Origin of the sequence: Lysinibacillus sp. NPDC095746 (assembly GCF_044763535.1) — a bacterium.
In the GTDB taxonomy this organism is placed as follows: domain Bacteria; phylum Bacillota; class Bacilli; order Bacillales_A; family Planococcaceae; genus Lysinibacillus.
In genome coordinates, this window is the sequence record NZ_JBIWGL010000026.1 from 1 (window position 1) to 57,671 (window position 57,671).

Genomic DNA, 57,671 nt, shown 5'->3' on the forward strand with positions numbered 1-57,671 from the left:
TGCATACTAACACCTCGGTATTAGTATGAAATGAAAGAGCATTTTTGTACATCATTATTCAAGCAGGAATGTACATATTTAAATTAGCATTTATAGGTGATTAAACAAAAAAATAACCCGGAATAATTATTATTCCGGGCTGATTCTCACTTACTTATAGTGCTCCATGACACACTGCCTCGCTTCCGCATTCACCTTAAAATTTTTTAAGACAACTGTGCTTTAGCTTTATTCAGCTTTGATGGTCCTTCTGAGTTACCGGTCAGCCCCACTCATCGGGTTAACCCTCCTTGTCATTGGATTTGAAGTGAAATCTTAAATAGTATTGGCTATTTATTATTTTTTATACACGTTATAGAAAGATCAGAAAACGCTTTTAATCATATGTTTTACGGGCATTAATGTAAAAAAGTCGAATTTTTCGCGTACGAGAATTCGACTTTTTTAGCTTGAGATCTTCATCTAATTAGAAATGAATAAAAGCGGTTATATTGAGTCAAGGTAGTGAATCGTCTATCGAACTAAATGATTAAAGTGGGCTATTTCTCCCAATGCTTATTGATGAACTGATCTCGACCAGAAAGTGCTCTATCATTTTGATAATGCTCCGACTCTTTTTTATAATAGTCTTGATGATAATCTTCTGCAGGGTAGAAGGGCTTGGCATCGCGAATTGTGGTTACAATAGGTTTATCAAAGCGACCACTTGCTGCTAGTTTTTCCTTGGAAGCTTCTGCAATGTGCTTTTGCTCTTCTGAATATGTAAAGATTGCCGTTGTGTATGATTCACCACGGTCATGGAATTGACCATAAGCATCCGTTGGGTCGATTTGCATCCAGTAAATATCTAGGAGCTGCTCATAACTAAAAATGTTAGGGTCGAATTCAATTTCGACGACTTCTAAATGGCCAGAAGTACCTTTTTTGACATCCTCATAAGTAGGGTTGTCTAAATGGCCACCCATGTAGCCCGAAGTGACCTTATGTATACCATCCCACTCAACAAATGGCTTTACCATACACCAAAAACAACCGCCAGCAAACGTAGCTTTCTCAATCATGTACATCATCCTTTCTTTCGTGAAAATATTATAGCATTATTTTGTTCATAACTGGCAAATAGGGTGTAAAATAACCTATAAATAGTTGTTGTTAGGATTCATTATATAATATAAAATGAACCTTTCTTTATATGGAATCGTTACATTAACTATAAAAAATAGAGGAGTTAACAGTTATGGAAGAGCAAGATTATACAAGACGCTCACAACGTCCAAAAAAACGTCGCTTGCGTAAAGGGAGAGCATTGTTCACATTGCTATTACTTTGTATCATTGTTATTGTAGGTTATTCCGTTATGCAATACCGCAGTGGACTAGAAATGGCAAGTGATACAAAGGTAGCCCAAGAGGATTTTAAAGGTGATGCAGTAAAAGGCGATGTTGAAAATTATTTATTATTAGGAATCGATACACGTGGTGAAGAAAAATCACGTACAGATACAATGATGGTATTATCTTGGAATAAGAAAACAAATGATGTGAAGCTTGTGTCATTAATGCGGGATATTTATGCAGATATTCCAGGTTATAAATCCTATAAGCTTAATACGGCTTACTATTTAGGCGGTGTCCAATTATTAAAGGATACGATCGGTAATATGTTTGGCCTGCCGATTAATCATTATGCAATTATCGATTTTAAAAATTTTGAATCTCTTGTAGATATTTTAGCGCCAAATGGAGTTGAAATGAATGTAGACAAGGATATGTCTGAAAAAATTGGGGTTTCATTAAAACAAGGTGTGCATAACTTAAACGGTAAAGAATTACTTGGTTTTGCCCGATTCCGACACGATGAAAAAGGAGATTTTGGTCGGGTAGAACGTCAGCAAAAGGTTATCGAAGCGTTAAAGAATGAAGTTTTATCACCTCAAAATATGTTGAACTTACCAAAATTCGTTGGTGCAGCACAAGGTTATGTCACAACCGATTATTCATCTTCAGGAGAGATTCAACAAGTGCTGAAAATGGTGTCCAAAGGTAAAGTCAAAATTGAAAAAGCGACTATTCCAATTGAAGGTAGTTATAGTTTCAAAAGCTTTAGTGGTGTCGGTGATTCAATTGTTATTAATGTAGAGAAAAATAAAGAATTTTTACGTAATTTTTTAGGCATTTCCCTAGAGTGATTTTTCGCAAAATCCAACATTATCCTGTACTATATGGATATAGGATTTGTATTGGGGTGAGTAGATGGAGAAAGAAAGACCAAAAGAGCGTTCGAATTTCTTTTCAACGAAGTTCATTCGCTTTTTAGGTGGTAAAAACTTATTTTTTACACTGATAATTTTATTATTGCTAGCATGCGTTATTTTTATGTTCCAAAAAGTTTCCTTTATATTTACCCCGCTTAAAGTTTTATTTGAGGTAGTTATTCTACCGGGGGTACTTGCCATTATTGGGTATTATTTATTACGCCCAATCGTAGGGCTATTCGAAAGATGGCGCATCCCAAGAGTTTGGGGTATCTTTCTTCTATACATCATTTTGATTGGTATTATTACGTTATTAGTAGTACTTGTCTATCCGTTTTTACGAGATCAGTTTACTAATTTAGCGCAGGAATTCCCAGGATATTTTATGGCGTTTACACAAAATATTGCTGATTTCCTGAACAATGCACGTATTAACGAGTACCTAGATAAAATTAATTTAAACTATGATGCAATGGTGAAAAATTTTACTACGGATATGGTGGAGACAGTAAAAGATACGGCTGCTAATTTAGCGCAAGGAGTGGCTTCTGGTATTACTGGCTTTGTTTCAGCCTTAACAGGAATTGTTCTGTCATTAGTAACGGTGCCATTTATTTTATTTTACTTACTTAAAGATGGCGAAAAACTACCAAACTTTATTTTAAAAATATGCCCGCCACGTATGCGTAAAGAAGTACACGACATTTTCCATGACATGGACAAGCAAATAAGTTCCTATATTCAAGGGCAAATTTTAGTGTCAATGTGCATAGGTGCTATGGTGACAATTGGCTTTTTAATTATCGGTATGAAATATGCTTTATTGCTAGGGTTCCTTGCTATGATTACGAGCGTTGTTCCATACTTAGGTCCAGTTATCGCCATTACACCAGCGGTCATTATTGCTCTTGTAACATCACCATTCATGCTTATTAAGCTAGCCATAGTGTGGACGGTCGTACAGTTGATAGAAGGGAAATTCATTTCTCCGCAAATTATGGGTAAATCACTTAGTATCCATCCAATAACTATTATTTTCGTGTTATTAACGGCTGGTTCTTTGTTTGGTGTACCGGGTGTTATTTTAGGTATTCCAGGCTATGCTATTATTAAAGTGCTTGTGACACACTTATTCAAGCTATTTAAACATCGTTACAATCGATACGAGGATGAAATACATCAAAAATATGATGTGTAAAAAAAGACAGCTACTGCGAGCAAGCAGTAGCTATTTTTTTTATATGGTTATATTAAAAGTTGGATCTATTGTGATTAGCTTTAGCAATTACATCAATGTAATTTTACCTATATTATCATAAGTGGCTTATACAAACGGTAGGGTGGGATGCAGCCCCTGCCGTTCATAAATGTTTTTATAATTCTGAAGGGTATAAGCTCACCGCTTATATGTCGGTAAGGCAAGCGGAGAAGATTTTGATCGCCCGTAGTATTGAGTCGAAAAAATAATACTGGACTAATCGTTCCGGAAATATTATAGTATTCTTATTGAAAGGAGGAATTTACCATCGGACGTTCAAAAGAGTTTGACAAGGAGCGTGTACTCCATAAGGCAATGTTAGTATTTTGGGAAAAAGGGTACGATGCAACAAGTATACCGGATTTGTTAAAAGCTATGGAATTAAGCAGATCAAGTTTGTACGAAACTTTTACGGACAAACAGACACTTTATATTGAGGCAATACACCAATACAAAAAATTCAATCAAAATAAACGCAACCTCTTGGTAAATGCGCCGGCTGCGAAAGTCGGAATACAGCAGTATTTTGATTGGCATATTTCATCTGCATTTGATGATGATTTGCCGAAAGGATGCTTGCTTACAAAAGCAAGCATTGGCTTGGATTCACCGGATGAACAACTAAGCCAATTGATACGAGACAGCTTTGAGGAATTAGAACAGGCTTTCTATGAACTATTAAGTAAAGGACAGCAGACGGGAGAAATCGACGCAGAGAAAGATATTAAGGCTTTATCACATTTATTGCTTAATCTAAATCATAGTATCAAAGTAGTATCCAAGGTGAAAAACAACAAAAAAATTATTTATGACATGATGAATACTGTAATTGAGATGCTATAAATAATTTTTTTTTGCGATTTCTGGAATGATCGTTCCGGAAATACGATCAAAAAATCTGAGGGAGAGTTTTTTATGAGTTCAATCACAAAACCAAAAATAGAGAGACCTGATTCATCGTGGATTATACTCATTCTTGCCATAGCTTGTGGCGTGATTGTAGCTAATCTTTATTATGCGCAGCCTTTAGTAGGACCCATCAGTTCTACACTCGGATTATCTTCCGGGGCAGCGGGCCTTATCGTAACGCTGACTCAAATTGGTTACGGAATCGGATTGTTATTTATCGTACCTCTGGGAGATATCCTTGAAAACCGAAAACTTGTTGTTACGTTATTGCTTTTCACTGCAGTCGTGTTGGCGATTGCTGCGGTAGTTAAAAGCGCTACGTTATTTCTTGTAACTTCACTGTTTATCGGATTAGGTTCAGTCGCTGCTCAAGTACTAGTACCGTATGCAGCTCATCTTTCGCCCGAAGCCACACGCGGCCGTAATGTGGGTAATGTTATGAGTGGCTTGTTACTTGGAATCATGCTAGCTCGTCCAATATCAAGTGTTATGACGGAGTTTATGGGCTGGCGGGCCATATTTGTCTTTTCCGCAGCGATAATTTTTGTTCTGGCACTTCTATTAGTAAAGTTACTTCCTACAAGGCAGCCGATAACAACAACTCAATATCCAACACTGCTGAAATCGATGTTGCATTTACTCAAAACGACACCAGTTCTGCAACGTAGAGCATTCTATCACTTTTGCGTGTTCGGAACTTTTAGTTTATTCTGGACAACTGTTCCTATGTTATTAACAAGTTCAATTTTTCATTTTTCCCAAAAAGAAGTTGCGCTGTTCGCATTGGTCGGGGTATCTGGGGCCGTCGCTGCACCTGTAGCTGGCCGTCTTGCTGATAAAGGTTGGGTTAGACCAGCTACTGGATTAGCTTTAGCTTTAGTTATCATTTCTGTAATGTTACCCCTTATGATTCAAAGCGGCTCGACGTTTGCTTTAGTAACTTTGGTAGTTTCGGCCATTCTTTTAGATATGGGGGTTTCTGCTAATCTAGTTCTTGGTCAACGCGCTATTTTCTCATTGGGAGCCGAGTTTCGAAGCCGACTTAATGGTTTATATATGGCCATTTTTTTTGGTGGCGGCGCTATAGGCTCTGCGATAGGAGCATGGGCATACGCTATGGGTGGCTGGAAAGTAGCAATATTGATTGGAATAGCTTTACCGACCATTGCGATGATTTATTATGCGACGGAGAAAAAAAGTAATTGAACAAAAGTGTCGATAGTTAAAAAGATGAAACCAACAAGTTTGACACGCTTTTGCTACAAAAATTTAGACTGTTTTCTAAAGAATCATTTCTCAAAAATAAATGAATTAAATGGAAGACGTACTATAATTAGTGCGTCTTTGGTTGTTTATACGAAAAGATCCTTTGCTAATTTGCCATTTATAACATTTATCGACCACTCCCATTTTATTCAGTTGATGAGCAATTATCAGCTGAGCATTCAGAAATTACTCTATTAACTTCTTAAAAGAAAACCCCGCTTCTATAATTTCTTTACTGCCTCTGTTGCGTATCCTTATTTTGTCTGATGGATTAATCCCATACTCTAATTCAACTATATTTTCGAATTGTTGAAAGTTGCTTATTCTTAATGATTGGAACCTATGATAAACTTGAGTTATCAAAATTTTCCACTTAGAAGAATAATATCAGGGGGGAAAGAGAATGAAAACAACTGAACTACCAAAAGTGTATTTAAGAGAATTAACTCTTAATGATGTTGAAGACCGTTATCAATGGTGTCTTGATCAAGAAGTAATAAAGCATTTAAATATGCCAGAGAAATATCCACCTTTTAGTAGAGAAGAAACAAAAAGGTGGATTAAAATGTGTATGACTAAAACAAATGGATATGAACAAAAAGCCATCGTTACAGAAGAAGGCATACATATAGGTTGGATAGATTTGAAGAATATCGATAATCTCAACAAACACGCAGAATTAGGGGTAGCTTTAGGTGACAAAACCTATTGGGGTAAAGGCTATGGATTATCCGCAATGAAAGAAATGCTTTTATGGGGCTTTAATGAATTAAACCTTAACAAGATATGGCTTAGAGTAGAAGTTGATAATGAAAAGGCAATTAAGTCTTATAAGAGAATTGGCTATATTGAAGAAGGTATATTAAGACAAGACAGACGAAGGAATGGAGAATTTGTTGACCGTTTAAGAATGAGTATTCTTAAACACGAGTTCGTTAGTCTAACAACGGTATAAATAGAAAATGGGGACTCGAAAAAATGTAGGTCCCTTCTTTATTTTACAGCAACAATCATTGAGAAAACAGCTTCGTGATTCAATATTGAAAGCAGATGGCATTTTTATAATGAAAACCATGGTGAACGTTTTGATATTACAGAAAGGTAGTTTCTAAGATCTACCAAATATATAGATGCTCTTCATTAAATAACATGGTGAAAATTTGATTGAATCGCCACATAAGTAGACTGGTAACTGTGTAAAAGTGCTAGACAGTTATAACGAATAAGAGCGTTTTACAAAATTCAAAAAATGGAGGGTTTTATGGGCTATATTAAGGATTTGCGTAAAGTAGTTGGAACTAGCCCCTTAATTATGTGTGGTGCTTGCGTATTAGTCATTAATCATCGTCAACAGGTTTTAATGCAGCTTCGGAAAGATAACGGATGTTGGGGGTTAATTGGGGGTTCAATGGAGCTAGGGGAAACATTAGAGCAAGTTGCTCATCGAGAATTATTTGAGGAAACAGGACTAACTGCTAAAAGTCTACAATTAATCAACACGTATTCCGGACAAGATTTTTATTATCAATATCCGCATGGTGATGAAGTTTATATCGTTGTTACAGCATTTGAATGTAAAGAATATAGTGGTCTCCTTGTTCATGATCCAAATGAGGCAACAATGCTACAATTTTACGATTTTGATGATTTACCTAAAAATATTAGTCCTCCTGATAGACCGATCCTTGAGGATTATATCGTAAACTATAGAAAAAGCCCTTCTAACCATTAAAGTTAGAAGGGTTTTCATCTTTTTAATATGTTTATTTCTGTGATGTAATTTGCACTTGTGCTAAACGATCAACAGCTTCCTGCAACAATTCTTTCGGTTGTACTAAAGCTAAACGTAAGTAACCTTGTCCAGCTGAACCAAATACTGTACCAGGGACTGTCACGATACCAGCTTGTTCAATTATTTTAAATGCAAGCTCTGTGCAGTCAATATCGTATGGATATTTTGCCCAGACAAACATACCACCGTCAGAAGGGGCTGCATCCCATCCTAGTTCACGTAAGCCGTTCATTAATGTTTTATGGCGTTCTGAGAATATTGCACGTAGGTTTGCTGTAATTTCCTCTGCGTTATCAAGCGCCACGACCGCAGCATCTTGAATTGGTTCGAAAATACCGAAATCTAAATTTGATTTTAATTGTTTTAAAATCGAAATCATCTCGGCGTTACCCGCGATATAAGCGATACGTGTACCAGCAAGGCTAAAGCTTTTCGATAGTGAGTTAATTTCCATCCCGACTTCTTTTGCTCCAGGAGTGGATAGGAAGCTAATCGGGCCATCACCTGTAAAGTAGAACTCAGAGTATGCCGCATCATGTAGAACAATGATGTTATATTTTTTAGCAAATGCAATGACTTTTTCAAAATAGGCTATTGAAGGCATTGCAGGTACCGGATTACCTGGTAAGTTTAGAATTAGTAGCTTAGCTTTTTGTGCAATATCTTCAGGAACAGCATCTAAGTCTGGTAAATAATCGTTGTCAGCTGTTTGAGGCATATAGTAAGGTGTTGCCCCTGCTAGATGAATTCCTGCATCATAGGCAACGTAAGCTGGATTTGTGGATAATACGATATCTCCGGGATCACAAAAGGCGATTGGTAAATGTACTAATCCTTCTTGAGAGCCAATTGTTTGAATGATTTCAGATGCGGGATCTAAATCTACATTGCTACGACGTTTATAATAACGACTAACTGCATCATAAAAACGTTGTGTGCCTGTTAAGGTATAGCCATAGGATTCTGCTAAACCGGCTTTATACGATAAATGCTCGCGAATTTTAGCGTCTGGGGGAAGGTCGGGGCTACCTAAGCTTAAATCAATGATTTTCATGCCTTTAGCTTCCTGTTGTTTAGCATGATTTTTTAAATCTCCGAAAATTGCTTGTTTAAATAATGACATTTTTTTAGATGGTACGATTTTCAAACTAGTACACTCCTTATAGTTGTATAACAGAATAGTAGTTCACATTTTATCATACTAAAGCACATAAAGGGAAAGTTATTCTGAAAAAAGAATATATTTCTAAATAAAAGAAGATGTTTGCCTAGGCTAGCAGAAATGATTTAACTTATGTTGGGAATAATAATTTTAACGGAAAAAATGTTATGTTTCTGCTATCATGAAATGGAAAGGAGCTGTATAACATGAACGTATATTCTTTAAGTGGCCCAAGCGGAACAGGGAAAAGTACAAGCGCACTTGTTTTCGCCCATAAAATTGGGGTAGAGGCGCTTATTGATGATGGTCTTCTTATTATCAATGGTGTGAAAGTAGCGGGTATTTCCGCAAAATTTGAGAAAAATACAATAACAGCTGTTCGTCGAGCTATTTTTACAGATGATACACACTGCGAGGAAGTAAAAAACGCACTCGATACATATAAGGTACAGACAATTTTACTGATCGGCACGTCTGATAAAATGACAAAAACGATAGCTCGACAGCTAGAGCTTGGTCCTATCGATAAATATTACTATGTTGAGGATGTGCGTTCCCAAAAAGAAATTGCAAAAGCGCGCTTTATTCGACAGACGCAGGGGAAGCATGTAATGCCTATACCGTATCGACAAGTCGAGCAAAATTTTTTTAAACGACTCGTTCAAAGAGGGATCGAGATTTTTTCGTCAAAGCGTGAAAAAATAGGGGAGACGACAATTGTTCGCCCTGATTTTCAACAAGAGTATATCGATATTAGTAAACATGTTTATGTGCAACTACTAACGTATTGCTGTGTAAAGCAAGATAATGTACAGAAAGTCGAGCACGTACATTTCGTATTAGGCGATCTAGCGCAAGCAACGATTACATTGCAGTTAAAGCTACCTATTCATTATTCCTTACCAGATCGATTGCATACATTACAAAAAACGATACAGGAGGAATTTCATAAGCATTTTGGTTATGAATTAGATGCCATTCATCTTCACATTAAGTCGGTAGCGTTAAAGCGAAAAGACTAAAAACAGGTACCTCCAATCGCTAATGAGCGAGCAGAGTACCTGTTTTTTTATGTTGATTGACGTGTAAATTGTGGCTGACGTTTTTCTACAAATGCACGGCAGCCTTCCGCAAAATCCTTTCCGACAAACGGTGTTGAACCTTGCCATAATGTAGGTACACTATCCACGCATTCTTGAACAGATTGCTTCACAGCCAGTAAAGATTCAGGTGACATCCCTGCAACAAGTTTACCCATGCGAATCATGTATTTATTTAAATCTTTTTCCGTTACTAAATAGTTAAGCATGCCAATCTTGAAGGCTTCTTCAGCTTTAAACATACGACCAGTAAATACTAAATCTTTCGTCGTAGAAGGGCCAACTAGTTGAACTAAACGTTGTGCAAATTTGTTATTTAAAGTGATCCCTAATTTACCGACAGGGATACCGAGCTTTGCTTTTTCAGAGCCGATGCGAATATCACAAGCTAGCGCAAGCTCTAAACCAGCACCCATTGCGGGACCATTAATGACGCCGATAGTTGGAATCGGTAAACGCTCAATTGTGGATATCGTTTTTTCCATATGTACAAATGCTTCTTCGGCTTTTTCAAGGGATATGGCGTTGAATTCTTTAATATCAGAACCTGCCGTAAAATTTTCACCAGAGCCGCGTAAAATCAATACTTTATTTTTCGGATTATTTAATACTTGTAAGGCAATTTTTGCTAATTGATCCCACATATTTGCTGTTAGTGCGTTTTTAGCCTGTGGGCGATGAATCGTAATTATTGCTAGCCCAGCCGTTTCTTGATAAATAATTTTTGCGTCTTCTGCTTCAAGTCGAGTTGTTTTTACTTGCATACTTGAAAAGCCCCCTACATGTAAAGTTGATACTCTTATTATATAACACAAACAGCAATAAACACTAAATTATACGAATTTTCATGTAAATTAGCCCAGTTATACAAGAATAGGGTCATTTTAAAGAAATTGACCTACAACAATGTGCGGAAAATTACTATTGTAAGAAAACAAAAGATGTGGGACACTGCTATAAGATCATTTGTTTCCTATTTTGAAAGAAGCATTTGAACACGGGAAGCGGGATCATGTATAAATACTACAGATTATCCGACATTACAATTTAAATAAATGAATTTTAACTAACGCCCCAAAAATATAGTAAACTAAAATAAAACACGCACAGTAACTAAGGGGGGCACAAGATGGTCACACTAGTGGAAGCATGGAATAGCTATTTTTTACTTTTAAACTCTTTGAAGAAAAGTGCGGCTACGAAAAAACAATACAATATAGATGGACAGCAATTTTTAGCGTTTGCTCATGAGAACAACTACTTGTATGTAGATCATTATTTAAAAGAATTGTTATATATATATAGTAATTATTTGAAAGAGACCTACGCAAATGTCAACACGTTTAATCATAAAATTGCTACTTTACGGGGTTTTGTTGACTTTGTCTTTTTAAGAGAGTGGGTAGAGCCCTTTGACTATGAGGGCATTTTACAGCCAAAAAAGCGACAAAAAAAGGCTTTGAAATTACTGACGAAGAAACAATTGATGCAAATTGCGAATGTCTGGCCAACCTATTTTCAATACGCTAAAACAAAGGAGCATGCTTGGCTAGCAAGACGTAATGGCTGCATTGTCCAACTACTCATGGAAACAGGATGTAAGCCAGCAGAGCTTGTATGTATGAAATGGTCTCATATTGATTTTGAATCTTCGGTAGTTTTCATTGCTAATCAAAACGGGCGTAGAGCAATAAAGCTTTCTCCAATTTTAATGGGCATGTTGGTGCACTATAAAGAGGCAACTGAGGAATTACATGAAGATAAGCTAGGAGAATGGGTTTGGGTAAGCGAGGCGAGTCAATCAAAAGCTATCTCAACAAAAACAATTGAGCGAATTTTCCAAACTGTTTCGAAGGATATTGGTACAAATGTGAGAGCTACGGATTTGCGCTACACCGTCATGCAAAAGGCATTTAAAAGTGAAAATACAATCGAAAGTATTCAAGAAAAGATGGGCTATGTACGAAAATGGGTGCTTACTGAAAGACAGGGACGTTTTGAATAAAGATGGATATTTGTTTCGTCTGTATTGAATTGCTATTAAGCGTGTACAAAAAATAATGGAAAATAAGGGCACGCTTTCTGATTATTTTTTAAGGAGGTAATCATGGATTACTTTAAAAGTAGGGAATTTGAGAAACATAGAAAAAATACATATAGCATTTTAGAACAAATACCTATTGCTAAAAGCCCGGTTGGTTGGACTTTTAGGGGTAATTTTAGTATTAGTGGTTTTGAATATTTTGGGTTTGATGAATCATCCGACTTATTACTTGTTGTATCTAGCGATGGTAGAGGGATTATAGATTTAGCAAAAGCAGAAAAAATTTCTCAAGATTATACAGATGACTTTGATTTAGATGAAACTTTGTTAATTTGTAAAGGTTTCGACGTTTTAGAAGACAAATCGATTAAATTGGCAGGGAAATATGGTGGGAGTATACTGCCTATCAGTAATAAATTCGGGGATAGTTTACAAAGAGTATCTCCTCTTTATCCTTGTGAAGATATAATTTATCAACCTGCCTTTGAAGACTGTTTGATCGAAGGACACAATACAAATTGTGTTCGCATTTATAGAGGTTTTTTGTATTGCTATGGATTTTCATTTAGTGGAAATTATTTTGTAATTGCAGATGACGGCGGTATTTTATTTTGGGAGAGAAATAATGTCGTATAACTGATAATATACACATTTATTTGAATAAAGCAATCGCTTCTTGTGCTAACGAAACATTAGTTTAATAAGAATAGTTGTGGTAATGCATGAAGGAAATAACTTTTGTAACACCAATCCTTTAAATGCAAATAATTCTGTATTTACAAGGGAAATAATATTAGTAGTCCTACTTTTTGTATTGAATTTTAGTTTGGGATAGTATAAAATTTACAAAATTACATATAAAAAGCTGTGAAAAGAAGAGTAAACATACGTACTATCTACAGAGACCTCTGGTAGCTGAAAAAGAGGGATAGGAAATGTGTTGAACCAAGCCTTTGAGCTGTGTATAGGATTTGTTTATTGGAACAATGATGATGCAACGTATTCTCACGTTATAGAGATAGAGTATCGCAGGTGATTTATTCACAAAGCCGTACTCGATAAGGTTTCTGCAGCAATGTAGAAATGAAACTGGGGTGGCACCGCGATATGACTCGCCCCCAAGATAAATATCTTGGGGGTGAGTTTTTTATTTTGTTTTTAAAAAAATAAAATAGGAGTGGTGATTATGTCCAGATGGAAATATCCTTTAATACTATTAGGAGGAATAGGCATTTCAAATGTGGGTGCATGGGTTTACCTAATTGCACTGAATTTAATAATATTGAACGAAACAGGTTCCCCGCTTGCAATTGCTTTATTATATATACTAAGTCCAATTGCAACTATATGTTCTAATGCTTGGTCAGGTAGTTTAATTGATCGGGTAAATACACGGCGACTTTTGATGGGATTAGACGTTTTCCGAGCAATATGTATTGCGTTAATTCCATTTTTACCTTCACTTATTTATGTTTACGTACTAGCGTTTATCATTAATATGGGAAGTGCTATTTTTCAACCTACATCTATGGTTTATATGACTAAACTTATACCAGAACAAGATCGGCAACGCTTTAATGCACTACGTAGTTTTATCAACTCTTGTGGTTCACTAATAGGTCCTGCTATTGCTGGGATTTTATTTTGGATGGATACTCCTTATACTGCCATTCATGTAAATGCAGTAGCTTTATTTATTTCAGCACTTATTATAATCATGCTGCCTAATGTTGATTCAAGACTCAAAGAGATAGAGGGGCAAAGATTTACATGGGATATGATAAAAAGTGATGTTCGAATTGTTTTTAATTTCAGTAAGGATAATATCTATGTTACAAAAATATATGTATTATTTTGTTGCACTACTCTATTCATGACTGTAATAGATTCTCTCGAGGCAGCATTTGCTAAAGGCGTACTTTCAATATCAGACACCAATTATGGGTTTTTATTAAGTGTCTTTGGAGCTGGAATAATAATAGGCTCAATTATTAATTCTGTATTTTCAAAACAACTTGCAGTTAATCATTTAATAGGTATTGGTACCATTTTTACTTCACTAGGTTATATAGTACTTTACAGTTCGAGTGGCTTTATTAGTGCAGTGCCTGGTGTATTTTTAATCGGTTTTGCTGTAACGTTTGCAAATACAGGGTATTTAACTTTCTACCAAAATCATGTCCCTGTGACGATGATGGGAAGATTCGGAAGCATCTTTAGTGTCATTGAGGCAGTTTTCATTGTTGCTTTCACGGTTTTACTAGGGTTAGCTGCTGAATTAACTTCAATCCGTCCTGTGGGGTTAATAGGTTCATTTTCCTTCTTCTTATTAGGATTATTGGCATTAAAAGCTGTATCAGGTGCAAAACGGCAGGAATATTTTAAAGAAGGTGCTTCTTCTTTAAACAGTTAATTAAAAAAGGGCAAAAGTGATGAATAAAGGTATTAGGAAATTTATTAATTAAAATCGTATAAAGGGGGAGAATAAATGAAATACATTGAATCTGAAAAAGTCACTGAAGAAGAAAAAGAACATATTTTTCAAGAGTTATTAAAATACAATCTTAATAACATTGAAGATAAGTTAGTAAAAGATATTGGTCTTTTTGTAGACGATGAAGAAGGAAATAGAGTTGCGGGGTTGATTGGTGATACACATGGAAATTGGTTAGAAGTAGAGTATTTATGGGTAAGTGAAAAACTCCGTGGACAGCATATTGGTACGGAATTGATGCGTAAAGCTGAGAAGATTGCTATTAATAGAGGATGCAAATATGCCTTCCTCAATACTTTTAGTTTTCAAGCACCTGATTTTTACGTGAAGCTAGGCTATAAAGAAGAATTTGTACTCAATGATTATCCGCTAACGGGTAAGCGATACTATTACACAAAAAAACTATTAAGATTCAATTGTAATGAGAACGCTGAATAAGGTTAGTTTATTAAAGCAGACCGAGGTGATACGGAGAAATTTAAGTAAGTAGAGGATTATTCTCATCTAAGGACTTGTGAGGAAAATAACACACAAGTCCTTTTGTTATACTTTCTCAATCGCTTCTAAAGTGCCTCCTACAAGGCATAGTTTTTCATTCTATTTTCTAGTTGTTGCCGCGTTTCTCTAAATTTTTAGCAGTTTTACTTTGCTCAACATCCTTTTGTTTTTTATAGGTACCCATGAGAAAATCATAGGCTGGGTTCGTAACACCATACCAGTAATTTTCATTTTTGAAATGATGCCATAAATGAACTTTTTTCATCCAACGTCCCCATGGAGATATTGGTCGAAGGGGGCGGTGAGCGATATAATGCTTCCACTCATAAAATAATAAAAAGAGCATGATGCCTGCAATAAATGCGTTTGTCATTACAAAGCTAGATGAAAAAATATAAAAAATGGCTGCTGCAATTGCAATGTTCGGCACACTATACCATAAAGGTAAAAATAATAAATGTAATTCATTCGGCTTTGAATGGTGGTCATAATGTAAACGTTTAAGCATTTTTAACAAAAATGCACTTTTTGGTGGTTTCAGATGAAAAAGAAACCTGTGTGTAACATACTCAGCCGAGGAATACATAATCATTCCTAGAATAAAAACACCTAAAATTCCGATAGACGTTAAATGTAGAATCATCAATCCAAAACTAATAAGGAATAGACAGGTCATGATTAATATATCAGGATAGGAAAAATATTCTTTAAAATATTTCAATTTCATTTATCACGCCTCCAGTATTCGTTATTTTATCTATCTTTCCAGAGTGCTAAGCTTTTCGCCATGGTTGACGTAGACAGCCTTTCTGCTTCCATTGCATCTCCCTTTAATGCAGCGTTTAATAAGTCGTGGTAATAGTTGAAGGACAACACACGATGTTCTTTTTCAGAAAAATATCTTTTTGCCATATCCATATAAATGGAATCGAAGCTATTTAAAATGAGTAGAAAGATGGGATTGACTACAAGGTCAGCACATCTCTTTTGCAAATCCCAATCAAATGCTGCATAGCTTTCAGCACTATCTTCAAGGCGCTCTAGATCGGCAAGGAGAGCAACTACTTTAGGCTGATTAAACGTGACAGCATCACGAATATAAGTCGGAGCCAAAGAACTTCTTAATTCTAATAAGTACATGATAAATTCATCTGTAATGGTATGATGATTCTCAATAATATTAACAAGTGTCGTTAGATTCCCATTGCGCCAATAATCATTTACAACCGCAGGCATTCCTTTTCTCCCTGTTATCCATCCACCCCTTCCTAAACGTTGAAGAGCCTCCCGAATAGTTGGTCGACCAACACCCAATTTTTTGGCAAGCTCTCTTTCCGGCGGTAAAGTACTTCCTACAGAATAAACGCCAGCCAATATAGATCTAATTAATTCAGTTTCAATTTTATCTGAGGAGCGTTCCTTTTCTTTCAAATCCTCGCCTCCTTTGCTTTGTGGTAATATTTAAATACAGTGGTAATACCAAAAATTATATATCTAGTCTGAATTTTCTGTCAATGGTATTTATAAAAAGGATTATCAACAAGCAAGTAAAATACTTAATAGATAATTATTTGCATCAAATAATTAATAGTAGGAGGGAAGAGTATTAAATCAGCCTTCGCTAAGACAAATGAATTTCTCAATCCATAGCTTTGATGGCCATAGTGGTGTAAAGAGAAAAAATATTTTAGTGGAACAATTATAGTTAAAATTTAGTCGATCAACACACCATGTTGGAAAGAAAGAATCGTCAGGGACTTCTTATAACTGACCAAAAATAATATTCTGAATTATAGAAATTTAAATGATTTCTATCAATAAAAGTCCTAAAAAATTCCTATATATCCCTCGATGATCTGAAATTTTTTATGTTTACAATATGTTATTTTGACGCATCTATTAGCAAATTTAATAGGAGTTCATTCTATTATTAATATAAAAAACCTTCGAGTGCATTATTATTCATTTTTTATAATAATTATTAATACGTTGCAAAACGTTACACTTAGTAATTTTTAGTTCAAAAGGGTAAATGAATAATTTTCATAGCGATTAATTATAAAAAAATAAATTGACACTCAAATGTTTATGACTTAATATGAGTCTCAGCATAATAATATAGCTCTTATTAATAACCGTTGAGACGAGGGGTCGAAGATACGGTGGCCAAACAATTTAGTTCATTATGAATTAAATCCAGTGGGCCGAACCTGAGCACAAAATTAAACTTTTGTGAACAATAAGAGGAACAGCAGCTGATAGTATTCGAAGCTTTCCTTAAAATTGGGTGAGCTTTTTTTTATGCCCTAAAAATCTATAATTGTTAGGAGCAGTTAAAATTGTCAGAAAAAGTATTATTCACATCGGAGTCTGTATCGGAAGGACATCCAGATAAAATTGCAGACCAAATCTCAGATGCAGTATTAGACGCAGCATTATCGCAAGATCCGTTATCACGTGTGGCATGTGAAGTATTCACAACTACAAACACAGTAATTGTTGGTGGAGAGATCACTACAAAAGCAGAACTAGATATCGAAAAAATTGCCCGTAATACCCTAATCGGCATTGGTTACACAGATGATAAGTTCGGCATTGATGGTCATAACTGCAATGTACAAGTTTTAGTACATACGCAATCTCCTGATATCGCAATGGGTGTTGATTCTTCAAGCGATACAAAAGAAGTAGGTGCAGGTGACCAAGGTATTATGTTCGGTTTTGCGACGAATGAAACTGAAAACTATATGCCTTTAGCAATTGAAATGGCACATATGCTTGTCAAACGTGCAACTGAGTTACGTAAAAATGGTCAATTCAAATGGGCTCGACCAGATATGAAATCACAAGTAACCATTGATTATACGGATAGTAAGCAACCTAAAATTGATACTGTTTTAATGTCAATCCAACATGATGATGATTTTGACCGAGTAGCATTCATTGATTACGTTACAGAAAATGTAATTAAAGCTGTTGCGAAGCAATTTGGTATGAATGAGGACTTCCGAATTTTAATTAATCCAACTGGTCGTTTCGTAGTAGGCGGACCACACGGAGATGCAGGTTTAACAGGACGTAAGATTATTGTTGATACTTATGGCGGCGCAGCTCGTCATGGTGGTGGCGCATTCTCTGGTAAAGACTGTACAAAAGTTGACCGTTCAGCGGCTTACGCAGCGCGATACGTTGCAAAAAATATTGTTGCAGCAGGCTTGGCAGATAAATGTGAAATCCAATTATCATATGCAATTGGTGTAAGTGAACCAATTAGTATCGCTTTAGAAACATTTGGTACAGAAAAAGTAGCGAAAGAAGAAATTTTAAAAGCGATTCGTCAATTATTCGACTTAACGCCAACTGGCATTATTAACATGCTAAATCTACGTAAACCACAATATCAACAAGTTGCAGCTTATGGTCACTTTGGACGTAGTGATGTCAACGTAACTTGGGAAAAAACAGACAAAGTTTCTGAAATAGAGCAACTTTTAACAGTTGCTATGGGACAATAATGCAATGCGTGCAAGATCGAGTGGCTACAGCGGAATTTTTAGCCACTCAGGACCGCATGCCATTATTTGAAGCTTTAGTCAATTATACTAAACAGGATGTTACGCCGTTTGATGTACCTGGTCATAAAATGGGGTTACATGATAACCCATTAAAATGGACGCTTGGAGAAATGACATTAAGAATGGACGTAAACTCGATGAAGGAACTTGATTTATTAAGTCATCCGGAATCGGTTATTAAAGAAGCTCAACAATTAGCTGCACAAGCATTTAATGTAGACTACGCTTACTTTTTAGTAAATGGCACTACTGTAGGTATTCTCGCGATGATTTTAGCGACATGTAAACAGGGGGATACGTTGATCGTACCTCGTAACTGCCATAAATCAGTTATGAACGGCATTATATTAAGCGGAGCAAAACCAGTATTTATTCAACCTGAAGTTGATCAACATTTTGGTATTGCACACGGAATTTCAGTTGAAAATGTAAAAGTGGCACTTGCAGAAAATCCACAAGCGAAAGCTTTACTTGTAACGTATCCAACATATTTTGGGTCGATGAATCAACTGCAAGAAATTTGCAAGCTTGCACATGAACAAAATGTAACAGTTATTGTTGATAGTGCACACGGAGCGCATTTAACATTTTTACCTGATGCAAACGATGCCATTAGTGCTGGTGCCGATGCAGTAACGGTCAGTATGCATAAAACAGGGGGTTCATTAACACAAAGTTCGCTTCTATTACTACAAGAACAACGAATCGATTCGAAGCATTTGCAAAAAGTATTAAATATGCTGCAAACGACGAGTGCAAATTATTTATTAATGAGTTCTTTAGATGTAGCACGAAGAGAATTAGCGGTGTATGGACAACAACGTTATAGCCAATTAAAGTCAATTGTTGATGCGGCAATTGAAGAAATTGAAAATAATTCACGCTATGAAGTGCTAAAGGCTGAATATGTACAACAAAATTTTAATCAATCCTATGATTGGACGAAACTTGTTATTCGTGTGAACGATCTCGGTTTAACTGGTTTCGAAGTTTACACAATATTGAAACAACAGTATGGCATTCAATTAGAACTTGCTGAAGGATATGTCATAATGGCAGTCATTAGTCATGTTGATACGAATGAAACAATCGGTAAATTAGTACATGCATTGAAAGATATTGAACTTAATCATGCAAAAAAAGATGCGATTCAGTCAGCTTATGTGACAGCGAATCAAATTAATAAATTAGCTATGACACCGCAACAGGCGTGTAATGCTGAAACAGAAACAACGTTAATTTATGATGCGGTAGGTAGAATTAGTGCAGATTCATTAATGATTTATCCACCGGGAATACCACTAATTATCCCTGGTGAAGTTATTTCAGAGGAAGTAGTAGAATTATATAACTTCTATTTTCTTAATTTTGGGAATGTTCTGTTCGAAACGAAAGAAGAAAATTATATTACAGTCGTAAGGGAGACAAATAAATGAGCATTGAATTATCAACATTAGGAAGACACGTATTAATTGAATTTTATGGTTGCCCAAGTGAAATTATTGAGCAAAATGCATTAATCGAGCAGTTTATGAATGAAGCTGCTGACTATTCTGGGGCAACAATTGTAGAATCTTGCTTCCATCATTTCAACCCATATGGTGTTTCGGGTGCAGTAATTATTGCTGAATCCCATTTAACGATTCATACTTGGCCAGAATACGGATTTGCCTCTGTAGATGTTTATACTTGTGGGGACTCAGTAAGTCCTTGGAAGGCAGCAGAATATTTAGAACAAAAACTGCAAGCGAAAAAGACAGAATCATTTGAAGTACCACGTGGAATGGCAGATAAAATTCGCCAATTTGCAGAACAAGAAATTGATACAATTTTAGTGAAACAAGAAGTATTAGAGGACGTGATTTAATGAAATGGTATACAGAACAATGGAGCGATAACTGTAAATTTTCAATCGGATACAACGAAGAGATTCATAGTGAACAATCTCCGTTCCAAAAAATCGATTTTTATAAAAGTGAAGAGTTTGGTACTTTCTTCACGTTAGACGGTTTGATGATGGTTAATGAAAAAGATGAGTTCGTTTATCACGATATGATTACACACCCAGCATTCGCGACTAACCCTGATATAAAAAAGGTATTAATTATCGGTGGTGGTGATGGTGGTACTGCTCGTGAAGTACTACGTTACGAATCAGTAGAAAAAGTAGTCATGGTTGAAATCGATGAGTTAGTATTCCGTTTAAGCCAAAAATACCTTCCAATTACAGCTGCTGGTGTCGAAGAAGATCCTCGTATGGAATTGATTTTCGATGATGGTTTAGCTTATGTTCAAAACGCAGCGGATCAATCATTCGATTTAATATTAGTAGATTCTACTGATCCAATTTCTGTCGGTGAAGGTTTATTTACAACAGCTTTTTATAAAGAGTGCTACCGTGTATTAAATGAAAAAGGAATTTTAATTAATCAACACGAATCACCATACTTCACGGAGTATGCAGAAAACATGCGTAAAGCACATAAAAAAATTAAAGGTATTTTCCCAATCGCAAGCGTATATCAATTCCATATGCCAACGTATCCATCAGGACACTGGCTATTCGGATTTGCTTCAAAAGCATTACATCCAATTAAAGATATTCAAGTAGATGCTTGGGACAAATTTGCTCTAAAAACGAAATATTACAATACAGACTTACACGTTGGTGCATTCGCACTTCCTACATTTGTAAAAGAAGCACTTGATCGCGATGAGTAAACCTTTAAACGTAAAAGCTTACTCTTACGTCAGAGGATTATAGAGACTTTGTGGAGCTTGTTGTGAAGTTGCGGCTTTGTTAGAATTAAATTTCCAGTGCTGTATCACAAGTAATAGTAAACCAGAAGTTTAAACTTATTGTATAAAAAAGTGAATAAACAAAAAAGTCGCCTTATGGGTTCTGTTTTGAGTACAAAAAACAAAACCGCACGGTAAAAAGACAATTAATTAGCATATTAAAAGGTACTGCAAATGCAGTACCTTTTTTGTCCAACTTCAAGTACTCATTTTCTAATACAGTTTGATTTTTAAATGAGAATATCTGATGAACAAACTCAATCGCTGTAATATGTAAAAAAAGAGAACCAATCGTGTTTGAACTGCAATTCGGTAAATAATCTAAATCACTTTGGCTTAAATCGGGGAGTTTCTCTCAAAGTAAAATTCCTTGTATATTCAAGTATCTAATTTTATCAGAATAATTTTCCTTCGAGGCCATTCTATCATCAATATAAATTACCCTCCAATTTACTCATATTAAGTTCTTTTTTCGAACCATAATAGAAAACAATACTCTAGGTTTACCACTTCTTTCATATTTGTTTTTCCTTTGAGTTAAGTTTTTTTAATTTCATTTAGTAAAAATAATACTAAAGTTGTAACAGTAATAAACAAGAAGGGTACAAAGAATTTAAAATGCCCTGATGTTAATAAGTATAATGTGGATAAGGTTAATGTACCTGCTGAAAAAAATAAAATTCTTTTCGTCTTATAATTCATCTTTTACCTCTCTTTTTATCAATAGAGTACGTAAATGTGAAAGTTATTGAAGGAGCTATTAAATATTAATGAATTGTGGCAACATTAACGTTCTTTCACATTAACATTTTTTGTTAGCTTTAATAGTTAGTATATTCTACATAAATTCCTTCTTCCGCTAACCTGCCCAGTAAGTTGAATAGTTCCTTCCATTTAAATTATCACATTAACTAATTCGAGCGAAAATTTTGTTGGCCTTACAGCTCTGCATTCATTCACTATCCAAGATAGTTCACTGCAATCATTGAGTTTTATGGAAAAGTGGCACCAAATTGAGGTGCTTCACTTGGAAAATAACGCCATTTCGAATGTAGAGCCATTAGTGAATTTGCCAAATTTAAAAAAGCTATATATTTTAGGAAATCAGGTGCAAAATAAATCTGTTCTAGACAATGGAATTATGATTTATTGAGGTAATATGACTATATTGTGAATGAATTAAATCTCAGCAAAGTGTTTAGTGTACTATATAACAGTTGTTTTTCCAGAGAAGAAAAATACAATTGACGTTTCATACTATTTTTTGTATTATATTGAAAAGAATGCCCGGACTAGATTGGGAGAGGTTCATAGCAAATACCCTCTATAAAAAACTATGGAAACATGACAATATGCCATGTCCATATCGGACGTGGCTTTTTTTTATGTTTTTACTAATGTTTTAATAGAATGATTGGTAATGCCTCTCTTGAAAAGTGTTGGGAAACATTTTACAAGGAGGTTTTTTTATGTCTTGCCGAAACCGGGATTGAATTGAACTTTTTGGTACTATGGCACACAATATTCGTTAAAAAATAAGAAGAAAGCAGCTCTTTCTTAAAGTGCTGTTATTCGATATAAGGGAGTTTTTCTAGATGAAGCAGGAAAAAGCAATTGTAGTATTTAGTGGAGGTCAGGACAGTACAACTTGTTTGTTCTGGGCAAAAGAACGTTTTGAAGAAGTTGAGGCAGTAACTTTTGATTATGGTCAAAGGCATCGTCTTGAAATTGAATGTGCGAAGGAGATAGCAAGGGAGCTTGGGGTCAAGCATCACATTCTTGATATGTCACTCCTGAATCAGCTTGCTCCGAATGCATTGACTCGACAAGACATAAAGGTAGAAGACGGAGAAAATGGTGAGCTTCCATCGACTTTTGTACCTGGCCGAAATCTGCTCTTTCTTTCATTTGCGGGCGTTTTAGCGAGCCAAGTAGGAGCTAAGCATATTGTAACTGGCGTTTGTGAAACGGATTTTAGTGGATATCCGGATTGTCGAGATGTTTTTATTAAATCCTTGAATGTAACGTTAAATTTATCGATGGATGATTCCTTTGTGATTGATACACCGTTGATGTGGCTGAATAAGGCACAGACATGGGAGCTTGCTGATCAGTTTGGGGCACTTGAATTTATTCGGGAAAGAACGCTGACTTGCTATAATGGTGTAATAGCAGATGGCTGTGGTGAATGCCCGGCATGTAAACTGCGAAATAAAGGGCTTGATGAGTATTTGAGCTTCAGGAAGGAGTCTTAAGGTATGTCAGAATTTATAATCGTCGATAAACTCCAAAAAATAGATGAAGATATTCAAAGAAATCAATTGAACTATCATGCAAAGCGTGTACTCATAAGCAAAGAATTTACTTTCGATGCGGCTCATCATTTACACAATTATGAGGGGAAATGTAAAAACCTGCACGGTCATACGTATCGCGTAGTATTAGGACTGAGTGGATACACAGATGAACGCGGTTTGGTGATTGATTTTGGCGATATAAAAGCAATATGGAAACAAAAAATAGAAATTCATTTGGATCACCGTTATTTAAATGAAACGCTTCCACCCATGAATACGACGGCAGAGAACATTGTTGTTTGGATTTACGAAAAATTGACTGAGGCCTTGCATGATGAACAAAGATATAACGATGCGCGTGTAGAGTTTATCAGACTATATGAAACTCCGACAAGCTATGCAGAAGCTAGACGGGAGTGGATGGAAGTTGAGTAAGGTACCTGTTATCGAGATTTTTGGACCGACGATTCAAGGCGAGGGAATGGTCGTTGGCCAGAAGACTATGTTTGTGAGAACTGCAGGCTGTGATTATTCCTGTTCTTGGTGTGATTCATCGTTTACGTGGGATGGTAGCGGAAAGCATCTTATCGTCCAAATGACAGCAGAAGAGATTTGGTCTGAGTTGAAACGCCTTGGAGGCAGTGGTTTTTCATTTGTCACGATATCAGGCGGCAATCCTGCACTCCATCAAAATTTGGAAGAACTCATTGCGATTTTAAAAGAAAACGACATAAAGGTCGGGGTGGAAACACAGGGAAGTAGGTGGCAAAAATGGATGTATGAGATTGATGAACTGACAATCTCACCTAAGCCACCTAGCTCTGGAATGACCACAGACTATTCGTTACTCTCTAATATGTTCGAAAAGCTTAAAAATCGCGACAGTAATCACCATATATCTCTCAAAATAGTCGTTTTTAATCAAGAGGATTACGAATATGCTAAACAAATTCACCAACGATATCCAATGATTCCTTTTTATCTCCAAGTCGGTAATGATGATCTCACAACGACTGACAATTCTCAATTGATACTCCATTTGTTGGATAACTATCATGCGCTGATTGATAGAGTGATTAACGATGAGGAATTCAGAGATGTCAAAGTACTACCACAGTTGCATGCCCTAGTTTGGGGGAATAAAAGAGGTGTATAAATAGTGTGTCATTACAAGAAATTGTATGGTGTTATCATTATTTATTTGACTTCCATCAAATACGTGTTGTAAAAACCTTCAAATCGAAAGGGAAAAGATTATAACTTGGGAAGGTGTGAGAGTATAGGTTAATTTGGCCTATACTTTTTTTGTACGTTCCAACATGTATATAAGCTATAGAGTAAATAGTTGAATCGTGAAGACAGCAGTAGTAACTAGCCAAGTGCAGGTGTTCACATGCCGATGCGGATATAAAGGTTGAAATAAATATGTACAAAAATGCTTGTTTAACCAATTACATTTTTGACTCCCTTTGTATATTACAACTTTACAGGAGTGGCGAGCATAATAGCATCGGCTAGCCATTGATGTAGCTGGGTTCTAGCCTAGCGAATCATGCGAGTAGAGGCTCCGTGTCAAGTTGTAATTATTCACACACTTGTAAAGAAACGTAGTTAATCAGCGAAAGTGTACATGTTTAGACGAGCAAAAATGTACATTATTATTTTGACATTTACATGCGGAATGTGAAAAAAGTATCTAATCTGAGGAACACGAACTTCATTGATCAATAACCAAACCGATTTTCACAAATAATAAAAATTCCTACCATTTTATCTACTTTCCTATCTTTATTTGTGTTAACTTAATATTGATAATGGTTAACTCAAATAGAGAGAATAGGAGGCAATGACATCAAGTATTTAATTAAGATGGAGGAATAAAATGATTCGAAAGTTTTCTACATATGATCTTGCGCAGATTTCATTGCTAGCTTGTCTTATTATCGTTACAGGCATGTTTAAAATTCCAACAGGTTTTCCTGGGTCTGACTTTCAATTATCAGCACCTATTGCAGTTGCAATTGCAGCGGTATTTGGATTTAAGCGATATTTTCTAGCGGGGATCATTGCAAGTTTAATCTTATTTTTATTAGGTATACACTCGATCTTAAATGTGGAGATCTCTTTCATTTTTCGATTGACTGTAGGCCTACTTATTGTTTTATTTGGGACTTCAATTCCGGTACTTGTTTTGGCAGGCCCAATTGGCACAACGATTGCTAGATTTGGTTTGGCTTTTACGTTAGGAATTCCATTGTTACCGTTAGTAGTTTTGGCTATTCCAGGTATGGTAATCACAGCTGTTAGTGTTTATCCTATAACGAAAATATTACAGACAATAAATAGGAAAGTAGCAGGTAATAATCATGTTAAAAACGTGTTATAGCATTCGCATGCGTGCGGCAGAGAGAAGCCCTGAACTAGGGGAAAAGCATATATCTGGTGGTGAACGGATAGGTAGTAAATCTCAGATAGAGCCAATTGTAAAGCAGTTATTGAACAAAGTAAGTAATCATTCACGTGGAGATGCTGACTTTATACAAATTACCGTTGAAAAAATTGCACATAATCAGATACAGTATTTGCCGCCTTTAGAAATTACAACAGTTGAGGCCGATTCAATTGAAAAGGCCCATAGTGAGGCAAGAAAGATACTAACCTCCTTAGGTGTTTCGGAGCATGCATTGAATGTTGCTTTTCACCAACTTGATAGTCATCAAAACCTCCGTGGCGCAATTATTTTAAATAGTAAAAGCGGCTTACGGCTTGACGATCGTGGGGAGAAGGGTGTTCGAGTTTCACGAATTGATTGGCAAGACGCTAATGGGGAGCTGAATGAGCGTGTTCGTGAAGCGTTGGCTTTGGCGACGAAAGTGGCAAATTCTCCGTTTACAATTGCAGAATTATGTTGGTCTGATGATCCAGATTACGTCACTGGATATGTAAGTAATCGTGCTATAGGTTATGTCAGAATTACACCGTTAAAAAGGGAAGGCTGCGAGAGCGGAGGGCGCATTTATTTTGTGTCAGATGAGGTTGAACTAGAATCTTTTATAGACTATTTAGAAAGCGTACCGGTTCTCATTAGGAGGGATTAAAAAATGGATCAGTGGTTACAGCAGGAACTACAATTAATAGAAGAGAAAGGATTGACAAGAAAGTTACGTTCGTTTTCAAATGGCAATGAGAGCGAGATCATTATGAATGATAAGAAATTTTTGCTTTTTTCATCTAATAACTATTTAGGTCTTGCAACAGATTTTCGGTTGAGAAAGAAAGCATTTGAAGGTATTAGTAAATACGGTACAGGAGCAGGTGGTTCGAGATTAACAACCGGAAATTTCGTCATTCATGAACAGCTTGAATGTGAAATTGCGGATTTGAAAAAGACTGAAGCCGCCATTGTTTTCAGCAGTGGTTATTTAGCGAATATTGGTGTGATTTCGAGTGTGATGAAGGCAGGGGATATAATTTTTTCTGATGCTTGGAATCATGCGAGTATAATAGATGGTTGTCGACTTAGTACAGCAAAGACAATTGTTTATGAACATGCGGATATGGTAGATTTAGAGCATAAACTAAGGAAATCACATGGAGATGGAAAGAAGTTTATTGTGACAGATGGCGTCTTTAGTATGGATGGTGATATCGCTCCACTTCCCGAAATAGTTGCACTAGCAAAGAAATACAATGCTTACATAATGATTGATGATGCGCATGCGACAGGTGTTTTAGGAAATGATGGCCGTGGTACTGCCGATTATTTTGGATTGAAAGATGACATTGATTTGACAGTTGGCACGTTGAGTAAAGCGATTGGTGCAGAGGGTGGCTTTGTAGCGACGTCGTCCATTGCAAAGAACTATTTACTGAATAGCGCTAGATCTTTTATTTTCCAAACAGCTTTATCTCCAAGTGCGATTGAAGCAGCGCGAGAAGGGATTTCCATTATTCAACATGAGCCCGAACGAAGGGAACAATTGCTGAATAATGCTAAGTATTTACGTCAAAAATTGGTGGAATCGGGTTTTATAGTTAAAGGCGGAGAAACGCCAATTATATCTCTTCTTATTGGTGATGCCCATGAAGCTATGCGATTTTCTGAGAAACTAATGGAAGAAGGTGTTTTTATTCCAGCGATTCGGCCACCAACTGTGCCAAAAGGGTCAAGCCGGTTGCGGATTACAGTGATGGCTACACATACAATGGAGCAGCTCGATACAGTCATCATTAAAATGAAGAAAATAGGAAAAGAAATGGGTATTGTATCATGATCAAAAATGATACCTAGATAAATTCTTTTGATATACTGCAAAATTCAAGATTAAAATCATCTTACTAAAACCCCTGATTCTTCTGCTTGGCGTAGAAAAATCAGGGGTTTAATTTATACCATTTTATTATAAATGATTCAATGCTTTGACGCTCACTTTAACCGTTAAATCATGCTTTCCACCTGAATAAACGCCTTCAACAGGGCTTATGTCGGAATAATCACGGCCAATGCATAAAATAATGTGATTTTCTAACACTTCTACATTATTAGTTGGATCGAGACCAATCCAGCCGATTCCTGGTATCATGACTTCTACCCAAGCGTGGGTTGCAATATCACCGATTAAGGCAGAGTTTTCATCGACGTATAAATAACCGCTAACATAGCGTGCTGGAATTCCTTTAGCTCTTAGCACCGCAAGCATGACATGTGTGAAATCCTGGCAAACACCTCGCTTAAGGGAAAAGGCTTCGCTCGCAGTTGTCGTAACATCGGTTGCACCAGGAACGTATTCAAAAGTCGAGTATAAATATTGCATTAAATTTAATGAAAATAATACAGGATTTTCAGCATGACCAATTGCATGATAAACTTCCTCTAACTGATTTTCTGTCATAAACGTAAAATGTGTAAACTTTAAATAGGGCAAATAATGCTCATAAAACAGTTTCGAGTGAAAAATTGTCTGCATTTCTGGTGAATATTGAATGCGATGAATAAATGGTGCACGTTGAATGCTGACAATAGAGGTCGTTTGAATTTCTAGCTCTTGATGCTGCTCAGGTATATAAAATGTGCCAACCGTATTGCCCCATATATCTGTATGCTCACGCGTTAAAGATGAAGGAGTGATGGCAATTCGATAGGATAGTAAGCGCTGACGCTCATCGCCCCTTGGTTTTAAGCGGATTGTATTTAAGCTTTGATCGACTTCAGAATCATATTGAAAAATATTTGTATGTTGAATTTCAAATTTCATTGTGTCTGCTTCCTTTGGATTACTGACTTGCTTGTTGAAAGGGAGCTGTTGTTGATTCCTTTCAAGGTTGTACGCTGGGTTCATATAAATGATAAATTGTTGAAAATGTATTGCCAAAATCAATACATTGACACAATCTTTCCTCCATTAACAAAATAGTTTCCTCTAATGTAATATTCCATAAATCTACATTCATCACGGCAAATAATAAACTCTTTAATGGGGTATGAAGCGCTAAAAATCTTGCTGAAAGAGGGTCGCTGTCTAAACAGATAAAAGCTTCTTCTAATTTTTTTAAGCAAAACATCACTGAACGTGGGAAATGCTTATCCTGTAATAAATATTGCATAACATAGAGTAAATTGGTTTGGCGATGCTTGCGTAAATAAGACTCCGTCGCCTCCGATAAATCGAGTAAAAACGATCCGTCCGCTTCTTTTAAAGAGATGGCTATTTCCTTATGTTGCTCTAGTATAATTAAAGCCATACGAATCGTCTTTTCTACACGTTCTATCCATTTCCCAACTTGCATGAAATAAAACGGTAAATCTCGATCCATCGAGCCTTCGATAAGCCCCGTTACCGTCAAAGAAGTCTTTCGAACATTTTGTAAAAAAGAGTTTAGAACAATTAGTGGAATTGGTCTTTCACGTTCCACCATGTCTTGCTGTAACGATAAATAAAAGGCATTTTGCAATTCCCAAAGCTCAATGGGTATGCTATCGCGAGTTATACGGGCGTTTTCTCGAACTGCACGTAAAGTAGCGTGGAGGGCATTGCAGTTATTATTAGAAAAGAGTAGATATTCGATAAGTGGATTGACTCGAATCGACTCATAAAAGGACAAGTATTCTTCCTTCGAGGCACAAATATTTAACACCGCTTCCCAATGATCGATGTATTCATTTTCTTTGCCAGATTGCTCCAACATATTCAACAGCTGTACTTGTAATATATGTGCATTCGTTTGTGATCGTTCACTATATCGTGCCATCCAGTATAGTGCATCGGCTACTCGACTTAGCATATTGCAATTCCTCCTTTAATATCCATGTATCTTTTGCTCCTCCGCCCTGGGAAGAGTTCACGACTAAAGATCCTTCTTTTAATGCTACACGCGATAAACCTCCAGGTAGCACATAAGTATCCTCGCCCTTCATGACATAAACACGCAAATCGACATGACAAGGATAAAATCTACCATCCTGAAAAGCTGGTGCTCTAGAAAGGCTAATTGTTGGTTGTGCAATGTATTGAACCGGGTTTTCCAATATTTTTTCTTTAAAAATAGCGATTTCTTTATCACTTGCATGCGGACCAATTAGCATATCATAGCCCCCAGATGCACTAACGTTTTTTATAACAAGCTCTCTCATATGCTCAAGAACCCAACCTCGCTGTCTATCATCAGCTAGATGATAAGTCTCCACATTACGTAAAATAGGTTCCTCTTTCAAATAGTAGCGAATCATATCCGGTACATAGGCATACATCGCTTTATCATCAGCAACACCATTACCAACAGCATTTAAAATAGCAATATTTCCAGCCTTATAAGCAGCCATAATATGAGGAACTCCAAGTAAAGAATCCTCACGAAAAACAACAGGATCTAAGAAATCATCATCAATTCGCCGATAAATAATATCAATTTGCTCTAGACCATAGATTGTCTTCTTATACACCTTATTATCTCTGACAACTAAATCTCGTCCTTCAACAAGCTGAATATTGAGCTGCTGTGCTAAAAAAACATGATCGTAATAGGCCGAATTATACATACCTGCTGTTAAGAGGACAGCTTTAGGTTCTCTATCTGGGTTCATAGAAGGTGGACGATGGGCAAGAAGTGCCTTCTTCATAAAGGCCATTTGTTTGTCGAGTGACTGGATCGTATGTTTAGAAAAAAATTCAGGATACACTTCCTTCATCACAGATCGATTTTGAAAAACATAGGATATCCCTGAAGGATTGCGTAAATTATCTTCTAACACGTAGTAAACGCCCTGTTCATCACGAATCAAGTCTATGCCTGCTAAAAAAATATGATTATCAATAGGTACTTTTACACCAAGCATTTCTTTATAATAATACCGATTGTTTTCAATGAGTTGTTTCGGAATAAGCCCATCCTCAAAAATGCGTTGTTCATGGTAAACATCATGTAAAAAACAATTTAAGGCTTTCACACGCTGCTTCATACCAGCTTCTATGACTTCCCACTGTTCATATGGAATAATAATAGGTATAAAATCAAAGGGCATTGTTCGCTCTGTTCCACCTTGTGCACCATAAACGGTAAATGTAATGCCTTGTTTAAGGAATGTTGATTGTGCTTGCTGATATTTTTCATCTAATTGTTCCTTAGTGAAAGCATGGAGTTTATGGTGGAAAGACCGATAATGAGGCTTCGGTTGATTACCTTCGAACATCTCATCAAAAAACATACCAGATTCATAGAACTTCATCATATGGATCGCCCTCCGAATTTAAGTAGTAGAGAAAACGTGTTACACTTAGTAAGAATCAATATCGCCTTAGCGACATTGTAGTAAATAGGTACCAATTAAAAAGGCACCAATCCGCATTCATCTCATCACTTTTAAAGTAATGAAGATAAATACATATAAAAGGAGCTAATAAAATGACAATCATTAATTTAATGCAAGCGTATGAGCTAGACAAGCTTTCAAAATTAGATTTTACTGATGAGGAGATTTTACGCACATTGCAAACAGGGGATGTATCCGTTTGGCAGGAACAAGTACCAAACTATGAATTTACCGAAACAATGGCACTTTACCAAGAAGGGGAGCAAATTTTCATAGATGCTCTGCACGGAAACTACAGTATCAAATATGTAACTTTGCCAGGCATTAAGCGCTTATTGTATATTCGTTTCCAATTAGAAGAAGGCAAGGATTATCAATTATTAGAAACGGGAATCCAGCATTTAACTTGTGATGAGGATGTTATCGCTAAACTTCAACATATGCTATCAACAAACTGGTCTCTAGCCAAACAAGTAGATGGGACGTATAGTATTTTTGTAAAGTAACGGTTTTCATACAAAAATCGACAAAATTCCAAATAATCCCATGCGTGTTGTGAGAGGAATCGACACGTACAGTTACCCATCTTTTTATTTTTCGAATCGTCTCAGAGCATTTAACTCACTAGATTTAAATATTCATTTTTTTTGCTTTTTATACCTAAAAAATGAAACTTTCATAAAAACTTTTAAAAAGGTGATTTTCTTACTAAAGAGAATCATCTTTTTTATCGCTCATAAAGAGAACGTTTGTTCTGCGTTGTAAGAAAGAGCATTTTTTTCATTATAAAGTTCCCAAATTTATATTTGGGAACGTTTTTTCGTGGTAAAATAGAGAAAATAGAGGTGATTTTATGGAAAAGACGAAGCTTCCTAAAATAATGAGAGATTTCCTTGTTTATTTAACGACGATTAAAGGGAAGTCTCATCGCACAAGAAAAGAATATGAATACGATTTGACTTTATTCTTCCGATTCTACATAGCAATTCAGCATGATCATGAACTATCAGATTTATGTAAAATAGATATTTCTAGTATTTCAATAGAAGAAATTCGTGAAATGACACTAGAGGATCTTTATTTATTTATGGAATATTGCGAGGTGCAGCGAGGGAATTCAGCATCTGCGAGAGCGCGTAAAGTAGCAACGTTAAAATCATTTTTTAAATATCTAAAAGGAAAACGACGTCTACTAGAGGAAAATCCGGCAGATGAATTAGAAACGCCAAAAATAGGACGGAAAAAACCTATCTATATGAACATCGAGGAAGCCACGCAATTTATCGATGGCATCCAGCCAAATCGTGCTTCACCGAGGAATTATTGTATGATGATGTTTTTCTTAAATTTAGGGATTCGTGTGACAGAGCTTTGTCAGCTAAATAGGTCATCTATACAAGGTCGCTACTTAACGGTTGTTGGTAAAGGGAATAAAGAGCGGACAGTTTATTTGAATGATAGCTGCATCCAGGCACTTGCAGACTATGAAAATAGCGGAAAGACGGCCTATAAAGGCGTGGAAGAAGAGCCTCTTTTCGTCTCACAAAAGGGAACACGCTTCACACGTCAAACCGTTGCAAAAATCGTTAAACAAATTAATCAGCAATCCGGACTTCAAAAAGAACGACTGACGCCACATAAGTTACGTCATACTTCCGCAACAATGATGTATAAATCAGGGGCAGATATTCGAAGTCTTCAGCATATACTAGGCCATTCAAGTGTTGCAACGACCCAAATCTATACGCATATTGAAGATGAAGAGCTACAACATGTACTCGAAAATAATCCGTTCAATATTGTTCGAACTAGAGAACATTACATTGAATAAAATAGGCAACTAAAAAAGCCGATTATCCTTACTTGTAGGAGTCGGCTTTTAGTTCTATTATCTGTTGTTAGCTTCCATGCCATTAATAGCGTTTGTTAGCTCAATAAACTGTCTTTCAATTGGCGTAAATTCGTGATGTAAACGAGTAATTAAATATAAATCAACGAATCTAAAGGTTGATGGTACTTCTAAGTATTGTTCAATGTTGTATCGACTTGCTATACGTTTAGAAACTAGAGTAATTCCCATGCCCATCATGGCAAATTGTAACAAAGTTTCTGGGTCTCCCACTTCAATTATTTCTCCCTGCGTAATAGCTAAATTCTTACATATATCTCGCAATATTGAAAGATACAAACAGTTATCAGATAGCACAAGTAAGTTTTTTTCACATATATAATCCTCGAAGATTGTACTCTGATCAATACCTTGACCTATGATAACCATTTCTTCAATAGCAACTTTTTTATACTTTATATGCTTATTTTTTAATGTACCAATTGTATAGGCTAGATCAATTTTCCCTTGCAGAATTTGATTTTCTATATACGCTGTTGAACCTGTTTTTAAGGTTACCGATAAATTAGGGTAGGTTTGATAAAGCTTATTTAAAGCTTGTGATACTTGAGTTCCTCCCATTGAAATCATCGTACCAACTCGTAGTTTTTCCTCATGTTTTTTCATCATATTTTCTGTTTCTTCCCAAAAAAACAATATTTTCTTAAATTGATGATATAATTTTTCTCCATCTTTTGTTAGTGTTACACCTTTAGAATTTCTAACAAATAATTGTTGATTATAATGATTTTCTATTTTTTTTATTTTTGCCGTCATATTTGATTGTAGGTGATTCAATTTAGCGGCAGCAGCTGATATACTTTTCAATTCTGCAACTGACACAAATGCTTTCATGTTTTCAATATCCATTTCTATTCACATCCATCAAAAAAAGTGATAGGACCATCATTAATAAACATTTAAAATGATGTCTTGTTGTCATTATACTTTGTATAAGGATATAGAGAAACTTATTAATGGAGTTTGTCATTCCTAACTAGTCTTTATTTTGTGGGGGAGTCTTAGTAGCCGTCGCTTCGATTTCGCTACAAATATATTACTACCAGTTAATAGGAGGTATAGTTAATGAAAAATAAAATTATCAATGTAGGGATTATAGGTGGATCTTTGAATAATCAATGGGCAAGTCAAACGCATATTCCAGCACTAAAGAACAATCCTTTCTACAACATAACAGCAATTGGAACTTCCAATATTGTGACCGCCGAAAAAAGTGCTAAAATTCTGAATGCACCTCATGCTTTTACAAACTATAAGGAATTAGCACAATCGAAAGATGTTGACTTAGTAGTTGTAAGTATCAAAGTCCCTCATCATTATGATGCTGTACTAGCAGTATTAGAAGAAAATAAACATATTTATTGTGAATGGCCACTAGCTATTCATACGCAGCAAGCAGAAAAAATGGCTCAATTGGCAGAAGAAAGACATATTCATCATGCAATTGGACTACAAGGTAGGCAATCTCCAGAAGTTAACTATGTAAAACAAGCCATTCAGCAGGGGGATATTGGTAAGGTTATTTCCTGTACTATGCAAGTTGCAACACAAGGAAAAGGTGGCATAACAGATGAAAAAGGTCGTTATCTATTAGACGAAGATAATGGAGCCACCCTTCTTTCTATTAACGGCGGGCATTCACTAGATGTACTCTGTTATATTTTAGGTGATTTTAAAGAACTATCTGCTACAATGAATGTCCACTATACCGAAGCGTTCGTACAAGAAACAGGTCAATCAATAGAAAAAAATACTGCTGATCAAATATTGATACAGGGGACGCTCGTAAATGATACTTCAGCATCTGTACATATCCAAGGAGGGGTTTATCCTGCTTTTCAATTAGAAATTAGGGGCGAAAAGGGAGCATTTCGCTTAACACAGAAAAATTCCTATGGCCATGTCCAATTTGGGAACCTTATCATTGAAAAAATGATTCATCCAAATAATTTGTTTAACGCTAAAGATATTTTAATGGAAGAAGTAAAAATTTCACAACAAAATAATGACGCGATCAGCTATGTGAATCAAGCCTATACGATGTTGGCAAAAGATATTGCTAAGAGCAGAAAGCATATTCCCAATTTTAATGATGCTGTCAAACTGCATCGGTTGTTAGATGTAGTTCGAAAATCCGCAATGACTGGTAAACGAATATTCATAAAGCAACTATAAAAGAATATTTTACATTGTATAAAACATATACAGAAAAGGGAGTAAAAAAAACGTTAGTGGAGGAGATACCTATGAATCAATTAATAAACGATCATCTATGTGAAACAAGAAATAACTTAGTTGAGGAAATACAATTATTAAATGATAGTCAATTCAATGCTAAGCCTGATGCAAATTGTTGGAGTATCGCCCAAGTTTGCCATCACTTATCTTTAACGGAGGAGTCTTTTATAAAAGTAATTGCATGGGGTTTAAAACAAGAGAATAGTCAGCAAACAGAACGTAAAAATGTTCACCTTATTTTAGATAGAACAACGAAAGTTCCAGCACCAGATTTCCTTGAACCAACAAAAGACTTTTTGACAGTTCAGCAAATCATTGCGCTGCTGGACGATTCTAGAAAGAAATTTACAACTTTCCTTGATACAATTGAAGATCCATCCCTATTAACAGAAAAAATCTTTAAACATCCATTTCTGGGCGAATTACCCCTTGATCAATGGATAGAACTAGTTTATATTCATGAACAACGGCATATTGAACAAATAAAAGAAATCAAAGCACTCATCAAAGTTGAGCATTAACGAACTTATTGGCGACTGAATACAAAGAATGATAAAAAAAGCACGACATTATGTTAAAGAAATTATAATAGAAATTTTAAATTCAGTCGTATTTGAAGATATTTGGAACAACTTAATTTTTATTCCTAGAATGATTTTTAGATTATTGAAGATTATATGGTGAAGGTCCAATTTCTCATGGGCAACAAAAGAGATTGATAAATAGATATAAAAAGAAGGAAGGGGCAAAGAGCTTTCCTTCTTTTTGTATGTTTTATGGTACAATTTACCATATTCATGTAGTAGAATTATGAAGATTTATAAATCATGGATGTGTACGTTTATTTTACTCTTATCAGGGTGTAATACATTTTCAGCGAAAACAGCAGTATCCTCTTCGAAAGTAACGTCAGAGGCTGTAAAAAGTGAACCTGATGTCCTCAATATCACTCAAAAAGAGAAAGGCCCAGAACCAGGAACCACTGACCCAATTGAGATCGATGAAGAGATAACGTCTTCAATTGGTGAAAGTAAATCACTTATGATGGAGATGTTCCATTTAAAATATCTTTAAAGAAACAAAAGTTGTAAATGGTATTTTAAAAAGTAACGAAAGTTTTGAAAGAATATTGGCCAGGTTTCCAAAAGGAGCGTATGTCATTTCTTACGTTGGAGAACAGGGGAGCCACCAATTAATTTTCGACTAAAGTACTTCCTTCCATTAATATGTGATATGAGCGAGAGCCATTGTTTTGATCAATTATTTTCAAAACAATGGATTTTAATATGTTTTTAATCAAACTATTTAGAAATACTTGACGAAACAAATCATCTGTTATATATTAAATAAAAATAAAAACAACTGTTATAAAACAGTTTAGTTTAGGAGGAATTGTAATGTCAAAATATCGTGATGGTTATGAATTTTATTGTGAGATGTGTGAGCGCTATGGTCTTGAGCCAATTTCATTCCGATACTATTTGCTACAGTTATCACAGCAACAACTTTCCGCTTATAATATGCAAGCCAAACAATTAGGAATTTGAAAGGTTTGTAATTAAAGGATGTGGTTATTACGGAAGCCGACGTGAATATTTTATGAAAAGCCCAGCCATACTAATTTAAATGGACTGGGCTTTTGTATATTTGAAAGAAATATCAGAAAATTTATTGACGTTCCAAATTACCTATTATATAATATTATTGAAAATATAATTCTGTTATATAACAAAATATATCGATCAATTATCACAAAAACAATTAGTATATTATAACGAAACTGTACAATCGAAAGGAAGTTATTAGTATGACAGATTATCGAGAAGGCTACGATTTTTATCGACAAGTGTGCGAGAAACATGGTTTAGAGCCAATAAATTTTCACTATTATATATTAAACTTATCTCAGGAACAACTAGATGCCTACAATGAACGAGCTAAAACATTCGGAGGTCAAATACAATATGAAATTTCTTAGGTTATAAAAATGCCTCACTGTCTTTATGTGACAGTAAGGCATTTTTGTTTCATATCATAAATGAAGCAATTATTCAAGTATAGTAAAATTACAGATGATGCATATATTATAAAGATAACTAGGCTAAACATAACATATGAATAGCACTTAGGTAATTAAAGTCTTCAAAAACTATCGTATTTAGTAAGTGAAAAGACCTTATTATTAGGGGCTATTTTATTGAAAACCATCCAATGTAGGTTTGAATGGTTTGATATTTGGGTTGAATTAACTGCTTTTCTAATACTATAATGTAATTACATAAAAAAGGCGATATCCTATAACCTTATATCTCTTGGAAATATAAAACAAAAGCACTAAACCCTTCTAATGAACGGAGAATGAAAATGATGAATATCACGCCTGATAGTATCAATCAAGTTAACTATAGTCTGAAAGAATTACAAGATATTTTTTCAGTAATGAATAGTTCAATCATTGTAGCAATTACAGATCGAACTGGGAAAATAACGTTTGTTAATGATCATTTTTGCAAAATATCTAAATACACCCGTGAAGAATTATTAGGGCAGGATCACCGTCTACTCAATTCAGGTTTCCATCCAAGATCCTTCTTTAGAGAGATGTGGAAAACTATAGGCAAGGGTGAGATGTGGAATGGCGAGGTATGTAATCGAGCGAAGGATGGCAGCCTTTACTGGGTGAAGACAACGGTATTTCCTTTTCTAGATGACAATGGTAAACCGTATCAATATATTGCTATAAGGGTCGATATTACCGCACAAAAGGATATAAAAAAGATAACGCATATTGCTTATCATGATGAATTAACAGGACTACCAAATCGTCGTAAGTTAGAACAACGTTTAGAAAATGAATTTCATCAATCCCGACGTACAGGAGAGAAGTTTGCGTTATTTTTCATTGATGTCAATCGTTTTAAAAACATTAACGATGGACTTGGTCATATCATCGGGGATATGTTCTTAGTAGAAATGGCGAATCGTCTACGCAACGTTGATTATACATCAAATTCTATTTACCGCCACAATAGTGATGAATTTGTTATTATACTAAACGACGTTGACTGTATTGAGGACAAGGCTGAGGAAATAATTAGCGTCTTTAATGAGAGTTTTGTGGTTAATTCATATGAATTTTACGCAAGTATTAGTATTGGAATTAGTACTTTCCCAGATCATGCGAACTCTCCTGAAGAATTATTGAAAAATGCAGATATCGCCATGTATGCTGCAAAATCTTCACGGAGTAATCAATACCGCTTGTATCGTCCAAATATGGAGGAAATCAACGATAAATGGTTAATACTTGAAACAAAGTTACACCAAGCGTTAAAAAAAGATAGTTTAGAATTACATTATCAACCGAAAATCAATTTAAAAACGAATACAGTGATTGGCATGGAGGCATTGCTACGCTGGCATGATCCTGAACTAGGTTACATGCCACCGGATCGCTTTATTCCATTTGCTGAGCAATGTGGGCTCATTAATGATATAGGGGTCTGGGTGTTAAGAAAAGCATCTGCCCAAGTACGCACTTGGAATGAAGTACATAATTTAAACTTACGTGTTGCCGTAAACATTTCTCCGATTCATATTAGTACATCAGGCTTTGTTGACATGGTACTTGAAGTTATGGCAGCAACAAAAATTGATCCGCAGTTTTTAGAAATTGAAATAACAGAAATGAGTATGCTGGATTATACGGAGGACTTAATTAATACAATCAAGCAATTAAGAGCACTTGGTATTACGATTTCATTAGATGATTTCGGGACTGGTTATTCATCGTTAAATTATTTAAAAACGTTCCCAGTAGATGTTTTGAAAATCGATCGTGCATTCGTCCGTGATATTGTGCCTGAAAAATCAGGCATTGCCATGATTTCAGCTATGATCTCTCTAGCGCATGCCTTAAATCTTCAAGTAGTAGCTGAAGGTGTCGAGGAAGAGGCAGAATTAAACGTACTACGTGAACATGGCTGCGAGTACGTACAAGGCTATTATTTTAGTAAGCCATTATCAGTAGAGGACTTTACACAATTGATAGTAAAAAGTAGATTGTTATAGATAGTGTCAATATGGAGGATCTTGTCTTTAGTTTGGATAAGATCCTCTAAGTGTTTATGTAAAGGAAGGTTTAATGTTTTATTCAAATTTAGTTGCAACGTTTTAACAAATCAGATAAATAGAAATGGACCATGTTATTACCTTCTTTATAGAAAATGAAATTTTAGCATAGACAAAATTCAAAACCTTAGGTTCATCACCAAAAGTTGTGGATAACTTTTGTTAAAACGTCTACTATGTAAATAGTTGATTGGAGTGGAGACTGGGCGACTCCTCGGGGATCAGCGTCACAGATGAGACCCTGCAGCGAAGCGAAGCGGCTCATCGGACGCCCCCAGGAAAGCGCCCAGTCGGAACGGAAATCAACCACACGTTTTGGTGATGATCCAAACTTTAACGTTAGCTCCGCATATAGGAAATATCGAGATATTCTACTTATTCGTCATACGCTAAGAGCGTTTCATCAATGCATATCGTGATGGTTTTTTACGTGAATATACGCAAAAACAGCCACCTCATTTTTTCGATGCTTTTGATCATGTCATTGTCTTTTCCTCAGATGAAGGGACGACATCGAAATACTTAACATCGTATGAAGTAAGGCATGGAGAGCAACCAAATGTTTCCTCAAACTGTTCGCCATTTTTGCTAGAGCCTTATAAAGATGATATCATGCATCCTTTATTTAAAATTTCAAATGATCCTTTACGTGCATATGAAAGTAAATTATTTATAGAATGGGGTAGAGCCGCTGTAAGATGGTATCAAAAAGGAACAAATGAGAAAATCATTACACAGCTTGTGAATACGAGTCAATTTGACTTTCCTGGATACGAAAACGTCCTATTAACATTTAATGAATTAAAACAAATCATCGATGAACCACAAACATATGCAGATTGGCATATTGCCTTAAGCTCAATCAACGCGATTTACGCAATTACAGATTGTTCTAACGGTAAAATTTATATCGGATCCTCATACAATAAAAATGGTTTACTTGGACGGTGGTCAGATTATGCCACAACAATCCATGGAGGCAATGAAGCATTTAAGCAGTTACTTGCGAAAAATAAAACAGCAAATTTACAATTCCAATATACAGTTTTAAAAGTGCTACCAAAAGATATAACAGCATTAGAAGCAATCGAAATTGAAAGTAGTTTTAAACGAAAGTTCCAAACCATCCCTTTCGGCTATAATCGCAATTAACGGAGAAATCAATTGCTACAAAATACTATGTAATTATGCTTGCTAGTAGTAATTTCGTCTTTAAATAAAGTAAATTATCTGATATTTCCCGAAAAATAATCGTTTTAATATTTGAAATTATTGAACTGTTTTGCTAAAGTTATATAAAATATAAATTGTTGATGTGGCCAAGTAAGTAAGAATAGTGAAACAGAGAATATAGCAATTGCTGAGAGCTATATCACCGCTTCTTATCTGAACCCTACCACGGAGATGTTATGCAAACATAACCGAGTCGTTTTCGTTACAAAACGTTTGAGGGTTTTAAGGTTTCTTAAAACTAAATTCAAGGTGGTACCACGTTTAGTCTGCACAAAGACGTCCTTATTTGTAGGACAGCTTTGTGCTTTTTATTTTTTAGTGGGTAAAGTTGCAGAAATGGAGGAGAGAATATGACAACACAACAAAATGATTTTTCAAAATGGTACATCGAGACAATCCAAAAGGCAGATTTAATGGATTATACACCAGTACGTGGCTGTATCGCATTCAAACCAGACGGCTATGAAATTTGGGAATATATTCAGAAAGAAATGGACCGTCGTTTTAAAGAGACAGGTCATCGTAACGCTTATTTCCCGATGTTAATTCCTGAATCCTTCTTCCAAAAAGAAAAAGATCATATCGAAGGTTTCTCACCTGAGCTTCCTTGGGTAACAGAAGCAGCAGGCGAAAAATTAGAAGAACGTTTAGCGCTTCGTCCAACTTCTGAAACGATGATTGGACATCTCTATTCGAATTGGATCAAAAGCTACCGTGATTTGCCAGTCTTAATTAATCAATGGGCAAATGTTTTTCGTTGGGAGAAAAAAACCCTTCCGTTCATTCGGACATCTGAATTTTTGTGGCAAGAGGGCCATACAGCCCATATTGATGAAGAAGATGCACGTCAAGAAACAATGCAAATGTTAACGATCTATAAGGAAGTAGTAGAGGGTTTACTGGCCATTCCTGTCTATGATGGACAAAAAACACCTTTAGAACGTTTTGCAGGGGCAGTCGATACATTTTCTATTGAAGCAATGATGAAAAATGGGAAGGCCGTACAAGCTGGTACCTCTCACTATTTAGGGACAAAGTTCGCTGAAGCTTTTGATATTAAATATTTAAACAAAGCTAATCAGCATGAATACGTACACACAACATCTTGGGGCACTTCCACACGTTTAATAGGTTCAGTAATTATGGTTCATGGTGATGAGCAGGGGCTTATTTTACCGCCACGAATCGCACCAACTCAAGTTGTCTTAATTCCTGTAGGTCCATGGAAAAAGAACCCCCAAATTATAGATAAACTTGATGGCATTTTTGCAGCTCTTAAAAAGAACGGAATTCGAGTACGTCTAGATGATTCGGACCAATCACCAGGCTACAAATTTAATGAATGGGAATTAAAAGGTGTACCAATTCGAATTGAATTAGGACCACGTGATTTAGAGAACAACCAGGCATTGTTAAAAGCGCGAGATGAAGATGACAAGCAATCCATTGACCTGAATGACATTATTGCAGCAATTGAGGCAGAATTAACAACAATGCAAACTCGTTTATTCGATAAAGCACGTAAATTCCGGGATGAAAACGCTCATACAAATATCGATACACTGCAGGATTTACAGCAGCATATTAACACTTCCAAAGAAAATGGAGCTATTTCTGGGTGGATTCTTGCTGGATGGTGCGGGGATGATGCATGCGAGGAAAAAGTGAAAGAAGAGACAAAATATACTTCTCGTAACATACCGTTTAATCCACCAACTACGAAATCTACTTGTATTTGTTGCGGAAATGAAGCAAAGCATACAGTTTGGTTTGCTCAGGCGTATTAAATAGTTGTCAAATTTGCTTTCAAACACAAGTATTCAACTATTGGAAATATGTCCATATTTCTAATTCATTATCTGACAGTTTTTCTAACTCTTATTGTTTCGTTCTAACTGTTTCGATTTCGTCTGAACGAAAGGCTGTTTTTTTACTTCATTGATGAAGGTGGTCATATCATCGACAAATGTTATTTGCACGTGAATGGCTCGTCATACAACTTCTTGCTATTAGCCAAGAACCATTGTAACTTTCACTATCCTTTCGCTACAGTACAATTAGATGTTTCTACGACGAGTAATCGATTGTCACTATCCTCGTCATAAAGGAGATGTCTCAAAAAAGCTTTTCAGACATCTCTTTTTGTATTTTAGACTAGTTTGAATGGGAATGTTTGTTCTATAATAGATTTAACTTGAATCTAGACATTACAGTTTCCACAAGAATTATGAAAAATCGTTCAATTATTGAACAACTTTGAAAGCAAGTTCGAAGGCAATCCCTATTTCCGATTCACAATGGAATGACTTAAAAATGAAAAAGTATAGCCACTAAAGCTTATAGATGGGGACATGGAGAACTTGCTACAAACCGATTTTCGTTTTATTGATTTCAACAAGGAACGTAGAGCAGTGGTGAACAGAAAATGAAAGCTTATGCTCCTTAGTACTAGGGGCATCTAACTCCAGTAGTGCGGATAGTTGGTTTCGGTTGGATGCTTTTTAGAATAATGAGGAAACCGTAAAACATGATAAGGTGAGTTATCAAATAAGGAGACTAATACAATGACAAATGATACTTTACAATTATCCCAGAAATGGCGAGAAGAGGGGTTACGTTATGCAAGTGAAATTAATGCCTACGTGCGCAGAGGATTAGAAACTAACTGGGAGGCACCAGGAGAGGAGCCATTTGAAGATTCACGCGGACAATTAGCTTCGCAAGTTTACCAGTTTATTAAACAGGCGAATAGAACAAAGGAACTGGAAACACTCCGTGAACAGTTTCCAGCTGCTTCTTGGCCATTTCAGGAAACGCACAGCCAACTGATGCGAGCCGTTTATCCAATTGCATTTCTCCATGATGGTGCATTACTTGTTGCAGCGCAAAATGAAGATTTTTCACGCACTGTCTATGTGATGGATAAACAGGAAGCAAACCGTATCGAGCACATACAAGCAGCAAGTTGTTCTGCGGATGGGCGCGACATTGCTTTGATGGATGAGCAAGGAGTTCGTATCGTACGCGAGCCTGATCGAGAGTTGAACGGCACTTTGCTGGCTACATACAAATGGGCGACAATCATCGACCAATTGCACGAAAAATACCCCGATATTGAGACCTTGCAGCCAGAAAGCTATCGAAGCGCAGATGTCATTCCATTCGCTGATGGCACGAAGTTGTTGGTGGTATCGCATGATGGCATTTATTTGATTGAGGAAGCAGATGCCCTCTTGTTGCACCCGTCAGTAGAAAATATAAGGGAGTGGGCAGAGGAAGAGGATGACTTCACAGCAAGTTTAGCGATGCCACATGGAGCTGTTTCGCGAAGCAGCAGATGGTTGGCTTATGGAAGTCAAGATAGCGATCATATGTTATTAGATATGGAAAAGTATGTTATGCATTCGTTTGACCCGATGTCGAGTTATCCGCATTACAGCTTGTTCAGTGCCGATAATGAGCATGTTTGGTTCAATGCATGTCATTTTTATAATGGATGTACACTTGGTATTTCACTCCATGATCTTAAACCGGACAATAATGAAGAGCCCCTTTCAATAGATGAAAGTATGCGTGTATATGCCGGTGTTGCAGTGCAAGGGGGCAACATTTTGGGTGACGCATATGGTTATTTACGAATGATTGATTTGGAGGGGAATGAACTTTGGCGTTACTTCGTATCTGGGACAATCAGTGGCATGGCATTAAACTCTGATGAGACAATATTGCTTGTCGGTACATACAATGGAATGCTACATATACTTGATTTAACAAGTACAGAGCCAAGTCCGTTTGAGATTAGCACAAGTTCAATACGTGAATCGTACCGCTGGATCATCTGGGATACTCAGCAACCTTTGTACTGGTAGTTTTTATAGGCCAATTTAACGAAACTATAAGATTTATTTTATCAACATCATATGTATTTGATAATAAGACAGCGAGATTAAACGTTGAAACCTTCTCATATTGAGAGAAAGGAAATGATTTTTGGAGCACGCCTTCGTTCATCGATGGGACAAGCATAATGCTTTTTCTAAAGTGTTTTCAGTGACTTGGTTAATTTTATAGTTCGTCTTAGAATGTATAAGGAGTCCTCCTGTGTGATAATGAGTCAATTTGCCGTTGACATTCATGCATCATACAAGGGGACTTTTTCTTTTTCAAGCCCTGAAAATCCTTCTAACAGGAATGCGCCTTTTCTACTTTTCCTTGGGTGGAAACCGAACTATTCCGAAACAAATTTATGAACGTTTATAGTGGATAGTTCGGTATTTTTGTTGGTTAAAACGATTTTGTCCCGCTATTTACATTTTAGAAAAGTGAGGTATTTTAAAATTCAAAGAGTTTGACCATTATCAATTGTAAAAACTTGGCTAGTTACCGATTTTTGAGTCAATTGAAATAGAATAGCCTCTGCAATATCTTCAGGTGTTGAAATTCTCTTCAATGGTAAGTTACCGGCAAGTTGATACATTTTTTCTTCGTTTCCAGACCACCATCTTGTTTCAATTGCACCAGGAGATATACAATTCACTCTTATAAAAGGTGCTAACGCGAAAGCTAATGATCTTGTCATTGTGTGAATAGCTGACTTTGTTGCCGCATAAGGGACAGATGAGCCTATTCCAGTCATTCCAGCCACACTGCCCAAATTAACAATCACACCCGATTGTTGCTTCTTCATATAAGGAACAACTGCTTTTATACAATGAAACATTCCTTTCACATTTACGCTAAAAAGAGAATCCCATACTTCATCTGTTACCGCATCTATATCATCCAAGGCTATTTGAGCTGTAATACTCGCATTATTTACTAAAGCATCTACCGTTCCAAAAGATTCAACTATATAGTATATTAAATTATTTACTTCTTTTTCTATCGACACATTTGCTTTATACGCGACTGCAGTTCCTCCTAGCTGTGTAATCTCATTTACAACGTCCAAAGCTTCTTTTTTAGAACGACTATAATTAATGACAACTTTTGCGCCTTCAGCTGCTAACTTAACAGCTGTTGCTCTTCCAACACCAGTGCCACCACCCGTTATTAGAACTACTTTATCTTTTAATTCCACGTTAAAACATCCTTACTTTATTTAGATTTTTAATACATTTTTATTATATTTTTATGTATATGGCATGTATAATACTGAATAATGAAGAAGGTATCATTTTATATGATACCAGTGGAAGGAATGTAATTATTGGAAAGTCATGATTTGTGGATTTTTAAACATGTTGCGGAACTACAGTCGGTATCCAAAGCTGCTGAAAAATTGGACTATGTACAACCTAATGTAAGCCAACGTATTAAAGGTTTGGAAGATGAACTTGGTGTAAGATTATTTTTGCGTAATAATAGAGGCGTAACATTGACCGAGGAAGGAAAAGTCCTACTGGAGTATGCAAATAAAATTTTACTTTTAATGGATGAAGCCAAGTCAGTAGTTAATTCTAAAAAGTGGAGAGAATCTCTTACGATAGGTGCTTCCCAAACAATTTCTGCAATTAAAGTTCCTCAATTGTTTTCTTCTTTTTTGAGAGAGCATAAAAATATTGATGTAAAAATAAGAACGAATGATCAGGGGAAGCTACAAGAAATGCTTACTTACGGAGAACTTGATGGTGTTTTTATGAATGGAACATTTAATGAATCACAATTTAAAACTGTTTATAGCTATTTTGAGAAACTAGTTCTCATTTCACCTAAAAATAGTCAATTTGAAAAGCAACATAATCAAACGTTAATTGTAAATAGTGATAAAAATTGCATATACCGAAAGAAAACATTAGATTTTTTCAAAGATAGTCTATCCATATTAGAGTTTGATTCGCTTGAATCAATTCTTCAAGCCGTTCATGATGGACTTGGTATTAGTATAATACCTAAAGACGTTGCAGATAGTCGAAAAAAAATACAATCTATTCAATATAAAGAACTTTTTGAATCAATCAAGATAGACTTCATCATCAAACAAAGAAAACAACACTCTCAATGCCTTAAAAAATTTATTGAATTTCTACAGAGGACATCATTTCCAGAAAGTAATTCGTTCTAGGGACTAAAAAATATATGAATGCTGCTGAACCTATAACAAAATTAGATTTCATGATTTTAAAGATGCAAATTAAATTTGTAGTAAAACTGAAGGCTCTATGATTGACAATCCTTTCTAATTACAATTAAAAAAACTGTTTTTGCTTCCTATTGGAAACAGTAAAAATCAATCAAAATGAATGTCAAATTGTAGGTGTATTTGACATTCATTTTTAATGTTGTGGCACGTTAGCAATTTGCATCGTTACACTCGCAAATGTACCCTTACAATTTACTTACATTTTTCATGCGATTAATAAAATACTTGATGTTAGAAGAATAAAATCAATAACATTTTGCCAAAAATAAAAATTGACTGGGCACTAAATGGTGTCGTATAATTAAGACACCATTTAGTGTCCAATTTAAAAGGGAGAGGAGATTTTGAGCGACAAGACTCAAGACCGTGATGTTTATGCTGCTATTGCTGACCCAACAAGACGTCAATTAATACGCTTGCTGGCAGATGCGGAAGAATTACCTCTTCACGAATTAACGTCTCAATTTCAAATGGGGCGTACAGCAGTTTCTAAGCATTTGGCGATCCTTAAAGATGCTGGTCTCGTAATTGCTCGAAGGGTTGGTAGGGAAACGAGATATCGATTGAATGCCAAACCATTGCAAGAAATTCAAGATTGGGTATCGTATTACGAAGGATTCTGGAAAGAAAGAATGGCTAGATTAAATCTTTTATTGGAGGAAGAAAAATGAAAGCAGATGTATCTTTAGATTATCAATTTACAAGTTCAATCGAGAAAGTTTGGAACGCATTAACGGATTCAGACACTCTTGCAAAATGGATCTGGAAAAATGACTTTAAACCAGTCGTAGGACATAAATTCCAATTCCGAGCTGAGCCAAATGAATGGTGGGATGGAATTGTCAATTGTGAGGTGCTCAAAGTAGAAGAACCTCATACATTATCTTATACTTGGGCAAGTGCCGGAGAAACAACTACTGTGACATGGACGTTGACGGAAGGTTCAGATGGCACTACACATTTACATCTTGATCAAAGCGGATTCAGTGAAGCAACAAAAGCTCGTCAAGGAGCAATCGAAGGAGCAAAATACGCTTGGATTAACAATGGTAATCAGCTCGAAAAAGTGTTAGCAGAACTGTAAACTATTTCTCCATTATGATACTTGCTTTTCTAAATCAAAAGCAGGTATCAAATAAGAAATGAATAAAATAAACTGTTCTTCAACAATCGGACGCTTTCGGAACATAGAAAGCGTCATTTTTTTAACTTCTTTCAGCCTTTGCTGAAAGAAGTTAAAGCCTCCGGCGGATGTCACGGAATCGGAAAGGAGTACTTTGTGCTTGCACAAAGCCGATTCCGGACGCAATTATGCCGAGGCATAATTGATTGGATGTCATAAACATAACAAATGCAGTTGAAGTTGTGCTAACATGACAATACTAAATGGAATGGAGAGAATATCCGATGAAAATAAATCAATTAATTGCTAACAATATAAACCGCTTAGATGTCAACTTGTCGGAAGATCAATCTTTAGGAATTGCTGGATTATCGGGCTCTGGTAAAACTACATTTTGCCAAACAATTGGTGAAGAATCTAAGAAGCGTCTAGTTTCTTTATTGCCAAAGGCAGAATATCAGTATTTGTTTCCTACTATTATGGAAACAAATTTCAGTGCCATCAAGATGGAAGAAATGCCTTTAGTCCTTTTTCTCGGGAAATCATCCATTTCTACTAATCCACGTTCGACAGTTGGTACTCATACAGGTGTTTTTAAAGAGATACGTGAAAAACTGGCAGATAAGTTTGATCTTTCTCCAGAGGTTTTTTCCTTTAATAATGCACTGGGGTGGTGTCCTGCTTGTAAAGGGCGTGGTACGACTAAAAATGTCGAATGTAAAAAGTGTAAGGGTAAGCGCTATAATCCGGAAGTTGAGCAATATAAGTTTGAATTATGGAATCAACCACATAGTATTTCCGATATAAACAATTTAAGTATAGAAGCGATTTATTCCCTATCAGCGGAATTGGCGATTAGCGAGGAAAGACAACGTATTCTTACAAATATTATCCAAATGAATATTGGCTATTTAACGTTAAATCGGGTCATGGGTACCTTGTCTGGAGGGGAATTAACTCGACTGTACTTGGCAGAATTTATGGCAGCTAGTGAAAATACGGTCATTATTATTGATGAAATTTCTGTTGGTCTTGATCATCAAACGCTGTTGAAAATTTTAGAGCAAATTAAACAATTGGGCTATAAAAACCAAATTTGGCTTATTGATCATTCTGATACAGTGCTAGATACAGCGGATGAGCAGCTGTTCTTTGGACCTGGCAGTGGGAAATACGGCGGTAAAATTGTCGAAGTTTCACCACGTCCAGAACCAGTCTATTGGGAACGAAATCAGGCAATGCCTACTGACTATTATCAATTTCATGATCTTTACTGTCGTAATATTGAAATGGCTAACATTCAGATTCCAAAAAATAGACTCGTAACCTTTACAGGTGAATCTGGCTGTGGGAAATCAACCCTCGTCAATGAGTGTATCTCTAAGGACTTCCTAAAACGATATCCAAAAGATAAATTAGTCATGGTAGGACAAGACCGTAACCAATCAATTACAAGCCGATCAACGGTTGCAACGTTCCTTGATATTAAAAAGAAAATGACGAAATACAGTGATGACATTGATGATATTTTCCAACGTTCCATTGAGGACATTATTGAGGAGCTTCCACATGAAGACATTGCTCATAAACGCTTAAGTTTATTAATTAAGCTGGGTCTCGGTTATTTAACATTAGAAAGAAAAACACAATCTTTATCGACAGGGGAATTTCAATGTGTTCATTTAGTGTCTGAGCTATTTTCGAACGCAAGAAACCCCCATACGCTATTTATTTTTGACGAGCCTTCAAAAGGTTTATCACAAAATATTTTAAACCAATTTATTGGTAGTGTTAGGGACATTCTCAAAGACGAATCTGTTTCTATCATGATGATTGAACATAATGCTTATATGATTGAGAGCTCTGATTTTATCGTTGATTTTGGAAAAAGACAGCAGGAGCCTGTTCGACACCTTGATGTTGTCGACCATGATAATTATTTTAGTCAACTTAACCGTACAGATAGTGATGCTTCATTGCATATCTCTTCAACACTTGCTACAAAAAGTGGCATCCATTACTTAGAAGACCATCATATTAGCTATTTTAAAAATGCCGAAAACATTTATAAAGGCGGTATTTTAAAAAGTTTGTCATCAATGGCCCGTTTAATTTATGGTGAGTATGAATCAGCAACAATCGCACCAGTCGTCGCCATTGATCTAGAAAGACACTTATATAGTCAGTATAGTTTTTTATATGAAATCGGTGGATTAATTAACCATATCGTGGCTGCCCATCCGACGAATAAAGATACGAGAAGCTTCGATTTCTTTAGTCAAGAAAACCATTGTCCTAGCTGTTCTGGACGCCTGCAAATTGAAAAATTTGATTTTGATATCGTCATACAAGACAAAACAGTGCCGTTCTGGGATGGCTTATTACATCCAGACGTGATGGAAGTATTAAAATATTATCAATATCCGAAATTACAATTCCTCTTTGATGAGATCAAGAATGAACTGGGTCAAGATATTAGTAAAAGCTACAATGAAATGACAGAGGAAGAAAGACATACGTTCCTCTATGGTTATTGGGAAAAATCATTTTATGATAAAGCTAGTAAGTCGTCAAAAAAATGGGAAGGTTTTAATTTTATCCTTGGGCGTTATATCGTTATTTCGAAATCAATCATTAAAGAACAAATGAAAGAATCAAAAGAAATGATTGCCTGTCCAATTTGTCGAGGAGCGGTGCTAAACCATAAGAAAAAACTAACGTTTGGAGACACTGATATTCGCGAGATAATACATCAACCTATTGAACAGGTCATAAAAACTGTTGGGAACTTACCAGAGCTTGAAAAACTAAAAGCAATTGTAGGCGGCGATATGACTCTTACGGAAGATGTCTCCTTACTTCCTAGAGAAACACAAGTATCGTTAAAAATGCTGGAATTAGAGCTAGTAAGCTTTGCTGGTTATGAAATTGTTCTAAATAATGTTTTACCGTTTTGGGACAAAATTAAAGACAATATCGATGCAATCAGCAGCAAAAATTTAATAACAATTTGTGATTTTGCCAACATTGACGAAACGAGAGAAACTATCATAGATAAGTATTTCACTAATGGAAAATACAAAAAACTAACGTACGTCTATGAAGCATTTGGCTACAAAAAAATTGTGACACAAATGAATAAAATTAAAGCAAGTCATAAATGTCCATTCTGTAATGGGAAGAAAGTCATATCAGAAGATAATCTCCATGATGGCGTCTATAAATTATCCGTACCATGTGTTAGTTGCTCTGCAAGTGGTATCAATAATGAAGGTCGAAAAGAAATTATCGATGGTGTAGACGTACAAACATGGTTAACGGGCAAAGTAAGTGACGTTGTGGAAGAAAGCTTACGAACAGAGGCGGTTGCACATATTCCAATTTTTAACCGTATTCGCGAGTTGAATAAACGAGATATGATGGCCATTTACCAATGCCTAGAGCAAAACAATTAGATTTTCGAAAGTTACTTCATATAGACTCATTTGCAATAATAAAATTGCAAATGAGTTTTTATGATATTCTGAAGATGAGCTTCTAAAAAGTCATTAGCAATTAAAGGGGAAAGATATGGATGGCAGAATTAATGGATTGGAAAAATAATACTCGAGGGCAGAAATTCATCGCTTCTTTTAGTGGAGGAAAGGATAGTGTCTTAGCCTTATATAAAGCAATGAAGGATGGAGAAGCGCTTGGATTAATCGTCATGTTGGAGGAAGAAGGTGAACGATCAAGATCACATGGAATGCCTCCGGAACTTATACATGCACAAGCGAAATCGATAGGTTTACCTGTTTATACTGCAGCAGCAAGCTGGACAGAATACGAAATGGTATTTATGCGCCTTTTAGAAAAAGCTAAAAATCAAGGGGCTGAAGTGTTAGTAACAGGAGACTTAGATATGCCTGAACATGGTTGTTGGCATGACAAGGTTACGAAGAATGCTGGCTTAAAACTAGGCATGCCTTTATGGGAGATGGGTCATCGTGAAGCCGTTGAAGAGTTCATAAACCTAGGATTTGTTACAATCATTGTAACTGTTAATTTATCTTTAGGTATGCGCGAGGAAGATTTAGGGCGGACGTTAACCTATGAATACATAAAGGAGCTTGAAGCTCGGGGTATTGACCCTTGCGGAGAAGGTGGAGAGTTCCATACTACAGTATTAGATGGGCCAATTTTCAAACAACCTATTCCTGTTCGTAAATGTGCGAGGATTAGAAATGGAGAATATGCTTTTTTGCCTTTAGAACTAGATGAATAACTAAATGTTATAAATAAGTGAACAAGAGTATAGTTGTAAATAGCGTAATAAATATAAATATTGCGGTGAATAACATGGGGCATATCTTTCTATTTGAGATGGGGTTTCTCAAAGAATGATTTTAGTTATTGGTACAAGAAAGGTAAGTGTTTTTTTCTAACTCCAAAGCGACACTCAGTGCCTCTCCAAATGCGACTAAATTATATACTTTTCTTTAAAAAATATAAAAAGGGTCACCGGAGGATAATGACCCTTTTTAAATATTCGAAGGGAAAGGATAACTTTATATTATCCTAAAAATCATGGGATAGATGGCGGTATTGGGTATTAATAGAATCCGATGAAGCTAGTGCCGACAATAATCAATAGAATGAATAGTACAACGATTAGCGCAAATGCTGAACCAGTACCATAACCACTACCGCTACCGCAATATTCAGACATAGTTATTACCTCCTTTCTACAATCTATAATATGAATAGTTGTTAAAAGGAACTGCGATATTTATCTACTCCTTGAATATAAATTTTAAAAAAACTTCTCATATTGTAGTTCTGTCAATTTTATCTTGCAGAAATACAATATAAATATCTTTTGCTTCAAAATTTTCCACATTTTCAATTAAACGCAAAGTACTTCGACAATTACAGCAAATTGAAGTGATAACGTCTGTCTTGCGTATTAACACGCGCATACCTAATTTCAAATTTTCCGTTCTTCTTTATACTTTAACTATGCCAAAAAGGGCAACTTAACGTTAATTTAGTTATATTTTTGATTATATTAGTAAATTAACAATAGTTAAACAATTGCGCGAATAATACTCACTAATGTTCCATGATGTGATAAGATGGGAATGTACGTTTGATTATTGCTGAAAAGTTAAAATTTAAGGGGGAGAAATGATTGGGCCAAACCAAGTATAGGCAAGTATGGAACTTAGATAGTCTGTTCCAAGGTGGAAGTAAATCATCACAATTACATGAACATATAAGATATTTAGAACAAGAAATTTCTGAATTTGAAGAAAAAGCAAATTCCTTTAATGTTCCTCAAAAAATAAACGAATCAATTAATATTGCAGTTTTAGTTGAATACATAGGAGATATTCGAACGAATATATCTCAAGCAAATTCTTTTATAACTTGCCTTCTTGCGCAAAGTCCAAAAGATCAGGAGGCTATTATTCTGCAAGGGATCATTACGACAATAAATACTCGTTTTGAATCGGCATTGAAAAAAGTGAAAAATACTCTGGTAAAAATTGATTACCATTTGTGGCAGGGTCTACTAAATACTCATGTTTTAGCAAACTTTAAATTTATACTGAATGAATGGCGTAAAGATGGTGAGACAACCCTTTCAGATAGAGAACAAAATTTAGTTTCAGACCTCATGGTAGATGGCTATCATGCTTGGGGGCAATTTTATAATTCTTTTATAAATAATTTTACGATTAAAGTTCAAATAAATGGAGAACAAAAAAATTTATCCGTCGGTCAAGCTATCAACTTACGTTCACATCCTAATGAAGACGTTCGTAAAGAATCCCATAATGCTTTAGAAGATACGTGGAAAGACAATGCGGAACTATTTGCGAAAATATTAAATCATATTGCAGGCTTTCGATTACAAGTTTACAAGAAGTGTGGCTTTGATAATGTAATACAAGATTCTTTAATTAAAAATCGTATGAAGGAGGAGACACTTCATGCGATGTGGTCTGTCGTTAATAAATTTAAAAAACCCTTCACTGACTACTTAAATCAAAAAGCAAAAATAAATGGCTATAAAAAGATGCAATCATTTAACTTTTGGGCACCTATGACAACAAAAAAACAAAAATTTGAATACGAAGATGCTGTTAATTTTATTTTGGAGCATTTTAGTGCATTCGGAACAGAATTAGAAAATTTCTCTAAAAAGGCATTTAGTGAAGGCTGGATAGAAGCTGAAGATCGTGCAAATAAGTCTGCTGTAGCATTTTGTTCAGGCTTTCCACTTTCGAAAGAATCAAGAATTTTCATGACATTTGGCGGTACAATCACAGATGTATTAACACTTGCTCATGAATTAGGACATGCCTTCCATAACGATGCAATGAAATCTATTAATGGCGTGAATAAACAATATCCAATGTGCATTGCTGAAACTGCTTCAACGTTTTCAGAGATGATTATATTAGATGCGGCAATGCAAAAAGCTACATCTACTAATGAAAAATTATTTTTGCTTGATGAGAAATTAAAGCGTAGTGTCATGAATTTCATGAATATTCATTCTCGATTTTTATTTGAAAAGAAATTTTATGAAGAACGTAAAGAAGGCATTGTTTCATCATCACGCTTAAACGAAATGATGCAGGAAGCAATAGATGAAGGCTATGATAGTTCTCTCGATAATCCTTCACTGCATTCATGGATATGGACACCACATTATTATATGACACAATCTCCTTTTTATAATTTTCCTTATTCATTTGGATATTTGTTTGCATTGAGCTTATTTGCAAAGGCAAAAGAAAAAGGTAAAGAATTTGAAAGCTGTTATTTAGATTTGCTTCGTGATTCAGGAAGTATGTGCACAGAGGATTTAGTGATGAAACATTTAGGTGAAGATATCACTTCGGAAGATTTTTGGAAAAAAGGAATAGAATTATGCATGAATGATGTGGATGAATTTATCAAATTAAGTAATGAGTGTATAAACTAACCATTCGTAAATGGAGTTTCCGGCTGGACTTACTAAATATGGTGAAAACATTAACCAAGCATCTCGTAGGCATATGAACAGCAGATAGCGGATAATTTCGAAAGCAGAAGATGTACATTCAATCATTATTTAAAAGGTGGACCATTCATATTTTATTAATGTGTTTACCGTTTGGGATTTCGCTATTCCGACAAAATGAAAGCCAATTTCCTGTACGCTAAGAAGTTGGCTTTGTTGGTGCAATTTAAATAAAAAAGATTGCTTTTGCTTGTCTATATTTCACTAAAGCCCGCGTTAGCTAACAAGTAGGAATGAAATTAATTAGGCTTAATGTATTCTCCTGTGGAAGCATTAAAGCCCATTTCTTTCATTTTTGTTTGGTCACTATTCCAACCTATTATTAATAGAATAGTAACATTTCTCTCTATATCTTTTCTAAGCATAAAATTATACCCTTTAGCCCAGTTTTCACCTGGATAAATACCGCCGATTTTTAGAGCTTTTTGAAGCAATTCAGGTGAATCATATTGAATATCTTTCATTTGTATAAACTCTTTTTTAGGGTAAGGAGAAGTACCATCCCTCGTTACATCATTTGTATAATCTATTTTTCCGTCATGAATGGTTACTAAAAAAACCTTATTCGTTTCTGGCACTCCAAACAAAATATTCCAATGCTTTCTTTTGCCGTTACTTCCAATTGATTTCCTACGCTTATCTAAATCAATATTTATTGCATCTATTAATTGAGCATTTTTATTCCATTTTAATGCTGGTGGATTTGCTAATTCAATCGCTTGTTTTATTGATAATTCTTGCTGCTCATCGACTTCAAATGTATCTTTAGTAAATTGTAGAGAACTAGCAGATACTAGCTCAACAGCATCCACTGGAACGAATAAAAGTAAAACAACAAAAACAATTCTTTTCATGTTCTCAAGCCCTTTTTAAGTGTATTGTTTCCAAACCTTATTCAAATATTCTACGTCGTTAGTAAAAAAACATTTGTCGAACAATTATTTCAATGACAAAAAGGGATATATTGGATTTTGTAGAATACTAGTAACCAACCTAAAATTTTTAATCAGGAGTGAGGGAATTGGAAGTTACGCAGCAAAATTCGTTATTCAGTAGGATTGGCTATCTCTATTTACCAGCTAATAATATCGATGAAACAATTGAATGGTACCAGAATAAGCTAGAATTTAAGCTTAAAACACCAAAGTTTCAGGATGATATTGGTTATGTAGCAGTATTAACACCGCCCGAAGGCTATGTTGTATTAGTCCTTGTAGAAACAAAGGATCATACAACAGCAAATTTTTTACGCGATGGTCGCCTGTATCAAACTTTTACGTTGAATTGTCCAGATCTAGAATTTACACATACCTCATTAAAGAATAATGGCGTAGAAGTTAGTGAAATTATTTGGCGTGGAGAAAATGCTAAATACTTTGTTGTTACCGACCCATCAGGTAATCATATTGAGGCTGCTTGGTCTATATGGGATTAAGTGATAAAAGTTGGTGCTTAGTACAAGAAGAATGATTAAACTTTTTCTGTAATCAAGTTTTTTTCGATAAGGTTGTTGCTAGCTAAAGGAGCAGATTAGTGAAAAAAGAATATATAAAAATAGTCAATTGTAAAAAATGCAGATGAGGTGAGGTAATGGTGTAATTGTTGTTTGATCACCAAAATGGCTTTGAAAATTGATATAGAGTGGTGATAAAGTGGACAATGCAAATGAAAATAAGCGAATTCTTTATGCGGTTTTCGAGAATGAAATTCAATTGCCTATCTTAGATATTACTCATCCCCTTTTCAACGCAAGTATTGATGAACAGGCGTATCATTTGAGCTGTCTTAAGTCAGCCAGGAGCATTGAATCATTAAAAAAGATGCCTGGCTTTATCCGCAACATCTTTGTGAAAATGTCGAATGTTGACAATTCCTATCTTAGCGGCATGCGTACTTTGCTGTACAAACTTGGCCCCGGCTTAAGCAAAGGGATAAAATTAGGTTTCCGGGATAAGTGGGCGGTGAAGCAAACTTCTTTTATGGGACTCCGAATCAGGCTGAGGGATCTTTGTCGGCGCCAGTCGGAAATTTTGCTACCCCAGCTTAAGCAATTCCCTGAACGGAACCTTTGTTTCTTCAATATCGCTGGAGGGGCCGCTACCGACAGTATCAACACCCTAATTCTCATTCAAGAATCGGACCCAGAATTACTTAAGGAACGTAAGATTGAAATCAATATTTTAGATATCGATACTTATGGCCCCAATTTTGCCAAGCGATGCATCGATGCTTTGAAGCAGCCAGGGGAACGCTTTCATGACCTGGACATTGCCCTCAATATTATTTATTATGACTGGAGTCAACCAGAGGCATTATTAAAGATGAGTTTAGAACGTTCCGACTGGATTCAACTCTGTTCATCGGAGGGTGGTCTATTTGAGTACGGTTCGGATGCAGCCATCATTGAAAATCTAAACCATTTCTATACTAACTCCCCGGCGGACGCTCGGGTCACGGGTTCATTAATTTTCGACCGGGCGCATGTAAATCCGGGATACCTGGGTTTTACAGAGTTTATTGGCGTGCAAATCCAATATCTTGGGCTAGAGGGATTGCAGCGGATTTTAACCCAAACCTCGTGGGTTT

The 57,671-nt window shown here is 35.8% G+C and carries 53 protein-coding genes, 1 riboswitch and 2 other annotated features (1 of these 56 running past the window's edge); of the genes, 41 read left to right on the top strand and 12 right to left on the bottom strand.

Annotated features, from left to right (window positions below; genetic code table 11):
• Window positions 1-539 precede the first annotated feature (539 nt).
• Window positions 540-1,061: a peptide-methionine (S)-S-oxide reductase MsrA gene (gene msrA, locus ACIQ7N_RS17740; RefSeq protein ID WP_132362415.1), complete on the bottom strand. Its 522-nt coding sequence runs from the start codon at window positions 1,059-1,061 to the stop codon at window positions 540-542.
• Between the two features lie 176 nt (window positions 1,062-1,237).
• Between msrA and ACIQ7N_RS17745 the strand changes: the two genes are divergently transcribed.
• The 6 genes from ACIQ7N_RS17745 (at window position 1,238) to ACIQ7N_RS17770 (ending at window position 7,419) form a co-directional block, all read left to right on the top strand.
• Window positions 1,238-2,188, top strand: a complete 951-nt coding sequence (locus tag ACIQ7N_RS17745; RefSeq protein WP_132362413.1) for an LCP family protein — start codon at window positions 1,238-1,240, stop codon at window positions 2,186-2,188.
• A gap of 64 nt (window positions 2,189-2,252) precedes the next feature.
• Complete coding sequence (locus ACIQ7N_RS17750; RefSeq protein WP_132362410.1) at window positions 2,253-3,452, top strand: AI-2E family transporter; 1,200 nt, start codon at window positions 2,253-2,255, stop codon at window positions 3,450-3,452.
• A 375-nt stretch (window positions 3,453-3,827) separates the two neighbouring features.
• A complete protein-coding gene (locus ACIQ7N_RS17755; RefSeq protein ID WP_402934445.1) occupies window positions 3,828-4,355 on the top strand; it encodes a TetR/AcrR family transcriptional regulator in 528 nt (175 codons plus the stop codon).
• A 72-nt stretch (window positions 4,356-4,427) separates the two neighbouring features.
• On the top strand, window positions 4,428-5,627 hold the full coding sequence (locus ACIQ7N_RS17760; RefSeq protein ID WP_402934448.1) for an MFS transporter: 1,200 nt from the start codon (window positions 4,428-4,430) through the stop codon (window positions 5,625-5,627).
• A gap of 463 nt (window positions 5,628-6,090) precedes the next feature.
• Window positions 6,091-6,642: a GNAT family N-acetyltransferase gene (locus tag ACIQ7N_RS17765; RefSeq protein ID WP_402934451.1), complete on the top strand. Its 552-nt coding sequence runs from the start codon at window positions 6,091-6,093 to the stop codon at window positions 6,640-6,642.
• 306 nt (window positions 6,643-6,948) lie between these two features.
• The gene (locus ACIQ7N_RS17770; RefSeq protein WP_402934453.1) at window positions 6,949-7,419 is read left to right on the top strand and encodes an NUDIX hydrolase; all 471 of its coding nucleotides are present in this window, start codon (window positions 6,949-6,951) and stop codon (window positions 7,417-7,419) included.
• Between the two features lie 31 nt (window positions 7,420-7,450).
• Here ACIQ7N_RS17770 and ACIQ7N_RS17775 read toward each other — a convergent pair whose 3' ends face one another.
• Window positions 7,451-8,626 carry an aminotransferase class I/II-fold pyridoxal phosphate-dependent enzyme gene (locus ACIQ7N_RS17775; RefSeq protein WP_402934456.1) on the bottom strand — a complete coding sequence of 392 codons (1,176 nt, stop codon included), beginning with the start codon at window positions 8,624-8,626 and terminating at the stop codon, window positions 7,451-7,453.
• A gap of 221 nt (window positions 8,627-8,847) precedes the next feature.
• On the opposite strand from ACIQ7N_RS17775, the gene ACIQ7N_RS17780 reads away from it, so the two are divergent.
• A complete protein-coding gene (locus tag ACIQ7N_RS17780; RefSeq protein ID WP_402934459.1) occupies window positions 8,848-9,663 on the top strand; it encodes a hypothetical protein in 816 nt (271 codons plus the stop codon).
• A gap of 47 nt (window positions 9,664-9,710) precedes the next feature.
• Here ACIQ7N_RS17780 and ACIQ7N_RS17785 read toward each other — a convergent pair whose 3' ends face one another.
• Entirely contained in the window at window positions 9,711-10,505 is a 795-nt protein-coding gene (locus ACIQ7N_RS17785; protein WP_132362390.1) for an enoyl-CoA hydratase/isomerase family protein, read from the bottom strand.
• Between the two features lie 365 nt (window positions 10,506-10,870).
• Here ACIQ7N_RS17785 and ACIQ7N_RS17790 point away from each other — a divergent pair, with 365 nt between their 5' ends.
• From ACIQ7N_RS17790 to ACIQ7N_RS17805, 4 genes are all read left to right on the top strand, one after another.
• On the top strand, window positions 10,871-11,746 hold the full coding sequence (locus tag ACIQ7N_RS17790) for a tyrosine-type recombinase/integrase (protein ID WP_402934462.1): 876 nt from the start codon (window positions 10,871-10,873) through the stop codon (window positions 11,744-11,746).
• Window positions 11,747-11,848: 102 nt separating this feature from the next.
• Entirely contained in the window at window positions 11,849-12,421 is a 573-nt protein-coding gene (locus ACIQ7N_RS17795; RefSeq protein WP_402934465.1) for a hypothetical protein, read from the top strand.
• A 222-nt stretch (window positions 12,422-12,643) separates the two neighbouring features.
• Window positions 12,644-12,908 (top strand) — a binding site (T-box leader).
• 63 nt (window positions 12,909-12,971) lie between these two features.
• Entirely contained in the window at window positions 12,972-14,198 is a 1,227-nt protein-coding gene (locus tag ACIQ7N_RS17800) for an MFS transporter (protein ID WP_402934467.1), read from the top strand.
• 75 nt (window positions 14,199-14,273) lie between these two features.
• Window positions 14,274-14,717: a GNAT family N-acetyltransferase gene (locus ACIQ7N_RS17805; protein WP_132362380.1), complete on the top strand. Its 444-nt coding sequence runs from the start codon at window positions 14,274-14,276 to the stop codon at window positions 14,715-14,717.
• Between the two features lie 166 nt (window positions 14,718-14,883).
• Here ACIQ7N_RS17805 and ACIQ7N_RS17810 read toward each other — a convergent pair whose 3' ends face one another.
• Both ACIQ7N_RS17810 and ACIQ7N_RS17815 read right to left on the bottom strand, forming a co-directional pair.
• Window positions 14,884-15,504, bottom strand: a complete 621-nt coding sequence (locus ACIQ7N_RS17810; protein ID WP_402934471.1) for a sterol desaturase family protein — start codon at window positions 15,502-15,504, stop codon at window positions 14,884-14,886.
• A gap of 26 nt (window positions 15,505-15,530) precedes the next feature.
• The gene (locus ACIQ7N_RS17815; protein WP_402934474.1) at window positions 15,531-16,208 is read right to left on the bottom strand and encodes a GntR family transcriptional regulator; all 678 of its coding nucleotides are present in this window, start codon (window positions 16,206-16,208) and stop codon (window positions 15,531-15,533) included.
• 908 nt (window positions 16,209-17,116) lie between these two features.
• Here ACIQ7N_RS17815 and metK point away from each other — a divergent pair.
• The 11 genes from metK to bioF all read left to right on the top strand — a co-directional run bounded on the left by metK (window position 17,117) and on the right by bioF (window position 27,722).
• Window positions 17,117-18,292, top strand: coding sequence for a methionine adenosyltransferase (gene metK / locus ACIQ7N_RS17820; RefSeq protein WP_402934477.1), 1,176 nt, complete (start codon window positions 17,117-17,119; stop codon window positions 18,290-18,292).
• Window positions 18,292-19,788: an aminotransferase class I/II-fold pyridoxal phosphate-dependent enzyme gene (locus ACIQ7N_RS17825; RefSeq protein WP_402934480.1), complete on the top strand. Its 1,497-nt coding sequence runs from the start codon at window positions 18,292-18,294 to the stop codon at window positions 19,786-19,788. The genes metK and ACIQ7N_RS17825 overlap by 1 nt, the downstream gene beginning before the upstream one ends.
• Window positions 19,785-20,219, top strand: coding sequence for an adenosylmethionine decarboxylase (gene speD / locus ACIQ7N_RS17830; protein ID WP_082172725.1), 435 nt, complete (start codon window positions 19,785-19,787; stop codon window positions 20,217-20,219). The genes ACIQ7N_RS17825 and speD overlap by 4 nt, the downstream gene beginning before the upstream one ends.
• The gene (gene speE / locus ACIQ7N_RS17835) at window positions 20,219-21,073 is read left to right on the top strand and encodes a polyamine aminopropyltransferase (RefSeq protein WP_402880432.1); all 855 of its coding nucleotides are present in this window, start codon (window positions 20,219-20,221) and stop codon (window positions 21,071-21,073) included. Before speD ends, speE begins: the two co-directional genes overlap by 1 nt.
• A gap of 1,072 nt (window positions 21,074-22,145) precedes the next feature.
• On the top strand, window positions 22,146-22,304 hold the full coding sequence (locus ACIQ7N_RS17840; RefSeq protein ID WP_402934482.1) for a leucine-rich repeat domain-containing protein: 159 nt from the start codon (window positions 22,146-22,148) through the stop codon (window positions 22,302-22,304).
• A gap of 144 nt (window positions 22,305-22,448) precedes the next feature.
• Window positions 22,449-22,495, top strand: a riboswitch (PreQ1 riboswitch).
• 251 nt (window positions 22,496-22,746) lie between these two features.
• Window positions 22,747-23,406, top strand: a complete 660-nt coding sequence (gene queC, locus ACIQ7N_RS17845; protein WP_400938095.1) for a 7-cyano-7-deazaguanine synthase QueC — start codon at window positions 22,747-22,749, stop codon at window positions 23,404-23,406.
• 3 nt (window positions 23,407-23,409) lie between these two features.
• Window positions 23,410-23,883, top strand: a complete 474-nt coding sequence (gene queD, locus ACIQ7N_RS17850) for a 6-carboxytetrahydropterin synthase QueD (RefSeq protein ID WP_402934484.1) — start codon at window positions 23,410-23,412, stop codon at window positions 23,881-23,883.
• Window positions 23,876-24,604 carry a 7-carboxy-7-deazaguanine synthase QueE gene (queE, locus tag ACIQ7N_RS17855; RefSeq protein WP_402934487.1) on the top strand — a complete coding sequence of 243 codons (729 nt, stop codon included), beginning with the start codon at window positions 23,876-23,878 and terminating at the stop codon, window positions 24,602-24,604. The genes queD and queE overlap by 8 nt, the downstream gene beginning before the upstream one ends.
• A 726-nt stretch (window positions 24,605-25,330) precedes the next feature.
• Window positions 25,331-25,834, top strand: coding sequence for a hypothetical protein (locus ACIQ7N_RS17860; RefSeq protein WP_402934490.1), 504 nt, complete (start codon window positions 25,331-25,333; stop codon window positions 25,832-25,834).
• On the top strand, window positions 25,815-26,546 hold the full coding sequence (bioW, locus tag ACIQ7N_RS17865) for a 6-carboxyhexanoate--CoA ligase (RefSeq protein WP_402934493.1): 732 nt from the start codon (window positions 25,815-25,817) through the stop codon (window positions 26,544-26,546). Before ACIQ7N_RS17860 ends, bioW begins: the two co-directional genes overlap by 20 nt.
• 3 nt (window positions 26,547-26,549) lie before the next feature.
• On the top strand, window positions 26,550-27,722 hold the full coding sequence (gene bioF / locus ACIQ7N_RS17870; protein ID WP_402934496.1) for an 8-amino-7-oxononanoate synthase: 1,173 nt from the start codon (window positions 26,550-26,552) through the stop codon (window positions 27,720-27,722).
• 126 nt (window positions 27,723-27,848) lie between these two features.
• On the opposite strand, the gene ACIQ7N_RS17875 is transcribed toward bioF, so the two are convergent.
• The 3 genes from ACIQ7N_RS17875 to ACIQ7N_RS17885 all read right to left on the bottom strand — a co-directional run bounded on the left by ACIQ7N_RS17875 (window position 27,849) and on the right by ACIQ7N_RS17885 (window position 31,174).
• Window positions 27,849-28,703 (bottom strand): transglutaminase family protein, encoded by an 855-nt coding sequence (locus ACIQ7N_RS17875; RefSeq protein ID WP_402934498.1) that lies wholly within the window; start codon window positions 28,701-28,703, stop codon window positions 27,849-27,851.
• A gap of 61 nt (window positions 28,704-28,764) precedes the next feature.
• Window positions 28,765-29,730 carry an alpha-E domain-containing protein gene (locus ACIQ7N_RS17880; RefSeq protein WP_402934501.1) on the bottom strand — a complete coding sequence of 322 codons (966 nt, stop codon included), beginning with the start codon at window positions 29,728-29,730 and terminating at the stop codon, window positions 28,765-28,767.
• Window positions 29,684-31,174 (bottom strand): circularly permuted type 2 ATP-grasp protein, encoded by a 1,491-nt coding sequence (locus tag ACIQ7N_RS17885; protein ID WP_402934504.1) that lies wholly within the window; start codon window positions 31,172-31,174, stop codon window positions 29,684-29,686. The genes ACIQ7N_RS17880 and ACIQ7N_RS17885 overlap by 47 nt, the downstream gene beginning before the upstream one ends.
• 173 nt (window positions 31,175-31,347) lie before the next feature.
• Here ACIQ7N_RS17885 and ACIQ7N_RS17890 point away from each other — a divergent pair, with 173 nt between their 5' ends.
• Window positions 31,348-31,761 (top strand): hypothetical protein, encoded by a 414-nt coding sequence (locus tag ACIQ7N_RS17890; RefSeq protein WP_402934507.1) that lies wholly within the window; start codon window positions 31,348-31,350, stop codon window positions 31,759-31,761.
• A 347-nt stretch (window positions 31,762-32,108) separates the two neighbouring features.
• On the top strand, window positions 32,109-33,086 hold the full coding sequence (locus tag ACIQ7N_RS17895; protein WP_402934510.1) for a tyrosine recombinase XerC: 978 nt from the start codon (window positions 32,109-32,111) through the stop codon (window positions 33,084-33,086).
• A 57-nt stretch (window positions 33,087-33,143) separates the two neighbouring features.
• Here ACIQ7N_RS17895 and ACIQ7N_RS17900 read toward each other — a convergent pair whose 3' ends face one another.
• Window positions 33,144-34,013: a LysR family transcriptional regulator gene (locus ACIQ7N_RS17900; protein ID WP_402934513.1), complete on the bottom strand. Its 870-nt coding sequence runs from the start codon at window positions 34,011-34,013 to the stop codon at window positions 33,144-33,146.
• A gap of 216 nt (window positions 34,014-34,229) precedes the next feature.
• On the opposite strand from ACIQ7N_RS17900, the gene ACIQ7N_RS17905 reads away from it, so the two are divergent.
• The 9 genes from ACIQ7N_RS17905 (at window position 34,230) to ACIQ7N_RS17945 (ending at window position 44,635) form a co-directional block, all read left to right on the top strand.
• The gene (locus tag ACIQ7N_RS17905; protein WP_402934516.1) at window positions 34,230-35,339 is read left to right on the top strand and encodes a Gfo/Idh/MocA family protein; all 1,110 of its coding nucleotides are present in this window, start codon (window positions 34,230-34,232) and stop codon (window positions 35,337-35,339) included.
• Window positions 35,340-35,410: 71 nt separating this feature from the next.
• Window positions 35,411-35,923 carry a DinB family protein gene (locus ACIQ7N_RS17910; RefSeq protein WP_402934519.1) on the top strand — a complete coding sequence of 171 codons (513 nt, stop codon included), beginning with the start codon at window positions 35,411-35,413 and terminating at the stop codon, window positions 35,921-35,923.
• 289 nt (window positions 35,924-36,212) lie between these two features.
• Complete coding sequence (locus ACIQ7N_RS17915; RefSeq protein ID WP_402934522.1) at window positions 36,213-36,476, top strand: hypothetical protein; 264 nt, start codon at window positions 36,213-36,215, stop codon at window positions 36,474-36,476.
• A 323-nt stretch (window positions 36,477-36,799) separates the two neighbouring features.
• Window positions 36,800-36,949: a hypothetical protein gene (locus ACIQ7N_RS17920; protein WP_049665318.1), complete on the top strand. Its 150-nt coding sequence runs from the start codon at window positions 36,800-36,802 to the stop codon at window positions 36,947-36,949.
• Window positions 36,950-37,209: 260 nt separating this feature from the next.
• Window positions 37,210-37,380 carry a transcriptional regulator gene (locus tag ACIQ7N_RS17925; protein WP_402934525.1) on the top strand — a complete coding sequence of 57 codons (171 nt, stop codon included), beginning with the start codon at window positions 37,210-37,212 and terminating at the stop codon, window positions 37,378-37,380.
• 386 nt (window positions 37,381-37,766) lie between these two features.
• Window positions 37,767-39,473, top strand: coding sequence for a putative bifunctional diguanylate cyclase/phosphodiesterase (locus ACIQ7N_RS17930; RefSeq protein ID WP_402934528.1), 1,707 nt, complete (start codon window positions 37,767-37,769; stop codon window positions 39,471-39,473).
• Window positions 39,474-40,145: 672 nt separating this feature from the next.
• Window positions 40,146-40,685 carry a GIY-YIG nuclease family protein gene (locus ACIQ7N_RS17935; RefSeq protein WP_402934531.1) on the top strand — a complete coding sequence of 180 codons (540 nt, stop codon included), beginning with the start codon at window positions 40,146-40,148 and terminating at the stop codon, window positions 40,683-40,685.
• A 149-nt stretch (window positions 40,686-40,834) separates the two neighbouring features.
• Window positions 40,835-41,053: a binding site (T-box leader), on the top strand.
• Between the two features lie 63 nt (window positions 41,054-41,116).
• A complete protein-coding gene (proS, locus tag ACIQ7N_RS17940) occupies window positions 41,117-42,553 on the top strand; it encodes a proline--tRNA ligase (protein WP_402934534.1) in 1,437 nt (478 codons plus the stop codon).
• A 777-nt stretch (window positions 42,554-43,330) separates the two neighbouring features.
• Entirely contained in the window at window positions 43,331-44,635 is a 1,305-nt protein-coding gene (locus tag ACIQ7N_RS17945) for a PQQ-binding-like beta-propeller repeat protein (RefSeq protein ID WP_402934536.1), read from the top strand.
• A 470-nt stretch (window positions 44,636-45,105) separates the two neighbouring features.
• On the opposite strand, the gene ACIQ7N_RS17950 is transcribed toward ACIQ7N_RS17945, so the two are convergent.
• Window positions 45,106-45,846 carry an SDR family NAD(P)-dependent oxidoreductase gene (locus ACIQ7N_RS17950; protein ID WP_402934538.1) on the bottom strand — a complete coding sequence of 247 codons (741 nt, stop codon included), beginning with the start codon at window positions 45,844-45,846 and terminating at the stop codon, window positions 45,106-45,108.
• Between the two features lie 129 nt (window positions 45,847-45,975).
• Between ACIQ7N_RS17950 and ACIQ7N_RS17955 the strand changes: the two genes are divergently transcribed.
• From ACIQ7N_RS17955 to ACIQ7N_RS17975, 5 genes are all read left to right on the top strand, one after another.
• Window positions 45,976-46,830 (top strand): LysR family transcriptional regulator, encoded by an 855-nt coding sequence (locus ACIQ7N_RS17955; RefSeq protein ID WP_402934543.1) that lies wholly within the window; start codon window positions 45,976-45,978, stop codon window positions 46,828-46,830.
• 422 nt (window positions 46,831-47,252) lie between these two features.
• A complete protein-coding gene (locus tag ACIQ7N_RS17960; RefSeq protein WP_402934546.1) occupies window positions 47,253-47,579 on the top strand; it encodes an ArsR/SmtB family transcription factor in 327 nt (108 codons plus the stop codon).
• Window positions 47,576-47,992 (top strand): SRPBCC family protein, encoded by a 417-nt coding sequence (locus ACIQ7N_RS17965; RefSeq protein WP_132362320.1) that lies wholly within the window; start codon window positions 47,576-47,578, stop codon window positions 47,990-47,992. The genes ACIQ7N_RS17960 and ACIQ7N_RS17965 overlap by 4 nt, the downstream gene beginning before the upstream one ends.
• Before the next feature lie 323 nt (window positions 47,993-48,315).
• Entirely contained in the window at window positions 48,316-51,486 is a 3,171-nt protein-coding gene (locus tag ACIQ7N_RS17970) for an ATP-binding cassette domain-containing protein (protein WP_402934551.1), read from the top strand.
• A gap of 119 nt (window positions 51,487-51,605) precedes the next feature.
• Complete coding sequence (locus tag ACIQ7N_RS17975; RefSeq protein ID WP_402934554.1) at window positions 51,606-52,295, top strand: Dph6-related ATP pyrophosphatase; 690 nt, start codon at window positions 51,606-51,608, stop codon at window positions 52,293-52,295.
• 327 nt (window positions 52,296-52,622) lie between these two features.
• Here the strand turns inward: ACIQ7N_RS17975 and ACIQ7N_RS17980 are convergent, their stop codons facing one another.
• On the bottom strand, window positions 52,623-52,739 hold the full coding sequence (locus ACIQ7N_RS17980) for a YjcZ family sporulation protein (protein WP_132362314.1): 117 nt from the start codon (window positions 52,737-52,739) through the stop codon (window positions 52,623-52,625).
• Window positions 52,740-53,201: 462 nt separating this feature from the next.
• Between ACIQ7N_RS17980 and ACIQ7N_RS17985 the strand changes: the two genes are divergently transcribed.
• Window positions 53,202-55,007 (top strand): M3 family oligoendopeptidase, encoded by a 1,806-nt coding sequence (locus tag ACIQ7N_RS17985; RefSeq protein ID WP_402934557.1) that lies wholly within the window; start codon window positions 53,202-53,204, stop codon window positions 55,005-55,007.
• 317 nt (window positions 55,008-55,324) lie between these two features.
• Here ACIQ7N_RS17985 and ACIQ7N_RS17990 read toward each other — a convergent pair whose 3' ends face one another.
• Window positions 55,325-55,939, bottom strand: coding sequence for a hypothetical protein (locus ACIQ7N_RS17990; protein ID WP_402934560.1), 615 nt, complete (start codon window positions 55,937-55,939; stop codon window positions 55,325-55,327).
• A 167-nt stretch (window positions 55,940-56,106) separates the two neighbouring features.
• Between ACIQ7N_RS17990 and ACIQ7N_RS17995 the strand changes: the two genes are divergently transcribed.
• Together ACIQ7N_RS17995 and ACIQ7N_RS18000 are read left to right on the top strand one after the other, a co-directional pair.
• Window positions 56,107-56,520: a VOC family protein gene (locus ACIQ7N_RS17995; RefSeq protein ID WP_402934562.1), complete on the top strand. Its 414-nt coding sequence runs from the start codon at window positions 56,107-56,109 to the stop codon at window positions 56,518-56,520.
• A 217-nt stretch (window positions 56,521-56,737) separates the two neighbouring features.
• Window positions 56,738-57,671 carry the 5' portion of a hypothetical protein gene (locus ACIQ7N_RS18000; RefSeq protein WP_402934565.1) on the top strand. Its footprint extends 65 nt past the window's final position, so only the first 934 of its 999 coding nucleotides appear in the window; its start codon is at window positions 56,738-56,740; its stop codon lies beyond the right edge, outside the window.

What these genes read in the sequence shown, in the direction of transcription:
- msrA (WP_132362415.1), bottom strand. Translation starts at nt 1,061, where the DNA reads ATGATTGAGAAAGCTACGTTTGCTGGCGGTTGTTTTTGGTGTATGGTA.
- ACIQ7N_RS17745 (WP_132362413.1), top strand. Translation starts at nt 1,238, where the DNA reads ATGGAAGAGCAAGATTATACAAGACGCTCACAACGTCCAAAAAAACGT.
- ACIQ7N_RS17750 (WP_132362410.1), top strand. Translation starts at nt 2,253, where the DNA reads ATGGAGAAAGAAAGACCAAAAGAGCGTTCGAATTTCTTTTCAACGAAG.
- ACIQ7N_RS17755 (WP_402934445.1), top strand. Translation starts at nt 3,828, where the DNA reads ATGTTAGTATTTTGGGAAAAAGGGTACGATGCAACAAGTATACCGGAT.
- ACIQ7N_RS17760 (WP_402934448.1), top strand. Translation starts at nt 4,428, where the DNA reads ATGAGTTCAATCACAAAACCAAAAATAGAGAGACCTGATTCATCGTGG.
- ACIQ7N_RS17765 (WP_402934451.1), top strand. Translation starts at nt 6,091, where the DNA reads ATGAAAACAACTGAACTACCAAAAGTGTATTTAAGAGAATTAACTCTT.
- ACIQ7N_RS17770 (WP_402934453.1), top strand. Translation starts at nt 6,949, where the DNA reads ATGGGCTATATTAAGGATTTGCGTAAAGTAGTTGGAACTAGCCCCTTA.
- ACIQ7N_RS17780 (WP_402934459.1), top strand. Translation starts at nt 8,848, where the DNA reads ATGAACGTATATTCTTTAAGTGGCCCAAGCGGAACAGGGAAAAGTACA.
- ACIQ7N_RS17785 (WP_132362390.1), bottom strand. Translation starts at nt 10,505, where the DNA reads ATGCAAGTAAAAACAACTCGACTTGAAGCAGAAGACGCAAAAATTATT.
- ACIQ7N_RS17790 (WP_402934462.1), top strand. Translation starts at nt 10,871, where the DNA reads ATGGTCACACTAGTGGAAGCATGGAATAGCTATTTTTTACTTTTAAAC.
- ACIQ7N_RS17795 (WP_402934465.1), top strand. Translation starts at nt 11,849, where the DNA reads ATGGATTACTTTAAAAGTAGGGAATTTGAGAAACATAGAAAAAATACA.
- ACIQ7N_RS17800 (WP_402934467.1), top strand. Translation starts at nt 12,972, where the DNA reads ATGTCCAGATGGAAATATCCTTTAATACTATTAGGAGGAATAGGCATT.
- ACIQ7N_RS17805 (WP_132362380.1), top strand. Translation starts at nt 14,274, where the DNA reads ATGAAATACATTGAATCTGAAAAAGTCACTGAAGAAGAAAAAGAACAT.
- ACIQ7N_RS17810 (WP_402934471.1), bottom strand. Translation starts at nt 15,504, where the DNA reads ATGAAATTGAAATATTTTAAAGAATATTTTTCCTATCCTGATATATTA.
- ACIQ7N_RS17825 (WP_402934480.1), top strand. Translation starts at nt 18,292, where the DNA reads ATGCAATGCGTGCAAGATCGAGTGGCTACAGCGGAATTTTTAGCCACT.
- speD (WP_082172725.1), top strand. Translation starts at nt 19,785, where the DNA reads ATGAGCATTGAATTATCAACATTAGGAAGACACGTATTAATTGAATTT.
- speE (WP_402880432.1), top strand. Translation starts at nt 20,219, where the DNA reads ATGAAATGGTATACAGAACAATGGAGCGATAACTGTAAATTTTCAATC.
- ACIQ7N_RS17840 (WP_402934482.1), top strand. Translation starts at nt 22,146, where the DNA reads ATGGAAAAGTGGCACCAAATTGAGGTGCTTCACTTGGAAAATAACGCC.
- queC (WP_400938095.1), top strand. Translation starts at nt 22,747, where the DNA reads ATGAAGCAGGAAAAAGCAATTGTAGTATTTAGTGGAGGTCAGGACAGT.
- queD (WP_402934484.1), top strand. Translation starts at nt 23,410, where the DNA reads ATGTCAGAATTTATAATCGTCGATAAACTCCAAAAAATAGATGAAGAT.
- ACIQ7N_RS17860 (WP_402934490.1), top strand. Translation starts at nt 25,331, where the DNA reads ATGATTCGAAAGTTTTCTACATATGATCTTGCGCAGATTTCATTGCTA.
- bioW (WP_402934493.1), top strand. Translation starts at nt 25,815, where the DNA reads ATGTTAAAAACGTGTTATAGCATTCGCATGCGTGCGGCAGAGAGAAGC.
- bioF (WP_402934496.1), top strand. Translation starts at nt 26,550, where the DNA reads ATGGATCAGTGGTTACAGCAGGAACTACAATTAATAGAAGAGAAAGGA.
- ACIQ7N_RS17875 (WP_402934498.1), bottom strand. Translation starts at nt 28,703, where the DNA reads ATGAAATTTGAAATTCAACATACAAATATTTTTCAATATGATTCTGAA.
- ACIQ7N_RS17880 (WP_402934501.1), bottom strand. Translation starts at nt 29,730, where the DNA reads ATGCTAAGTCGAGTAGCCGATGCACTATACTGGATGGCACGATATAGT.
- ACIQ7N_RS17885 (WP_402934504.1), bottom strand. Translation starts at nt 31,174, where the DNA reads ATGATGAAGTTCTATGAATCTGGTATGTTTTTTGATGAGATGTTCGAA.
- ACIQ7N_RS17890 (WP_402934507.1), top strand. Translation starts at nt 31,348, where the DNA reads ATGACAATCATTAATTTAATGCAAGCGTATGAGCTAGACAAGCTTTCA.
- ACIQ7N_RS17895 (WP_402934510.1), top strand. Translation starts at nt 32,109, where the DNA reads ATGGAAAAGACGAAGCTTCCTAAAATAATGAGAGATTTCCTTGTTTAT.
- ACIQ7N_RS17900 (WP_402934513.1), bottom strand. Translation starts at nt 34,013, where the DNA reads ATGGATATTGAAAACATGAAAGCATTTGTGTCAGTTGCAGAATTGAAA.
- ACIQ7N_RS17905 (WP_402934516.1), top strand. Translation starts at nt 34,230, where the DNA reads ATGAAAAATAAAATTATCAATGTAGGGATTATAGGTGGATCTTTGAAT.
- ACIQ7N_RS17910 (WP_402934519.1), top strand. Translation starts at nt 35,411, where the DNA reads ATGAATCAATTAATAAACGATCATCTATGTGAAACAAGAAATAACTTA.
- ACIQ7N_RS17915 (WP_402934522.1), top strand. Translation starts at nt 36,213, where the DNA reads ATGAAGATTTATAAATCATGGATGTGTACGTTTATTTTACTCTTATCA.
- ACIQ7N_RS17920 (WP_049665318.1), top strand. Translation starts at nt 36,800, where the DNA reads ATGTCAAAATATCGTGATGGTTATGAATTTTATTGTGAGATGTGTGAG.
- ACIQ7N_RS17925 (WP_402934525.1), top strand. Translation starts at nt 37,210, where the DNA reads ATGACAGATTATCGAGAAGGCTACGATTTTTATCGACAAGTGTGCGAG.
- ACIQ7N_RS17930 (WP_402934528.1), top strand. Translation starts at nt 37,767, where the DNA reads ATGATGAATATCACGCCTGATAGTATCAATCAAGTTAACTATAGTCTG.
- ACIQ7N_RS17935 (WP_402934531.1), top strand. Translation starts at nt 40,146, where the DNA reads ATGCATCCTTTATTTAAAATTTCAAATGATCCTTTACGTGCATATGAA.
- proS (WP_402934534.1), top strand. Translation starts at nt 41,117, where the DNA reads ATGACAACACAACAAAATGATTTTTCAAAATGGTACATCGAGACAATC.
- ACIQ7N_RS17945 (WP_402934536.1), top strand. Translation starts at nt 43,331, where the DNA reads ATGACAAATGATACTTTACAATTATCCCAGAAATGGCGAGAAGAGGGG.
- ACIQ7N_RS17965 (WP_132362320.1), top strand. Translation starts at nt 47,576, where the DNA reads ATGAAAGCAGATGTATCTTTAGATTATCAATTTACAAGTTCAATCGAG.
- ACIQ7N_RS17970 (WP_402934551.1), top strand. Translation starts at nt 48,316, where the DNA reads ATGAAAATAAATCAATTAATTGCTAACAATATAAACCGCTTAGATGTC.
- ACIQ7N_RS17975 (WP_402934554.1), top strand. Translation starts at nt 51,606, where the DNA reads ATGGCAGAATTAATGGATTGGAAAAATAATACTCGAGGGCAGAAATTC.
- ACIQ7N_RS17980 (WP_132362314.1), bottom strand. Translation starts at nt 52,739, where the DNA reads ATGTCTGAATATTGCGGTAGCGGTAGTGGTTATGGTACTGGTTCAGCA.
- ACIQ7N_RS17990 (WP_402934560.1), bottom strand. Translation starts at nt 55,939, where the DNA reads ATGAAAAGAATTGTTTTTGTTGTTTTACTTTTATTCGTTCCAGTGGAT.